This window comes from Nostoc sp. DedQUE09 (genome assembly GCF_034530915.1).
Classification (GTDB): Bacteria; Cyanobacteriota; Cyanobacteriia; order Cyanobacteriales; family Nostocaceae; genus Nostoc.
On record NZ_JAVRCE010000070.1, the window covers coordinates 1 to 40,639 of the forward strand.

Sequence of the window (40,639 nt, forward strand, 5' to 3'; positions counted from 1 at the left end):
TACTTAATTTTGTAACGCTCACAATATCTATTTTGACAACGGCGAATTTTCAACAAATGACTTCTTTCATCTGTCATCGAATTTTAGATTTTGATATTGATTCATAGTTTAGTAGGACGCGATTATAGAAATTAGCCCTATGCACCACCAAGATTTGCGGTGCATTACGAGAACAGCAATAATACACCCTACAAAACTGTTCCTCGTTCCCTTTACCCTAATTACAAATTAGGGTAAATACTCCAGCCATCAAGAAAATTAAAAAGTTGCGTTTTCTAGATACTGTTAGCATAATGTATTGTGAATTTTTTCCGGCTTAATGTTCATTGCAAATGCTCAGGGCTTAATTTCTGCCGGGAGGATGGCATCATATTCTTCAGGAGTAAGTGTTACATCCTTGACATTAATCTTTTTAGTGATGAATTTTTGCTTATAGAACAAGTCAGATATCTCTTGCTGTCCTGCTATAACCTTATCGGTAATCGGTCTAATGCCAAAACGCCGACGCTTGACTATTGTTTCTAAGGTTGGTAAATCAAGCTTGGTATCACGCCCGACAATTTCGGCAACTTCTCGCGTATTTGCTTTAGACCATTTGCCTAATTTGTGGACTTCTTCAAGGAGAATTTTTATTACTTCAGGGTTCTCTTTCACAAAGCTACGTGCAGCTATCCAATAACCTCCTTGGGTTGAAAGTCCTTTAGCATTACGAATAATCCGAACTTTTTCCGTTTTCTGAAATATAGCCAGGTGGGGATCACCTAGCACAGCTGCATCAATGCTTTTACGCGATAATGCTGCACGAGTTTCTGGTGCTATCAGATTGAGATGTTTGACATCTTTTAGCTCTAGTCCTCCTTCTTGTAAAGCTTTAACCACAAAGTATTGACTAGCAGTAGCTCTTTGGAAGGCAATTCCCTTACCTTTTAAATCAGCTATAGTTTTGATGGGGGAGTCTTCCCGTACTACGATCGCCGAACCTTCACCAGTACCCGGTATAGTATTAGCAAGAAGAACAAAAGGAATACCAGTGGCTTGGGCAAATATGGGTGGAGTTTCACCAACAGCACCGACATCCAAACTACCCACATTTATTGCTTCTAAAAGCTGTGGCCCAGCTGTAAATTGCGCCCACTGCACTTGAATACCCAAGGGATTCAAGCGTTTCTCTAAAACTTGTCTACTTTTGGTGATATCCGCAGCAGTAAAATAGCCAATTCTTAACACTTTTGTCTTAATGCCACTAGGAGCTGCAACTGCTGCCTTCTCTCGTGTATCTGGTGCTTTACAACTTACTAAAGTTGTGGAAAGAGTAAATACTCCAGCTACTAATAAAATTAGAAAGTTGCGTTTTCTAGATATTGCTACCATGATGTATTACCAATTTTCTGGGGTTTAAAATACAGGCTTTAATTAAAAAACTGATTTTGGAATGATGTAAAAGTTGAAGACGGGAAATTTTTTATTTTGCGGTTAGACTCTGTTTACTAACTTTCTTATCTAAAAAATCTACTGTAAGTCAGTCTACTTACAGTAGATTACGATTGCACGGACTTTACCACAAGCTAATTTAAAAATCAAGTAGCGAGGATGACGGTACTATTGATGCAAGTGGTAAAAAGAAAGAAACAATAGGTGTGATACTAGCGATCGCAGTTTACACCAGACTAGTTTGGAAGAAGCGATTAGCAGGGCGCGCGAGACCGAGATTTTCACGCAGCGTTGTACCCTCATACTCTTTGCGGAAAATCCCACGACGTTGGAGTTCTGGCACAACCTTGTCAACGAAATCGTTCAATCCTTCAGGAAGAAAAGGGAACATGATGTTGAAGCCATCAGAGCCTTCCTCAAACAGCCATTTTTCCATCTCATCGGCGATGGTTTGGGGTGTGCCCACAAAAGCCAACCCGCCGTAACTGCCAACGCGTTGAGCTAGTTGTCGAATAGTCAAGTTCTCACGTTGCGCTAAAGCTATTACTCTTTCTCGTGAAGAGTGACCAGCGTTAGTCAGTGGGATTTCTGGCAAGGGACCATCGGGATCAAAACCCGAAACATCGTAGCCAAGGGCACTATTGAGGCTAGCGATCCCACTGTCATAATGTACTAGGCTGTCTAAATACACACGCTTGGCCTGTGCCTCAGCGAGGGTTTCCCCCACAACGACTAAAGCACCGGGAAGGATTTTTATGCTGTCTGGGTCACGTCCGATCGACTGCGCCCGTCCTTTGATGTCTGCAAATAAAGCTTTGCCGGCTTCCAAATTACCAGCAGGTGCAAACACAGCCTCGGCGGTTTCGGCAGCTAATTGCCGTCCGGCTTCGGATGCGCCCGCTTGAACGATTACCGGCCAGCCTTGGACAGGTCTGGCGATGTTCAATGGCCCTCGCACCGAGAGATATTTTCCCTGATGATTCAGAACGTGAAGCTTTTCGGGGTCGAAATAAATCCCTGCTTCTACGTCCCGAATAAACGCATCGTCAGCAAAGGAATCCCAAAGACCCGTGACAACATCATAAAATTCTCTAGCCCGCCGATAGCGTTCATCATGCTCTATCTCTTCTTCTAATCCAAAGTTGAGCGCTGCGTCTGGATTGGCTGTGGTGACGATGTTCCAGCCAGCGCGACCGCCACTAATATGGTCGAGAGACGCGAAGCGACGAGCGATGTGGTAAGGCTGGTCATAGGTCGTGGAAGCAGTGGCTACCAGCCCGATGTGTTCGGTGACGCTGGCGAGGGCAGAAAGTAGGGTGAAAGGTTCAAAGGATGTGACAGTATGGCTGCGCTTCAGTGCGTTGATTGGCATATTCAGCACCGCTAAGTGGTCAGCCATGAAGAATGCGTCAAACTTGCCTTGCTCTAGTTTCTGGATGAATTGTTTTAATGCCGGGAAATTGAAATTAGCGTCAGGCAAAGCGCCAGGATAGCGCCAAGCGCCTGTATGTATGCTTACCGGGCGCATGAAAGCACCTAGTTTTAATTGCTTCGATTTGCTCATTAGTCCTCCGTATCAAGTTTAAAATTAACTTGAACCGTATTGAATTAATTGCACCAGATGTTTATTGCTTAATTTTGGATTTTAGATGTCTCTAAAATCCAAAATCTAAAATTATTACAGTTGCCGCACTAATGGCTGACCATCTTTGACTTCACCAATTAAAACTAAATCGACACAGTTAACAAAGATGCCATTTTCCAGAACGCCAGGAATGTTATTCAATGTCTTTTCTAGGCTGACTGGATCTTCAATAGAGTCAAATCTGACATCTAAGACAAAGTTCCCTTGGTCAGTGATTACTGGCCCAGCTTTTTTTACACCCATACGGAGTTCTGGTTTGCCACCGAGTTTTTTGATGGCATTGGTAACAGGAGTAATTGCCATTGGAATCACTTCCACAGGCACAGCGAAACTAGAACCTAAGCGGTCTACTAACTTGCCACTGTCTACTACGACGATGAACTGTTCTGCTAGGTAGTCTACGACTTTTTCGCGGGTATGTGCTGCACCACCGCCTTTAATCAAATTCTTCTGCGGATCGACTTCATCTGCGCCATCAATGGCAATATCAATGTGGTCAATAGCATCTAAGGTGGCGAGAGGGACACCATACTGCTTCGCCAGCACTTCTGACTGAAAGGAGGTAGGTATACCAATGATATCTTTGAGTTCACCAGACTTGAGGCGATCGCCCAAAAACTGAATCGTATATGCTGTAGTTGACCCCGTACCCAACCCGACAATGGAACCCGACTTTACTAGGGCGGCGGCGGCTTTGCCAACTTCTTGCTTCATCAACTTTACGGGATCTGCTGCTGTCATTCCCAAAACTCCTGAAAAACTGACTATAGTCCATAGTAGTGGGCGGATAACGCCAAAACATCAAAGGTAAAAAACAAGTTTTTGCTGATTTCTACTCTCTTGATGATGGAAACCAGCTAACGCACTACGTAGCGGGAGCAACATTGCCTAGCCCAAATCCGTCATTAATTAACTGAGATTAAATTTTGCGTTAACCTCAATAACGTAGTTTTTTTAATTCACGTTAGTAGTTAAAAGTGCTTATCATGATGCGTCAGCTTTCAATTACTCTCTCTTTAATGGCACTCCTGCAAAGCTTGCCAGCAATTGCTCAAATACCAGAATCTACTTCTGAAATACCAGCTGATTCCATTCAACAGGTAACTGCTGTCAAATGGATGACAAACTTTCCTGATGGTAGATTTTATCCAGAAAGGTTACTGAGTCGGGCAGAATTAGCTTCGATTATGGTAAAAGCATTTCGCCTAGATAAAAGAGAAGCTGTTACCAAAGAAAATTTAACTATTCCAGATGTTCCTCGTTCTTATTGGGCATTTAATGATATACAGACAGTTCTAAAAACTGACATCATGAAAGGCTATCGAGGCAATGAATTCTTCCCTAATCAAAAGGTAACAAGGGCAGAAGCGCTGGCTATTTTCGCTCAGGCTTATGGTGTATTTCAATTTCCTGATGCCGCTGTGAATGAGATTCTGGCTTCACATCCAGATGAAAAGTCTATCCCAACTTGGGCTAGAAAAGCGATCGCTACAGTGGCTACTGAGGGATTTCTAAATACAGATCCTCAAGGCAATATTTCTCCATTAAAACCCGTAACCCGTGGGGATATGGCTTATGTATTGAGTAAATATTTGCAACGACAACAGCAACAACCCGAAACACCAGAAGTTCCGATAATTCCAAATAGCCCACAATCACCTTAACTAGACTTTATCCAGCCAACGTACTCAAAATCAGTTTTGGCCAGGATTCCTATACCTGTCTCGAAGTTGACGAAGATATACGGAATTAGACTGTGTTGGTTGCTGCAACACATTATTCCCATAATTAGTTTGTGGTAGTTGGGTCGGTTGCTGCAAGCTATTATTCCCATAATTAGTTTGTGGTAGCTGGGTCGGTTGCTGCAAGCCATAATTCCCATAATTAGTTTGTGGTAGTTGGGTCGGTTGCTGCAAGCCATAATTCCCATAGGTAGTTTGTGGTAATTGGGTCGGTTGCTGCAAGCCATAATTCCCATACCCTACAGGGTTTGTGGGTGTGACAACACTTTGACTTGGACTCTGGCTAGAGTAAGGTACAGTATTACTTGGTGCTGCATTAGGCACTACTTGACCGTTATTTAAATTAGTGTAGGTATTGTAGGGATTTTGCGGTAAGTTCGTACCCGTAGTTAACCCATTATTAGGCACTACTTGACCATTATTTAAATTACTGTAGGGATTTTGTGGTGAGTTCGTACCTGTTGACGTGTTGCCTGTCCCAGCAGTTACTCCAGTGTTTGGTAGAGAATTCTGATTGGTTAAGCTATTGATGGGTGGCATTAAGGTTGTTCCTGGAGTGGAGACTTGCCCTAAAGCATTTGTCTGAGTTGCAGTGTTACTACTGAAGCTAGACAATTTCTGGTTTGTCGATTGATTAAGCGCTGCTTGCAAAGGGTTGATAGAGAGAGAATTTTGATTCTTATTAGTTTGATTAGTGAATCCAACACCCAGACTAGAAGATGTTTGGTCTGCCCCTGTTGGTTCAGACACCGTATTAAAGGTTTTAAGACCTAGAAACGGGTTACTACTATCAACTGTTCCAGTACGCAATAAATTGTCTGCTTGTTGGACAAAGGGATTTTTCGCGGGTGGGGAGGTGTCGCCGTTAACACCTAAGCCAGGATTTAATTTGGTATTATTAGCAGACTTTTGTTTGTTAATTACATCATCTAATGAGCCTTTGGTCTTTTTTGCGTCAGTCTTTTCTTCAGGCGCATTTGCGTTTAATGAGAGAGTTGCTTGCTCAAAGTCATTAAATAAAACTGGTAGGTTATCAATATCTGCTGCAATAGCTTTGTTTTCTTCAGACAGGGAGGAATCAGCAGACTTTTGTAAAACGACTGGTTTTTTTTGCTTATAAACGAAAATATCTGGGTTTGACCAGTATTCCCAGGTTGCTAGCCCAACTACAGATAAAAAAATCGCAGTTCCCCAAAAACCAGGCCGCCCTAGATTCCATAACCTGGCTTTGAGATAGCGTAAGTAGGCGGGAGGATAATGACGATGTGGCATGGGATTTGGTTGGTAAGTGAGATTTACTATAAATTGGTAGAATTTGACAGAAGAGGCATTGCTGTTTGATGCTTTTATTGCCTGGGAAGGAAACGTCTCAACTAAAGTTCGATTGTGATTTCATCGTAACTTCTCAAGAAATTATTAGTCATTAGTAAGTCAAAAATTAACTAATGACTATTTTAAACTAAACGGTTTAGGCTAAAAAGTAATTTATTTTGAGAATTTTAGCTGCGATCGCCCCAGTTTCCATTTTTGTTACCTTGATTTTCTACAGGATTAGCCGACAGATTAGCAGAGGTGCCATCTCTGCGGTGGCTGGTCGAAGCTCCAAGCTTCGTCCGATGCTGTCTTTTTTCCTACACCCTATACCCCACATCCCACACCCAACTTCATGACCGCTAATGACTAAAGCGCTCGCCAAGTCTATTTTTTATACCTGATAAAACTTGATTTATCAGGTATAACTGTACAGACGGGCGATGACGCTCTTTGAACTCCTTCTTTGAATTATGATATACAAACTCCCTCAACAAAGGCTGTTGAGATGGATTGCATTGTTCTTAATTGGAACATTTTTGCAATTTTTGTTTTACATCCCGACACCAGTCTTATCTCAAAATTCCAATAGCTGTAGCAATATTACAACCCCGCTTACATCTGAAGAACAAACTTATGCTCGTGCGTCTTGGCAGTATTTTGTCAAAAATTATCAGCCAGCAACGGGATTTACCAATTCTACTGGGGGTTATCCTTCAGGTACACTCTGGGATATGGGTAACTACCTGATGGCATTGAATGCTGCACGATGGTTGAATCTTACCGATCAAGCAGACTTTGATTCCCGCCTCAATAAGTTTTTGACGACTCTTAGCAGTCTGAAGTTATTTGAAGATGCCTTGCCCAATAAAGTCTATAATGCAGCCACAGGACAGATGGTTGATTATGGCAACAATCCACTAGAGCGAGGTATTGGTTGGTCTGCTTTGGATGTTGGGCGAATACTGGCTGCGTTTGATGTCATCCGTACCTGTCATCCTCAATATAATGACTGGCTCAAAGGAATTGTCGCAAAGTGGCAGGTGGCGCGATCGCTCAAAGATGGACAACTTTTTGGCGCTACTGTTCTTCCTGACAACAAAACCTTACTAGTGCAAGAAGGACGACTCGGCTACGAAGAATACGGCGCTAGGGGTTATCAACTTTGGGGTTTCTCAGCACCCAAAGCTATTGCTTTAGAACCGTTTAAGTTAGTTGAAATTAACGGTGTGCAAATCCCTGTTGATAGCCGTGACTTTCAAAGCACCAATGCTAATAATTACGTTGTGAGTGAGTCTTATATCCTTGATGGGATTGAATTTGGCTTGCAAGGTGAATTAGCTGAATTTGCTGCCAGGGTTTTAGATGTACAAAAACGGCGTTTTGATACCACAGGTCAATTAACTGCGGTAACAGAAGATAATATCGACCAAGCACCCTATTTTCTCTACAACACCGTTTACGCCAACGGTACAAACTGGGCAACTATTACCGATGCCAATCAACCTTATCCACAGTTTCGCAGCCTCAGTACAAAAGCTGCTTTTGGCTGGCGCTATCTGTTTCCAGAGAATGCTTATGCCCAAAAAGTTTTTGATGCAGTCAAGGATCTCCGCAGTCCTGATGATAACGGTTACTATGCTGGGATCTATGAAGAATCAAAACAACCCAACAAAGCTTTGACAGGTAATACTAATGGGTTAATTTTGGAGATTTTATACTACAAAGCTAGGGGAAATCAACCGTTAATTGCTTCCACTTCTGCGAGTGTGTCTACTAACAAGCCTAGTGAAAATGCTTCTTCAACAACACCCTCAAATCAACCTAATACTACAGGCAATCCCAGTGAAAATGCCTCTGGTGCAACACCTGCAAATCAACCGAATTCTACTGTTACGACTCCAACTGCAACCCCTGCGGATACTTCTAAACCTACAGAAGTAGCTGTTGCACCTATTCCACCAGTGGATAGTCCCCAGCCATCATCTAACCTGAAACTAGATCGATCGCTAACGCCTATTGAACGGCGCTATGCAGATGCGGCTTGGCGATACTTTCAAGCAAATTATCACGCCAAGAGTGGGCTAATAGACGATCGCAGTGATTTCAAAGGTGCAACCCTCTGGGGATTGGGAGATTATCTCGCAGCACTCCATGCAGCGCGATCGCTCGATACAATTACTCCCAAAGAATTTGACCAGCGCACCCGCCATCTCTTAGCAGCCTTGACAAAGTTACCGTTATTTGCTGGAGAATTGCCGAGTCGGAGTTATGATAGCAGAACTCTCCAACCAGTCGATTATGGTGGTAATCCAGTTCCCGAAGGCAACGGTTGGTCAGCTTTAGATTTGGGTAGAATGCTGGCAGCGCTTTACAACTTAAAAAGCTGTCATCCAGAATACACGGCTGCTGTAGATAAAATTGTCCTGGATTGGTCATACTTGCGTGTGGTGCGCGAAGGTATTCTTTCTAGTGCCACCGTTACCAAAGAGCAAGATGGGCGATATCTCACCCGCGTTAACCCTGAAACCCGTTTGGGTTATGAAGAATATGCCGCTCGTGCTTTTCAATTATGGGGGTTTAATCTTGATCGTTCTGCTGTTGGGGGTGAATATCAAACTGCCTCAGTGGAGGGATTGAAAGTCCCAATTCAACGCCATCGCACAGATACTAATTCCAAAAACCAATACACAGTTAGCAATCCTTTTGTACTCTATGGATTGGAGTTTGGATTAGATCCAAAAATGCGATCGCTCTTTGAGCCAATTTTCCAAGCACAAGCTGAACGTTACCGTCGCACCGGCACCCTCACAGCCTCAGCCACCACCTTAATCGATCGTAAACCTTACACTGTCCACAGTACAATTACTGGACAAGGGGAGTCTTGGGTAGCTTTAGGAGATGATGGTCAACCAGTACCAAAGGGGCGATTGGTAAGTACAGCAGTAGCTTTTGCCTATAATGCCCTGCTTCCAGACAATAAGTATAGTCAACAGTTACAGGAAGGAACGACTGACTTATATAATCCACTAATTGGATTTTATGAGGGCTTCTATGAAACTACTGGCAAAACAGCAGTTGGTTTCACCACCAGCACCAACAGTATGATTTTGCAATCCTTGCTATACAATGTGACAAATCGACAACCCTTAATTCGTCCGATTACCACTATGAAATCTCTTTGGTGGCAGACAGTTACCAAGGGAAATTCTGGGCGAGGTCTACCAAACAGTGCCACACAACAAACCAAGTTAACTTCTGATAGTTCTGGAAGTTACTGGGTTTCAAGTGGTGAAAATACTCACCTAGTAACTGGCACAAAATAACATAACCGGAACCCTGATTTTCAGATAGGGGCAATTCATAAAATATTGGTGTAAACTTAAGCTCAAACGCTTATCCCACAAGCGTTTTACCCCCCTTATCAAGGCTACGGTGTACACACAAGTCGAATTACCCCCCTCAATCCCCCCGATGTATTGGGGGGAAGCCGGAAATCGAGTTCCCTCCCCAATACATACGGGGAGGGTTAGGGTAGGGTAACGCAGATCGTGATGGGAAGCCAGAGAACTGAATATCACGTTTTGACAAGGGTTTTACGTTAAGTTGACACCAATGTTCATAAAATTGCCCATACAGTAGACCTCTTGCAAAAATATATTTTTGCACTCTTAGGGAAAAGGAAAAAGGTTAAAGGGAAAGGATTTTGAGTTTCTTTACCCTTTTCCCCTGCCCCTTATCCCCTTCAGGGGCCCCACCTTCCCCTTTACCCCGACAAATGCCAAGAAGTCTAGTGTGTAGTTTTGCATAAGTCCTAGTAATACCAAAATCCTTGTAGAGACGTAGCAGTGCTATGTCTCTACATCCAGATTCATAACTCAAATCAGCAACACCAATTTTGGTTTGGTTGAGCAAAGGTTGTTAATCGCAAATTTAACTAGGGAATACTTATTTTGATGAGGATGCAGATACATTAACTATTGGTACAAAGATGACTTCAGTTTCTCTAACAAACTTTCCTGGTAACAGCCGCTCATTACTCAAAAAAAGAACGCTGTTATTTCGTTATTTAGCAGAAATCAATTTAATTTTTGGTATTTGGTATTTGCAATGGCGCATCACCCATTCGATCAATTTTGATGCCCTCTGGATTTCTATTCCTTTGCTGATAGCAGAGATTTACAGCTATTTCGGTGGCGTAATGTTTGTAATTGGGTTATGGCGACCTTTAGTTAGACAAGTTAAATCTCTCGACCAGATGACCCCACCCATACCCAGAGCCGACTGGCCAACAGTGGATGTGTTTATAACCTGCTATAATGAGCCGCCGGAAATTGTCGAAGAAACTGCCAAAGCTGCTCTGGCAATGGATTATCCGCCAATCAAGTTACGCGTTTATGTGCTAGATGATGGGAACTCGGCTGATATGCGAGCGATGACAGAGAGATTGTGTATTGAAGATTTGCAGTCAGCACAATTACAGCTAGAAGCGGAACGGATTGATGCAGAACATTCTGGTTTGTTGGAACGCTTGAAGCAACTGGAAAATCTGACATCTAATACTCAAGCTGCCGAACAATGGCTGCAAACATCAGAATCAGTGGTGAACCAGCCTGCGGCTGGATTTGTACAAAGTTTGCGATCGCTGATTCTTTGGCTACCTCCGACTCATCAAAATATTCGCGATCGCTTAATTACCGAACGGAAAGCCTTAGAAGAAGCGATTCGTAAAAAAGAACTAGAACTAGTTGAACTCGCTCGTTTTCGCTACATTGCTCGTCCCAAAACGCCTGGTGTAGCGCATCATGCGAAAGCCGGCAACATCAATTACGCAATTTTTTCTGGAGAAACGGCAGGAAATTTTATTGTTACTCTAGATGCTGACCACATTCCCAAGCGAAATTTTCTCAAGCGAGTTCTGCCTTATTTCTATACCTATAATCTTTCAACAGGAAAATACGACCAGAATCAAATTGCTTTTGTACAGACCCGCCAGGATTTTTACAATATTCCTCCAGGCGATCCTTTTGGACATCGAGCAAATTTATTTTATGGGCCACTTCAACAAGGTAAAGATGGCATGAACGCTGCGTTCTATACTGGCACAAATGCGATCCTCAGACGTGAAGCATTAGTTAGTGTAGGACTGCAAAATTTTGCTGATGAATTTGCCAAAGATAAAAAACGTTTAGATGAATTTGATTTAGTTGGTGGGGTATCCAGTAATAGCATTACGGAAGATATGAATACAGCCATGCGTCTGCATAGTGCTGGCTGGAAATCTATTTATCACAATGAACTTTTGGCAGAAGGTTTAGCCCCAGACGATCTCAGTTCTACTCTTAAGCAGCGGCTACGCTGGGCACAAGGAACTATTCAAGTGCTAGTGAGGGAAAATCCATTGACAAAATCAGGGCTAACCTTTTGGCAAAGGTTGCAGTATTTTAAGACAATGTATAGTTACTTTTCTGGTTTTGCAACTCTGGTTTTTATTTCTTGTCCAATTATCTATTTTTTTACGGATATTGTTCCAGTTAGAAGCTACGGCCCTGACTTTGCTGTACACTTTTTCCCAGCTTTTATTATTAACCGTCTAACTTTCCTTGCAGCTACCTGGGGCATTCCAGCTAGAGAAGTTTGGCGCTCCGAACAATATGCGATCGCTTTATTTCCTTTATTAATCCAAGCTGTATGGAGTGTGTTCACAGGACAAAAACTCAATTTTCAAGTCACACCTAAACAACGACAATCTGGGATTTATCTCCGGCTTGTTTGGCCACAGTTGCTTGTTTTTATCCTTACCATCTTGGGGATGTTATGGAGCCTTTATCAATTCGCAATTGGTCATTTAAATAATCCTGAAGTTCACCTGCTTAATGGTGCATGGGCTATCTATAATTTATTACTTTTGTGGGCTATTATCGGTGCATCTGTTTGGCAGCCTCCAAAAGAGGTTTAAGAGGTAAATAGGAGGAGTGAGCAGAGGCAACAAGGAGAATAACTACTAACTTATAAATCCAGTCTAGAAAGAAAACAGCTATGAACACTTATTCAGACTCAAAAAACTTTGGTCAGCGAACTGTCTTAACAATTTATGCTCATGCTGATGATGAAGTTCTACCTGCTGCTGGTACTCTCAGTCTGATGTCCAAGGCTGGATGGAATGTTCGTTGCTTAATTTTGACTGATGGTGGTCTTTCGAGTTCGCCTGTTAAGGGTACACGTCATCAAGAAGCAGATGCGGCTGGTAAAATCATCGGTGCAACTTACGAGTTTCATGCTCTTGAGGAGTGTAATTTCTCAACACAAGCAGTGATTAAAGTTACTGAAGAAGCTCTTGGGCGTTGGCAACCGGATCTGATTATTACTCACGCACCACAACCTGAAAAATATGGACATAGAGATCATGAAGTGTGTGCGATCGCAGTTTCTAATGTTGCTACCCGCAAAAATATACCCTTGTGGTATTCAGCACCACCTGTTTTTTTGCGGGGTTTTGAACCCAACTTTTTTGTGGATATTACGTCTGTAATTGAAGAAAAAGTTGCAGCTATAGGTTGTTATGAATCGGAGTTAAATAAAGCATTTATGCAACTTGATGCCATACTTGTTCTGTCTCGCTTTTGGGCACGAGAGTTAGGTCAAAAAGATGGTTATTTTGAAGCTTTTGAAATTTCTCGGCAGTGGGTTGATGCAAGCTTTTTTACGGCGATCGCAAATAATACTAATCAGCAAGTAGTAAAACAAAGCTAATTGCAAACTTTATCTATTGCGGTTTACATTAAGTCAATGCCAAAATATAACCACATAGTTTCCAAGCCAAATAATCGGAAAATAAAACCATGAATTTGAATGTAAAAGTACTAGAATTATCTGGGATTTTAGATGGCATTAGAGGTAATCAACTACGTCGTGAAGTTAGCGATATTCTGGCAGATGGAGCCGATATTTTGTTGCTTGATATGAAAGAAGTAAAGTTTATTGATAGCTCTGGCTTAGGTGCTTTAGTATCAGCAATGCAAATGGCACGAACTTCTAATGCTAAACTGTTTGTTTGTTCTATAAGTGATCAAGTCAGGATGTTATTTGAACTGACTAAAATGGATAGAATTTTTCAAACCTTTGCCGACCAAGATGAATTTAATCGTCAAGTATTGGCAATACAATAAGGAAGGTATTAAACAATCCAAAATTAGAGATGCATATTTGAATATTCTAACCAAAGTTAACTTTGACTAAAGATAAGTCATCATCAAGATTATCTTGAGTATTTAAGGTAAGAATCTTCGCTAATAGTTGATTGAGGTTACAGGTATTCTGATTATATTTGGTTAGTAAGTCAATGAAAGCATCAATCCCCCAAATTTTACCATTTGACTGATTAATTTCATAAGCACCATCACTAAAGATGTATAAAGTGCTGTTTTCTTCGACCTCAAAAACAGCATCCTCAAATTGAACTTCAGGCAAAAAGCCAATTGGTAAATCTAAAGAATTTAGCTGTTTAATTTCGATGCTGTTTATGGAGGTATTAGATAATAGTAAAGCAGGTGGATGTCCCGCGTTGGCATAAATGAGTTGACGTTTAAGGCGGTGATAAACTCCATACCAGATTGTAAAGTATTTATCACCGTGCTTACTCATTTGAAAGGCATGATTGAGTGCTATTAGGACTTCACTTGGTTGACAAAAATTAGTGTTTGGTAGAGATTGCGATCGCAAAACATTTTGTACGGATACCGATAGGAGGGCTGAACCCACCCCATGACCAGATACATCTAACAAATAAATTGCCAAATGATCCTCGTCAATCCAATAATGGTCGAAGCAATCACCCCCTAGCTGCGCTGAGGGAATAAACAGATTTTCTGTAGTTACTGCTCCTACAAGCGGTGAGGGTAAAAGCGATCGCACATAATCAGCGGCCTCAGACAATTCTGCTTCCAAAATTTGCTTTTGAGTTTGCAAATCCTGATTTAGTGCCTCCAAAGCTTGCTTTTGACTTTGTAAATCCTGATTTAGCTGGTGTAACCTTAGTCCTGCTCTTACCCGTGCTTTCAATTCATTCATCTCTATTGGTTTGGAGATAAACTCATCCGCTCCAGCATCAAGTCCCTTAACTCTATCTTCCTCCTCTCCTCGAGCTGCTCCCCTAGCCGTCAATAAAATAAAAAAAGTAGTTGCTAATTCTGGATCTGTTTTAATTCGGCGACACACTTCTAGCCCATCTACCTGGGACATCATCCAGTCACAGATAATCAAAGCCGGATGTAGTAGTTGTGCTTGTCTAATTCCTTCTTCGCCATTGCTCGCTACAGTAGTCTCATAACCCTGCTTTTGGAGTGTACTTTTTAGTACAGCTCGTACTGTTGGGTCATCATCAATAACCAGAATTTTAAACATAAATACAATTTATTAAGTAAAATGTTCGGTAAATAGTTGCTTTAATTTAAGTTATATGCAATTTAGTTTTTAATGTATAGTAAAAATACTCAAATTAAATAAAGTAATTAACGAATATGATGATTTAAAAATATTTTCTTATTTCAAAAGTGAATCATAAAATTTATCTCAAAGTCAATACAGACCTGACAGCTTCATCTCAAGTTTTGTCTTGGTTCGAGCAGATGAATCAACCACCTATTCCCGATCAAGAAATTTGGTGGCAGTGTCAAACACTTTTGATAGAAGGCTTTACTAACATTGTTGAACACGCCCACAAAAATTTGCCTCTTGAAACTCCTATTGAGATAGAAGCTGTGCGGTTAGATGAATACATAGAAATTCGCATCCGGTCTCAAGGACAGCCTTTTGACTTAGAGCATAAATTACGGCAAACATCTGAATTTGAGAATAACGATCGAGAACGCGGCCGAGGTTTAAAAATCATGTCCACCATTGCTGACAAGTTAAGTTATGAGGCGACAGCAGATAATCGTTACTGTTTATTTATGATTAAATATTATTAATTATTTCAATGATAAAAGTGGGAATTAGGAGTTATGAGTTTGCATTAAAAACTCTTGGATGCGTTTAACAAAGTCTTCTAACTCCAAGATTAAGTTACTAGTACCTCGACGCTCTTGGTTGTAAGCTAATTGTTCCAGTTTTTCTGCTACCAGATGCATGGTTGTAATTCCCATATTGGCACTAGAACCTTTAATCTGATGACCTTGGAGTACTATTTGTTCAAAGTCATGATCTGCGATCGCTATTTTAATTAACTCTAGACGAGGTTGAATATCCTCAACAAATATTTGCAGTAGTTCCAATTCAAATTCTGGGTTATTTTCTGAGAGTTGGTGCAAGCGTTCCCAATCAATTGGGAGGTTAACAGAACCTACATCTGTTGTACAAACTGTTTGCTCTGTGGCAGGTGTTTCTTTTGCTTCAAATATCACATTTCCCCAACGCTCTAGCGTCGCCGCCAAATTTTCTTTGATTACTGGCTTGCTCAAATAGTCATCCATTCCGGCATCTAGACACATTTGTTGGTCTTCTCTCATCGCATTAGCTGTCATTGCAATTACCACCGGACGATAACCACTGGCAAAGTAGTTTTCTTGCCAACGATGAATTTCTTTTGTGGTTTCTAAACCATCGAGAACTGGCATTTGGCAATCCATCAGAATTAAATCGTAGGGAATTTTTTCTAATAGCTGCAAAACTTCTTGCCCATTCCCAGCAACATCAGCACTATAACCCAGGCTTTTGAGTTGCTTCAAAGCGACTTTCTGATTCACCAAATTATCTTCGGCTAAGAGAATTCTTAATTTGTGGGAGTTAGGAAGTGGAAGCTGCGAACTAGAATAATAGTTGCGGTTGTTTTCAGAATTTTTCAGTTTTAAATCCTGACTTCTGACTTCTAACTCCTGAATTTTGACTTCAGACTCCTTTTCCATCTGTGTTCCTAAAATAGTCATGATGGTATCGAGGAGCCGCGCTGGCTTAACAGGTTTGACTAAATAAGCTGCAAATCCTATTTTTAGCGATCGCTGGATTTCATCGCGTTGATCGGTAGAGGTAAGCATAATCAAAGGTAGCCCCGTGATCGCTGAATTTGCTTTAATTTGTTCTCCTAAAGTCATGCCATCTACTTCTGGCATGTGCATATCAATTACAGCTATGTCATAGAAATTTTTTTGCTTGGCAGCCTCCTGAATAGCTTTGAGAGCAGTAGTAGCCGAAGCAGCCTGATCCACCAGCATCCCCCAACGGGTAGCTTGATGGTAGATAATTTTGCGATTTGTAGCATTATCATCCACCACTAACAAGCGCCGATTGAGCAAAAGTTCGCGTTCGCCTTCTAAGGAAATAGAGTCAATTTGTTTGGCGAGAGTTACTTCAAACCAAAACTTAGATCCTTTTCCCAACCGACTTTCTACACCCATTTCTCCTCCCATCAAGCTTACCAGTTGCTTGCAGATGGCTAATCCCAAACCTGTCCCCCCATATTTACGGGTGGTGGAAGCATCTACTTGGGTAAATGGCTTAAAGAGTTTGGATTGATCTTCTGGGGTAATGCCAAGACCGGTATCTACGATCGCAAAATAGATGGTGGCTGTAGTCAGAGAAAGCGACCGCAATTCTGCTCGTAATACTACCTCTCCCTTGCTGGTGAACTTGATCGCATTGCTAATCAGGTTCATAAGAATTTGTCGCAGACGGCCAGCATCGCCTTGGAGCTGGGTAGGGACGTTGCTATAGATTAATCCTGCAATTTCTAATCCCTTATGATGAGCTGAGGGAGCCAATAATTCCAACACCTCTTCTACACAGGTAGATAAGTTAAAGTCTAAAGTTTCTAGTGCCATTTCTCCAGCCTCTAGTTTGGACAGATCCAAAATTTCGTTGATCAGGCTTAACAGAGCATCGCCACTAATGCGAATTGTCTCCATAAAATCCCGTTGCTCGGAATTTAGAGGAGTTTCTAACATTAAGCCTGTCATGCCCAATACAGCATTCATTGGAGTCCGAATTTCATGGCTCATGTTGGCCAAAAAGGCACTTTTGGTTTGAGAAGCTAATTCAGCTTGGTGACGAGCAATTTCGAGTTCTCGTCGTTGTTGAGTTTCTGCATCTAACATTTGGGCTTGGGCTAAGGCAATACCTACTTGGTCAGCTATTTGCCGTAAAAGATGAGTTTCAAAGCTAGACCATTGGCGAGAGCCGCCGCACTGATGGACAATCAGTAAACCGCAGAGTTCTTCTTTGACGAGAATGGGTATGACTAAATTACACTGGACTCCAAATTGTTGCAGTAATTCGAGATGGTTTTTTTGGACTTCAGCTATATCCAAGTCTGCAAGCCCCAGATTCGGTTTTTGACGGTACTGTTGTAGATAGTACTGCTGGATATATTCGGCTTGAAAGTAAGCATTGACTAGCTCTTTCTCTTTAATTGCTAGCCAGCCAGAAATTACTGCCTCAACCACGGTAGCTCCAGAGCCATCTGCCTTTGGCTGATAAATCAAAACTCGATCACTATGGAGAATTTTTTGAACCTCGGTGACAGTGATTTGGAGAATTTCTTTGATTTGCAAAGACTGACGAATTTTGAGGGTGATTTCAGTAAATAGTTGCGATCGCAAGTTTTGGCGTTGGAGTTGTTCTTCTGCCTGCTTGCGCTCAATAAACTGCCCTACTTGCTCACCAATTAAATTCATGACTTTTGCCAAATCTGGGTCAGCTTGCTGGATTTCATGGCTAAAGCAGGTAATGACACCGATGATTTTTTTACCACTACAGATCGGAAAACCAAAAGCTCCGTGCAGTTCTGCTTCGGCAGCGATTTGAGAGCGAATGAAACTCTGATCTTTAACGACATCAGCGATCCAAACAGGTTCAAGACTAGCCCAGACACGGCCAGGCAGCCCTATTCCTAGTGCAAATGTGGTCTGCCGACTGAGGATGTCAAATTCTTGCATCTCAAAGGAGATTTTGTACCATGTATTTACCAAGGACAGTAGATTTGCTCGTTGATCTAGCATCCAAAATTCACTAAAATCCCATCCCAAACTTTCGCAGATTCCTTGCAATATTTGGGGCATGGCTTCATTGATTGTGGTTGACTCTGCCAAGACACGGGTGGTAACATACTCTGCTTTTAGATGCTGTTCAGTTCGTTGGCGTAAGCGAAGTTCTTGGTAGACATCGCTGATGTCAATACCTGTGGCAACAATGTATTCAACGTTGCCCTCATAGTCTTGCAAGGTAGTGTTAGTCCAGGCAATCAGTCGTCGGCTGCCATCCTTAGTTACCCAATAGTTTTCGTATTCTTTGGGCGCTTCACCAGATCGCAACTGCTCAAAAACTGCTTTAACTGGCTCGATTTCTTCAGGAAGTAGAAACAGATTCCAGAAATGCCTTCCTTTCACCTCATCAAATGAATAACCAGTAATTTGTTCACAAGCTTGATTGAAGCGAACAATTTGCCCTTTATGGTCAAGAACTATTACCAAAGCGCTGGTTGTATCAAGGACTGCTGAGATAAAGTTGCGTTCTTGATTCAGTGTTTCCTCTGTTAATTTACGTTCCTTTCCCTCACGATAAATAAAGTAGTAGACCATAGCCAGAATCAGAAAACTTAGACAAATAGCGATCGCAATTGTCAAAATCGCGTTTTTAGCACTGGTTTTTGCAGCTTGTGACTGCTGTTGAAGCAACCTTTTATCCTCATTCTTTATCTCATTGATGATCTTGCGGATATCATCCATGAGATGTTTTCCTTGATTTGTCTGGATTACCTGCAACGCCGCCTCGAATCCCTGGTTTTGACGCAGGTATATAGTCTGCTTAAGTATGGCAAGTTTTGCAGCTATCAGCGGTTCAAGGGTTGCGAGCTGCTTTTGTTGATTAGGTTGATCTGCGATTAAATTCTTCAGTTTTATAATTTTTTGATCGATGTTTTCAACTACTGCTTGATAAGGTTCTAGATAACTTTCTTGTCCAGTGAGGATGTAACCGCGTTGTCCAGTCTCAGCATCTTTCATCTTGGATAGTAATTCTTCTAGTTGATTGATTTTCTCTTGGGTTCTTTGTACCTGATTATTCGTATCAATCAATATGCGTGTATTTTGATAAGAAATAACGCCAATCAAAACTAAAATTGCCGATGCTAACCCAAACCCTCCGGCTATTCTTTGAAAAAATTGTTTGCGCGTTTTCTGTACCTGTTTACGTGTATCATTTGCCAATACCAAACTTGCCAAACTGCGCCGCATTTCTAGTTGCTTGATTACGTGGCGACCGAGAATCCGTAATGCTTCAACTTGTTCTGGAGAGAGGTTTCTTGGTACACGGTCAATTACACAAAGTGTTCCTAGTGCATATCCTTCAGGGTTAGTCAGCGGTACACCAGCATAAAACCGAATATTCGGATCTGAAGTAACTAACGGGTTTGTCGCAAACCTTTCGTCAACTGTTGCATTAGGTACAACAAAAACTTCAGGTTGCAGAATAGCATGGGCGCAGAATGCCAAATCGCGGGGTGTTTGTAGGGCATCCAAACCAACTTTTGACTTGAACCACTGACGATTTGTATCAATTAAGCTGATTAAGGCAATGGGAGTTCCACAAATATATGAGGCTAAACGGGTAAGATCGTCAAATGCTGCTTCCGGACGAGTATCAAGTATTTTATACTCCAAAAGAGATTCGATTCGCTGTGTTTCGTTATTAGGTAATGGTGCTTTCATTCTTCAGGCTTATACTATTTTGGATTTAAAAAAAGAATTTAAAATTCAGAATTCAGGAGCCAGAATTAAGAAGACAATTGATACAGCGGTTCTCAGTTGAATGAGGTACAAGAACCCCACCCCCAACCCCCTCCCCGCAAGCGAGGAGGGGAATATGATGTATCTCATGTGATTAATAAACGCTATAGTCAAAGTTTATAATTTGAAGAAAATAAAAAAATCAAAAATATATAGCAGGCTTGATTGTAAATTCATTTTGAATTCTGCATCCTGCCCCCTGCCTCCTAAAATTTGACCCGCAACTGTCCTGTGAAGGAATTACCACCGTAGGCGCTTCCCCCGGTTTCTTGATTGCGGACATTACTAAAGCTATAGCCCAAGTCTGCTTCTATACTGGGCGAGAGTTTTACAGTACAGCGCGTTTGATAGGTATTGGCGTTGTCAAATTCTCCTTTAAGCCGCTGCCGGCCTAAATTGGCAGCGAGGCGACAGCGTAAGAAATTAGCAATATTTCCCTCCCAAGCTACCTCACCGTTATAAACTAGAAAATCTGGTGGAGAAAAATAGCCGCTTGTGCGTTCTAAATCGCGATCGTAACTCCAAGTGAATAAGTTAGCTGCCAAAGAAAATTGTCCGAACTTGCGCTCTAACCTACTAAAAGACTGCACCTCGGAATTACCATCGTTGTAACTACCCAAACGCAATGATGAAAATAAGCTGGTGTCACGATCAATCTGCCAGTATAAATCAGGCCCAAATCGCCAAGCAGTAATTTGATTGTCTAAAGTTCGAGCATTGGATTTATAAGGCCCTTGTTCTAAATTACCTGATATTATTACTGCCGATAGCAATCGACCTGATGACGAAACTCGTGGCGGCGAAATGGGAGCATCCACCTTAACATTGAGATTGATAGCTGTGGGTAGACGATTGAACACATCGACTCCGGCTGCTGTTTGTAGAGTCACTTGTCCAATTTTTCCTTGCCATCCAACTTGCAAGGGAAAATTAGTAATTGATTCAACACCGCGTTGCTCAAAGAAGTTAAAACCTGTCTTGAAAAATATTTTATTGCCATTTCTCAATCGAAACTGAACTGTTGGCTCAAGGAAAAAATTAGTTTGACCAAAGTTGTCTGTGTCATAGCGATAGTCCGTATGAATACTTTCCAGAACTGCATCCGGCGTTTTTGCTTCGGTGGGTGTTTTTGGTGGGTTAGAATTCTGCTGCGGTGGTTCGGGTAGCGATGGTGGGTTAGAATTCTGCTGCGGTGGTTCGGGTAGCGATGGTGGGCTAGAATTCTGCTGTGGTGGTTTGGGTAGCGATGGTGGTAATCGCAAATCAGGATTGAAGTTTTCGGGCGCCGCCAGCAAAATAGGTGTTGGCTTTAATCGATAGGGGATTGGTTTTGAGTATTGTGCTGACTCAGGATTTACTTTGGTAACTTGCTCAGTCAATCCTAAAGGTGATTTCCAGGTCTGATGTGCTTGGGCTGCTTGTAATTTAGCTTCTGATAATATCCAAATACCTACGCTACAGATTACTCCCAATTGAATCTGTAGGCATCCCAAAAAAAATACAGCGTACAAACTATATTGAGAAACAAAGAAATAAGGTCTAAAACTATTTGCCATCGGTCGATACTACATTTATAAATGAAAAACTTGCTGCCAAATAGTTCTCTGGCTGCTAGCTGATGTATTCGAACTGGGATTATGATGCCCATAATCGATGCTTGTTAAGACATAGGAAAGGCAAAAGGCGTAAAGACGTTAATTTGGCGGGATATAGAAGTTCCCAGGTGCATAAAGTACATATCAAAACCTCACCCCCAACCCTTCCTTGGTGAAAATAGGGGTTGGAGGTGAGGTTAAGCTGTAGCTGATTCTGATTAGGGAACGCTAGACATCTTGCAAAATTTACTTTTGCAAGATATTGGGGAAAGGTTAAAGGTAAAGGGAAAATTCCATCCTTTTCCCTTTACCCCTTCCCCTTTACCCCACTTCTGCAAGAAGTCTGCTATATTCGAGTGGATATTTACTGTGATTTTGACAAACTACCAACAGTCATTGTTGAGTCTGCTGTTCCCATCTCAGAGTTTTCAGTATTGTCAACCTCAAGAGTTCGGAGCAATTCTCGAATTACATCTGTTGCTGGTCTTCCTGTGAGAGTACAGTATTGCTCAAGTTTCTTCATTTCCTCAGTTGTGAGATTTACTGTAAGTCGTTTAACAGCCCATTTTTTCTTCATAATCCTCTTTTATCTTGAATATGTTGCTTTTCTCGAAATCACCAAGTCATTACGATTACTCCCGTAGTGCATAGCCTACACCACAGGCTGTATGAATCAAACGTTTTTCATTATTTTCTTCTAACTTAAGCCGCAAACAACGAATATATACTTCAATAATATTAGAATCACCCATGAAGTCGTAACTCCAAACTTTCTCTAAAATTTGATCTCTAGTAAATACTTGACGGGGATGTGAAAGGAGATATTCTAATAAGTCAAATTATTTTGCTGTTAACTGAATGCTTCGTTTTTCCCGAAATACTTCACGAGTGTGCCTATTTAAGCTTAAATCTTCAAATTGCAACAAATCCTCGTCTGTTTCTTGCGTGCGCCGGAGATAAGCGCGAATTCTAGCTAATAGTTCCTCAATACTGAAGAGCTTAACTACATAATCATCAGCTTTGCATCTAATCCGGCGACGCGATCGCAAGTTGAAAATAAGCAGACGAAATCGACACTATTAATTAACCACAAACAGCGAAGGGGACTAATGCTAACTTCAACCTATTGGTTGATAGCCTCTAGATATGGCCGCGGTTGGTGAAAACCCTGAAGTGAAGCATCGACGATCAGGCAAACTTCGATCTGCATACCATCAGGATCGGAAAATGACAAGTTAAGTACTGGTCCTAGATCGGCGATCGCGCCATCAGTCACGCCCCGATCTATGAGTTTGCGGCGGATAATCTGGAATGCTGATTCTGTTGGGGCATTCAAAGCTAGGTGGTCGATGTGTCCTCGTCCAAACATATCCGGCAATCCAGAACTATGAATATTATTAGATATCTCTGCTGCGTGAAGCACACTCTGCGATCCAGCTAGCAGAAGTGCGTGACGAAAGGCTGGGGTCGTTTCTTGGAAGATTACTGGCATCTCGAATACATCAGTATAGAAGTCGATAAAGCGGTCGATGTCTGCTGTCACCACTGCAACATGGTGGATACCTGATACAAGGCTCATGGTGTTACTCCAGTTAGATTGTGCAATTTCCTTTCTATGAATAGGGGGCGATAACTTCTCTACGAGACGCCTTAGTGAAGCGTTCGCGATCGTGCGGTTGGTCAAAATCAACGATCGGCCCCTTCGGCACAATTCGATTTGGATTAATATCAGTCATGCTCATGTAATAGCCGCGCTTGGTATAGTCTAAATTGCAAGTCGCTTTGAACTCAGGACGCTGATATAGGTCTAGTAGATAATTCCAGAGATTTGGATAGTCGATAATTCGCCGCAAGTTACACTTAAAGTGACCGTAATACACCGAGTCGAACCGATACAGAGTAACAAACATACAAATATCGGCTTCGGTGAGTTGATTGCCACATAAATATCGTTGCTGGCTCAGAATGGCTTCCCATCGATCTAAACTCTCGAAGAGTTCAGTTACCGCATCTTCGTAGGCTGCTTGTGAAGTCGCAAAACCAGCGCGATATACACCAGCATTGATTGGCAGATAAACTGCATCAATCGTTTCATCAATCTGATGCTGTAAGTCGCGTGGGTATAAGTCTATTTTTTGTGTTGCCAATTCCCCAAACTCTACGTCAAACATCCGCATGATTTCGCGAGATTCGTTATTGATGATTGTTTGAGTTTGCTTATCCCACAACACCGGAACGGTAACTCGTCCTGTGTATTTGGGATCGGCCTTCAGATAAATCTCTTGCAAATATTGAGTGTGATTCACCCAGTCAGGAATAGCTCCCGGTGCTTCAGAAAACATCCATCCCTTGTCGCTCATAATCGGATCGACGATAGAGACTGAGATGGCATCATTCAAACCTTTGATTTCTCGCATAATTAAAGTGCGATGCGCCCAGGGACACGCCAAGGAAACGTAGAGGTGATAGCGTCCTGCTTCTGCCTTAAACCCACTAGAACCATCAGCGGTGACGCGATCGCGAAACGTTGTCGGCGTTTCCTTGAACTTACCGCTAGGATCTGATTTATTCCCATCGGTTGTCCATTTGCCTTCGATCATCATTCCTGACGGCATAACTTCCTCCTAACACTAAAGCGTGTCTATAAACTTTTGAGGATTACTTCAGCATTACGTCTTTCCTTTTCTGAAGGATTTTAATTTCTTAAAAATTCTTGACAAAATCGACTTTGTAGATAGATCACGGTTTCCCGTATCAACTCGCTGTCGCCAACCAAGCACGCAAAACCTCTGCCACTGTCCAAGCTTGGGCAATGCATCCCCGTGGAGTCATCGGGGCATCACCATCAAAAATTTCGCTGAGATTACCAACACCATGCGCGTTAAGATGATTAGCCATTGGTTCCAAAAATTGACGAGCCTGTTCGGGATTTTTGTAGACGCGCAGGTGTGCTAAGACGAACGGCCCCAATAACCAACCCCAAACGGTTCCCTGGTGGTAAGCTCCATCACGTTGATACTGATTGCCGCCGTATTTACCCTGAAATTGAGGATGATCGGGGGCAAGCGATCGCAACCCATAAGAAGTCAGCAGCGATCGCCCGCAAGCTTCCACCACACCCCTTTGCTGGGTAGGTGTGAGCGGACTTTCTGGTAATGACACAGCAAATATTTGATTAGGACGCAACGCTGAATCATCACCATCAGGACTGTCTAGAACGTCATAGCAATAACCTGTCTCATCATTCCAAAAGCGAGAAAATCTATACTTTGCCCGGTCTGCCATTGCCTCATATTCTTGGTGTGGTTTACCAAGCTGACGGGCAAACTTTGCCATTGTCCGTAAAGCATTGTACCAGAGGGCATTAACTTCGATTGGTTTGCCAATTCGGGGCGTAACTACCCAATCGTCAACTTTGGCATCCATCCAGGTCAGTTGTACGCCTGCAACGCCTGCATAAAGTAAGCCATCGGCGGCATCGAGATGAATATTGTAGCGTGTACCGCGACAGTGCCAATCAATGATGTCTGCAAGTATGGGAAAAAGTTCACCAAGCAAAGTATCATCGTCCGTGGCGCTGTAGTAGGCGCGGACTGCTTCAAAGTACCAAAGTGTGGCATCGACTGTATTATATTCTGGTTGCTCACCCGCATCAGGAAAGCGATTAGGCAGCATTCCCTGGTCTACGTATCTGGCAAAGGTGCGAAGAATTGAGCGTGCTACCTCTGGGCGACCAGTGGAAATTGTCAAACCAGGTAGACTAATCATCGTGTCGCGTCCCCAGTCGCTAAACCAGTGATAACCAGCGATGATGGTTTTGCCGTAGGGGTCTTCTGGCAATGAGCGATCGACAATAAATTGGTCAGCAGCTAATACTAGCTGGTCGATCCAGTCAGGTGATTCCTTAGTTTTGAAAGGTCGATTAGTTTTCCAAAATTCTGTTAACTTCTGTTCTTGAGCGCGACGTAACTTGAGTGCCGCTTCACCATTGAGATTTGGTTGTTTTTCTGTGCTGGCTACAAATGCCATCGCTTCCCCAGGATTCAGTGTAACTTCAAAAGTGGCGGCGTGGAGGTGGTCTTCTCGATCTCTCAATCCCCGATAGCGTTCAACTGCCAAGTCAAAGCCATGATACCAATTATGAACAACAGATGTACTAACGCGTGAAATGCTGCGTAGCTTGCCGCCGTAGGCATCGCCTTTAGGTGAATCACTCAGTAAATATAGTGGTACAGCACCCGGATAAGCAGTTACACAAATCCCCTGTTCCACCTCCTCAACAGACATCTGCCAACCATTGCTTTGAGTGTCGCTGTGATAATCGCGGTAGTTGACTATTGCTTTGAGCGTCAACTTTAGCGGTTGGGTGGCACGACGCAAAGTATACTGGACATAAGTTGTGTTCGCGCCTTGTTGCATCCACACGCGTTTTTCTAATAAGGCATCGGCAACAGCAAAACACCATACAGGAATTGTACCTTCCAGAGAAAAACGTTCAATATGCTGATAACCGTGGGGACTGACAATACCATCTGTCCAACGATTGGTGTCTAGAGAATAAGAGCGATCGCCATACAATACAGTTTCATCTAGTTTTGCCAGCATTAAGGTACGACCCAAAGGTGGTTTCAATGCTGCTACTAATAGTCCGTGATAGCGGCGAGTCAATAAACCAGCCACAGTCCCAGAGGCGTAACCACCAATACCGTTAGTAACTAACCACTCCCGCGATTCTGCAATGTCAAGATTGCCGCAGATTTCTCGCCCAAATTCTATACACATAAGTCACGCCACTTTGCTTTAAATTCAAAATTAACGATCGCCATCATGCTTTTCTCTCTGCGTTCTCTGTGCCCCTACGGTTTAAAAGTAATTTCTTAAACTACAGAGGCGCAGAGAACACGGAGAAAGAGGAATTATTGTCCAAAAATTTTACCCAAATTGAAAGGGCTACTCCTAACTTTTATTAGATTGGGGATTGATCCTCAGTTATTTGAGATTCATTTACTAGAGGGTTGAGGACAACTTCATTAGCAACACTATCAGCTTTCCGGGCACGAATTGCTGGACGCGATCGCTTATAACCTGCTCTTTCAGCTTTTTGGTGTTCATAATCAATCAATCTGCCATAATATTCATGCTTGCTTAAATTCATCGACAAGAAAATATGCTGGCGAGTATTACCAAAACCTTTGCGATTAAAAAACTTTAATGCTGAAGTATTGGTGGGGTCAGTGTCTACCAACATAAACCGCGCCCCATCTTCAATCATCCGGGCGACGACTTTATCAACCAACTTGTCTGCAACTCCCCGACGCTGATATTTTGGACTAACTCCTAGCCATAAAATATATCCATAAGTCCAAGATGCTTTGGTGATGATTGTTCCCAAAATAAATCCTGCTAACTCTCCATCTGTTTCAGCCACAAGACAGTATTCTGGATCGGTGTTGTAAAGTCCAATCACTTCCCATTCGTCCCAGGTGCGATATAAATAAGGATATAAATCGCTGGTAAATAAGCCTTCTCCCAAGTGGTAAACGGCAGCAATGTCGTCAATTCCTAATTCGCGTACATAAATTTCTTCAGTTTCGTCAAAGCTTGACATAAATTTACATAAATTTAAAAGTTATAGCTTCTTTATACCCCGATTGGATTTTACAAACATCCTCTAAGAGACTTGCAAAAAATAAATTATCCCAAATTATTTATAGATTTGTAGGGGCACAAGACCTTGCGCCCCTACGACGGGATATTCTTTTAACTGGAAGTCTCTAATGTATGGGGTTGAGTGAGACTTCTTGAATACTGTCAAAATTTGGCAACGAGTCTTTCACTGTTTCTTCAATTGCTTGTGTGCGATCGCAACGTTTGGCAAACTGACAATAATCACAGTTTTTACTACCTTCCCCAACTTGCGGAAACTGCTGGTTATTTTGGTAATTTTCCAGCCATTTAGTTAACTGGCTTAACAGTTGATTAAGTTTCTTTGCTGTTTGTGTGTGTTGAACAGTACTGTAATTAAATTTAATATTTTGCGGTTTACCCTCAGATTGGACAAACCAGTAAGTCATGGAAATATTTTCTGGCAAATAGTCACTAGTTTCTGCTAATACATATAGATAAAGCCGTGTTTGCCAGTTGGATTCTAACTTGCGTTTGTTGGGTGGTTTAGGATAAGTTTTCCAGTCGAGAATTTGCGCTTGTTGGTTATCTGCAATCAATAAATCATAGATAACTGTGAGCAAATAATCCTGAACTTGCAGAGTCCGGTAGTGTTCGCTTTCACGGAAAGTTTGATTATCAGATGCAGCCGTTAAAATTTCTGGCGCTGCATCAGCAAAACCTAGCATCCAGCTTTGCAGTTGCGCATCTGCTTCCAAGAAACTATCAATTGGCAAACCCATTTCTCGCTGTTGCATTAGCAAGTGAAAGCGACTACCCAAAGTTAGCCGTTCTTCTTGTTCTGGATTTGCGGGGGAATTGAGTTTTTCTAAATAGGTATGTTGAAATTTACGCGGACAAGCTTCTAGTAAGTTAAGTTGTCCTTGAGACAGTCGCAGTAGTTGAGTGGGAGTTGACAGCATTCTTCTATTTTAGAAGTAAATTATAATCTGCAACTCACCAAAATAGTGCTGAGTGCTGAGTAACGAGTGCTGAGTAAAAAAAGAATCAGGTAATGCATATTTAATTTTCACCAGATGTTTAGTACTCAGCACTCTTGAAAGATAGTTCTCACGTCTGCTATTTCAACTCGTCTTTATCTACCTCATCCTGGCGATCGGAATGTTTACTTTTTCCTTGGGACTTGATTGAGCCAAAGCTATAGGCTATAGCTATTTTAACGATGTCAAAATATGCCGGGTGATTAGCTTTATTAACGATCGCCAAAGAAATTGACCCTGCCACTAAGATTACTAAAAGTGGCGAAAATGTTTCTACCCCAGAGCCGTTGTTGTTAGACATGATACGATCTCCAAGTGAAAAGTTACGAAGCCTTTGGCTGACCTTCACTCAGCTAAAGGCTATTTATGGTCAGTATGAGTCTTAACCCCAAGACTCGAACATCATGGCGATCGCAAATAGACAGACTAGGAAAATCGCTATCCTCCCAACCCATGACCGTAGACTTGCGGATAAAAGCATCCCAACTATCGCATTTACCCCAAAAGTGTGAGACACAACAAAGGCTATTCCCAGCCCCAGCAGCCCCAGCAGAAAATATTTGAGTCCTATACAAAACCACTTGAACAACAGATTATCGTTATCTTTGAGACTGGGTTTCATAGTTTTTTCCTGTTTTGATTGAATCTAGGTAGCAGTTTGCGCTCCCCCGACCACACTAAGGAAACAGCGAATCTCCACAGTTTTGCTCCCACCAAGTCAAGGTTGACAAAAGTCCTACTCCTGAATGGAGTGGGAATATCAACAAAAGTGGTTTTGATATTTGCGGCTCATGAAAAATTAAGCTCTTTGATGAATTACCAGGGCAATCTGGATATCAAAAATTAGGCGTTCAATGCGCGTAACATCACAGAACGCGCACTACGCGCATTGAACCCTCGAAATTCCTACAGGCAATTTGTATACTTGCCTTTTTCAGAATTTGCAGTTCCAGTCTTTGCCTTTATGTCTTACTCACTAAGTTTCTTTAATTCACCCGTAACCTTACTAAGTCACCGTGGTTTCTACTGTTAAACTCACTATAAAGTAACTTAGTTACTTAGGTCAAGGTAAACTATAAAGAAAATTATCTAAATAACATAAGATACGATAAAAATCCCTGAAATATCTAGCTAAAGAGGGAAAAGGAAATCAGAAAAACTGTCCCCTATTCCCTGTCCTTTGTCCCCTTCGTCAATGAATGCTCACTTTTTGCAGGAATCTTGACTCACATAGTGAGATAACATTGGTGTGTAGTCTGTCTTTGTGTGAGTATGAGTGTCATTCCCGAAAAGGTTCTTTTGGCTTTAGCCGAAAAACGGTGCTTGTCTAACAGCGAGATCGAGGTGTTTTTACACGCTGTTCATGGACAATCGCCAAATGCGATCGCGAAAAAATTGGCAATCAGTGCCGAAGCAGTACGCAAAAGATTGAGCGAAGTTTACAAAAAATTTCGTGTTACTGGTAGCGGCCCAGGTAAGCTCACTAAGTTACAGCAAGTTATAGAATCTGAGTATCAAGCATCTTCACAGACTGAGAAATCCATTATCCAAAACCGTCAAGATTGGGGTGAAGCGCCTGGTGTCTGCTTTTTTCAGGGAAGGATAGCAGAATTGTCTCAGCTAACGCAGTGGCTCATTAAGGATAACTGCCAACTAGTGGCAATATTAGGAATGGGTGGAATCGGCAAAACTGCTTTATCTGTGAAACTGGCGAAGGAAGTTCAGGATAATTTTGAGTACTTGATTTGGCGGAGTCTCCGCAATGCGCCACCTGTTGCAGAGATGTTAACGAGCCTAATCGGGTTTTTATCTGATGAGAGAGAAACAAATTTGCCAGAAAGCGTAGATGGTAAAGTAACGCTGCTGATTCATTATTTACGAAAGCATCGTTGTCTTGTGGTATTTGATAACACAGAGACAATTTTACAAGAAGGCGATCGCGCCGGACAATATAAACAAGAATACGAAGATTATGGTCAACTACTTAGTCGAGTAGGGGAAGAACCACATCAAAGCTGTTTAGTGCTGACATCTCGTGAAAAACCAAAAGAATTTGCTTCTTTAGAAGGAGAAGCATCACCAGTCAGAACATTATCGTTAATTGGCTTAGGAGAAACAGAAGGGCAAGAAATTCTCCAAGATAAAGGATTATTTGGCTCACAACAAGAATGGGCCAAGCTAGTTGAAAAATATTCAGGTAATCCTTTAGCGTTAAAACTAGTTTCTGAGCCAATTCGGGAGTTATTTGGTGGTGATATCGCTGCTTTTCTAGCTGAAGGAGAGATAATTTTTGGCGACACCCGAAATTTACTAGACCAGCAATTTGAGCGCTTGTCAGAGATCGAAAAAGAAATAATTTATTGGCTAGCAATCAAGCGCGAGTTAGTTTCTCTAGACGAATTGCTCAATGATATTGTGCGTCCTTTGACCAAAAGGGAAGTGATGGAAGCGCTAGAATCTCTACGGAGGCGATCGCTAATTGAACAAAGAACAGCACTTTTTACCCTCCAGTCTGTGGTAATGGAATACATAACCGACCAACTTATTGAACAAGTTTGTTATGAAATTACCACTAATAATATTATACTATTTATGAGCCATGCTTTAATGGCAGCTACGGCTAAAGATTATATTAGAAACACTCAGATTACCCTGATTATTAAACCAATAATAGATAGATTATTAACTATTTTTAGATATGCTAAAAATATTGAACATCATCTATATCAAATTTTATTGTCCCTGCGACAAGCTCCCCAAACAGCAGGATATGCAGGTGGAAATCTATTAAATATTCTTTGTCAACTACAAATTGATTTTAGCGGCTATGATTTTTCTAATCTGACCATTTGGCAAGCATATTTACAAAGTGTGAATTTGCATCGGGTGAATTTTGCCAATGCTGATTTAGCTAAATGCGTTTTTGCCGAAACATTAGTTAGTATTTCGTCAGTCGCATTTAGCCCGAATGGAAAACTTTTGGCTACGGGTGATGCTGATGGCAAGACTTACTTGTGGCAAGTTGATGATGGAAAGCTACTTTTTACCTGTATTGGACATAGCAGTTGGGTAAAATCAGTTGCCTTCAGTCCCGATGGTCAAACTTTAGCTAGTGGCAGTGATGACCAAACCGTGAAATTATGGGATATTCATGATGGTAAATGCCTGAAAACCTTGCACGGACATAGCAATTGGGTTAGGTCAGTTGCCTTTAGTCCCGATGGTCAAACTTTAGCTAGTGGCAGTGAAGACCAAACAGTGAAGTTATGGAATGTCCACATCGGCAAATGTCTGATAACTTTGCAGGAGAACACCAATCGAATTATGTCAGTTGCCTTCAGTCTTGATGGTCAAACTTTAGCTAGTTGCAGTGAAAAGCAAACAGTAAAGTTATGGGATGTTGGTGATGGTAAATGCCTGAAAATTTTGCAAGGACATAGCAGTTGGGTAAGGTCAGTTGCTTTTAGTCCTGATGGTGAAATTTTAGCTACTGGCAGTGACGACCAAACGGTGAAATTATGGGATGTTCGTGATGGTAAATGCGTGAAAACCTTGCAGGGACATACCAATCGCGTCTGGTCGGTTGCCTTTAGTCCCGATGGTCAAACTTTAGCTAGCGGTGGTGACGACCAAACGGTGAAATTATGGGATATCCGTAATGGTAAATGCCTGAAAACCTTCCAAGGGCATACCAATCGGGTAAGGTCAGTTGCTTTCAGTCCCGATGGTCAAACTTTAGCTAGTGGTAGTGAAAACCAAACAGTGAAGTTATGGAATGTCCAGGATGGTAAGTCCTTGACAACCTTGCAGGGGCATAGCAATCGCGTAAGATCAGTTGCCTTTAGTCCCGATGGTCAAATTTTAGCTAGCGGTAGTGAAAAGCAAACAGTGAAATTATGGGATGTCCGTAACGATAAATTCCTCAAAATTTTGGAAGGGCATAACAGTTGGGTACGTTCGATTGCCTTCAGTCCTGATGGTCAAATTTTAGCTAGTGGCAGTGAAAAGCAAACAATTAAATTATGGGATGTTCACACAGGGAAATGCCTCAAAAAATTGCAGGAACATACCAATCGAATTAGATCGGTTGCTTTTAGTCCTAATGGTCAAATTTTAGCTAGCGGCAGTGACGACCAAACGGTGAAATTATGGGATGTTCACACCGGAAAATGTCTCCAAACCTTGAAAGGGCATACCAGTTGGGTAAGATCGGTTGCCTTTAGTCCCGATGGTCAAACTTTAGCTAGTGGCAGTGAAAACCAAAGAGTCAGGTTATGGGATATTTATACAGGAGAATGTCTCCATATTTTGGAGGGACATAGCAATCGGATCAGGTCAGTTACTTTCAGCCCAGATGGTCAAACTTTAGCTAGTGGCAGTGATGACCAAACAGTGAAATTATGGGATGTTTTCATGGGCAAGTGTTTCACAACCTTGCAAGAACATACTAATCGAATTTGGTCAGTTGCCTTTAGTCCCGATGGTCAGACTTTAGCTAGTGCTAGTGAAGACCAAACGATAAAATTATGGGATGTCTATAATGGCAAGTGCCTTAAAACTTTGCAGGGGGCTAATTGGGTAAAGTCAGTTGCCTTTAGTCCCGATGGTCAAACTCTGATTTGTGGTAGCCAAGATGAGACAATCAAGCTTTGGGATGTATCGACGGGTGATTGCCTAAGAATACTGCGATCGCCACGACCCTACGAAAAAATGAATATCACTGGGGTTACAGGGTTAACCGCAGCGCAGTTAGTGACGCTCAAAGCTTTAGGGGCAGTGGAAGATGCAGAGCAAAAATAAAAGGTAAAAGAATGAATTTTGCCTTTTCCTTCATCCCTTTACCTTTTTTATGTACCTGATGCTTATTTCATGTTAGCCCTTGCATCCTTAACTGCGGCAAAGAAAAATAATCCTGTAAGTGGAATGCTTAATACCAGGATAATTGCCGTGGCTGTGAAACCAAAATCTGGTTGTCCGTAACCGAGTTCAAAAATCGAACCGACGGCTGCGATCGCACTTACACAAGAACCGCCCAGAAATAAACTGCTTTTTGGAGTTAAATACACTACTGCCCCCCTATGCTATTGGTTTCACCGCTTGATACGAGAAGCCATTCTTAGATAGCTCCTGGGCTAAAGTCAAGGAGTTTTCTACACGGTCTACAAATACCACGCCGTTAAGGTGATCCATCTCGTGCTGAATGCAGCGTCCCAGAAGGTCATTAGCCTTCAATGTCCGGGGACGACCGTACTCGTCTTTATAGGCAATTTCTACGACTTCGGGGCGCTTTACGTCTAAATATACGTTGGGAATACTCAAGCATCCTTCTTGGGCAACAGAGAGGTCGCGGCTGACTTGTTTAATGGTGGGGTTAATCAACACCAAGGGCTGATTAGCTGCGTTCTCTGGTTCCAGGTCGATGACAACTAGTTGTTTGTGAATTCCCACTTGGGGTGCAGCCAAACCAATGCCATCTTTGCTGTACATAGTTTGCAGCATTTCGCGCACTATTTGGCGAAGTTCGTCATCAACTTTAGAAATCCGCTTTGCAGCTTGACGCAGCACGCGATCGCCTAAATAATGAAGTTCCAAAGGTGGATTTTTTAACTTTTTTTTCTCGACAGCAATTTCAGAGGGCATGAGTCTTGATGGCTAGATGGTGAAAATTCCTACTATTTTCATTCTATCAATCTCAGTTAGAGGATGTTTAAAAAGTCCTGGAGTATACCAAAAACCCATTTGCCATTTCTCTTTTTGCTTGCCTAACGGCAGGCTGATGCCAAGAGTGAGAGGCTGGGAAACCCTTATTTTATCGTCAGGAAGCTTTGCTAGGGAGTTACGTCTCCGAGGTTGTATTGTTAGTAATAATACTTTTTAAACATCATCTTAGACGTAGTACCAATCTCCAAAATCATTCTTGTGAAGTCACGTTGTACCAGACTTGGAGTGATAATTTTATCGAGGCTGACCTCATTCAACAGTACTTTTAAAGCTTCTGAGCCTCGCCGAATGTGAAATCGATTGTCAGTCGTTCACCAGCTTATGTCTGATTCTTATCTGATTGCAACTAGGATTCCTATACAATTTTTTGTTAGTAAAAAGATTTATCCAATCAATTTGTTATTGATGGAAACCTATATTTAGCAATATTTTCTAGCATCTTCACCACATTCATTGACTAAATATAATAAACACTTAAAACGAAGAGTAACTATCTGTTCGTAAAGAGGGTTCAATTTACATAAAGGTGGAATCTGAAACAGAGTCCGACCGAAAACTTTAACAGTTCTTGCAAAAGGGCAATTGGAAGGAATTATTTTGCACAATAGTCTGGCTAGATTAGAATTATGTATTTCTACGGACTCAAGCTGATAGCGGATCTGGTTTAAGAAGCTATTGTTCAAATTGGCTTTATTTAAGAAGTTCATGGTTCAACTTTCCTTTCATCAATCTGTTTCTCCCTATCAAATTACTACGATATCCAGAGAAAAACATAGTATAAATACCAAACTATTTTTCTACTTTTTTGAGGTCAGTTTAAAGAACCGTAGAATTGCTGATAAACCAGAAGAGCTAGCCAATTATTATCAATAACTGTTAGAGGCAATAGTGAGTATATCTGTGGCAAATGGCAAAAGAGCGAGTAAATGGTCAAGGCAGCAAGAGGACAGAAGAAGGAAGTAGCAATAGATAAAAGCTGATATATTGGCAAACTTTGCACCATTGACTATAAATAGTGGTGTTATTGACGTAAAAACGCAAAAGCTGAACTTAGTGCTTTGGCGTTAAGTTCAAATTTTGAGGTGATGTGTGTTTAAATCTTTCACGAAACTTGACTATCTGCTGAAAGAAACTTTCCTCGGTTTATTGCGGGGAGGTTGGATGAATTGGGCCGCTGTCAGTACTGTGACGGTGTTACTGTTTTTATTCGGTTTGAGTTTGCAAACCTCTTGGCAAGTCGAAAAACTTCTCTATCAGTTTGGTAGCCAGTTAGAAGTGTCAGTTTATCTCGAACCAGATACACAAATCGAAAGTATTGAGCCACTCATCGCCAAAATGCCAGAAGTGGCGGCAATAAAAACCATTACTAAAGAACAAGCTTGGACTAAGTTAGTTAAGGAAATGAGAATTTCTGATATTGAGGGTGCTACCCAGCAACTAGGTGAGAATCCTCTGGTTGATGAGATGAAGGTGAAAGCACGTAATTCTCAAGTTGTACCAACCTTAGCAACACAGTTGGCTAAATTACGAGGAGTTGAGACGGTGCAGTATGTTGATGAAGCAGTTAAACGCATTGCCCAGTTGCACCGAGGACTGAACTGGATTACTTTAACAATTACGATTATTCTGACTTTAACAGCGATCGCAGTGACCACCACCACAATTAGGCTGATTGTCATGGCGCGTCGCCAGGAAATTGAAATTATGCAGCTAGTGGGAGCGACTTCTGTTTGGATTTACCTCCCGTTTATTTTACAAGGAATTGCCTTTGGTTTGGTTGGTGGTGCGATCGCTTGGAGTTTTATTTCTGTGATTCAACAGTTCCTCGGTAAGTTGCTAGTCAATCAACCTGAGTTTATCCAAGTCATCACCAACAGAGTGCAACTCACTCCAGCAGAAATTTTATTATTGCCCCTGATTCTTTTAGGTTTCGGTGCAGCTGTAGGATTAATGGGGAGCTTATTTGCTGTCCGACGTTTTGCTAAAGGATAGTCATTGACAAATGACAAATGACAAATGACAAAATCACAATGGGAATGTTTTTTGCAGAATCTCGGTGTTTGGGAAGGTTCATTTACGAATTTTTCTCCCCAAGGAACATTTTTGAATGATACTCCTAGTTGTCTTTCCCTAGAACATTTGAACAATAGCCAGAAAGTGCGCCTAACTCTGAGCCGTTCGGGACAAGATATAATCAGAGACTTTAATACCGTGGGAGGGGGCCTGCTGTTTTTTGAAAATGGTTCATTTTCTGAAGGTTTAATCCAGCTAGGGCCATTTTCCGAATTTGGTGGAGAACTCGCTTTTGTTCATGAAAATCGCCGCTTACGTTTGGTACAACTGTTTGATACTACCGGTCAGTTAAAGGAATTAATTTTAATTCGAGAACATCTCGCTGGAACCCCAGCAACAGAACGTCCAACTTTGCAGATAAATGATTTGTTGGGAGAATGGCAAGGTCAAGCAGTAACCATATATCCAGATTGGCGATCGCCTGATACTTACTCTACAACCTTGAAATTACAACTTGATGATGCTGGGCGATTAATTCAAAGTAGCTCTTTTGCAGATCGCACAATTACCTCAACTGCTTCCATCAAAGGCCCGATTGTTCTCTTTGACCAAAACCCAGAAAAGCAGGTGCAAGTATTATTTTTACCAGATGGCGCTTCTGCTACATCACCTGTAAAAGTGCAGTTACGCCAACCATTTTTTATGGAAGCAGGTTGGTTAATCCAGCCAAACCTACGCCAAAGGATGATTCGCAGCTACAACGAGAAAGGTGAATGGGTTAGTTTGACTTTAGTTACTGAAAAAAAGCTTTGATCTAGCGGCTTGCCATCAGAAATCGCTCTATTCTAACTAAATTTTGCGATATAAAGTTGTACTCAATTAACATTAGCCTCAGAAATAACAGTCACACAGGCATTCACTAAGGGTAACAACGGCCCTAGTTGCTCTTGTCCATTCACTGCTAAATCGCTGTGACACAAATAAACTCTCTCAGATACACGAGAGAGCAAATCTGTCAAAATTCTTTGCAATCGTTGTTCTTCTGCCAATTTTTCATCTTCTGCTGTCCAAGGTTCGCCTAATCTATCTCGGAGAAAAAACGGCGCACCAAACAAAGTCGCTGCACCACCTTTCGCCCATAGAGGTGAACCAGCATCCAGCCAAAAATGCCACTGGTGCGATCGCCTACTAGATCGATATTGAAATATAGTTGCTAAGGTAACAGCCTTTCTCGCTCCACCAATGGGGCGCACTGGGTAAGGGTTGGCGGTAATCGTACCCCGTCGCAGTAATTGAATGAATTCGATAATAGTTGTATGAGGCGTTGTTTCAACTGGGGCAATTTGTCGCAACCTGGTGTCAATTTCCCAATAATGTTGGGCGGTTTCTAATAATTCCCGTAATGCTGCTAGTTGTTCGTAGGGGAGATTACTACCATTCCACAAAAAGCGCTGAATTGCTCTGTCTAAAAGAGAAATGGGACTGGGAATTAACCGCAGTTCTTGCTGCGATCGCTGCTGTTCTAACCACTCTAATATTTCACTATAGGCTGTAGTCGCTGCATAGCCGATTCGATCCCAGCGCTCGAAGGCTGACACTGGTAGCAAATTGGGGCGATCGGGATGGGGTACAAAGCAGTAATCTGCAATCAAACCAGCACGTACCGGGTCAATATCAGTGCTGAGTTGGGAGTGCTGAGTGTTGTTAGCGGTAGCGGGGCGTTCAGCCCGTGAGGAGTTAGGAGTTAGGAGTGAGGGGTTTTCTGGTAGTTGTTGTTTTCTACTCAATACAACCAGCATTTCTGCGACGGCATCCCGATCTACGAGGCGACCTAAGCCGGGATAAACTAGTGCCAGCATGGTGAGTAAGGCGCGAATCACGGGCGAACTAATTAGGGGACGTTGGTCATTGAGCGATTCTACCTGGATATTTTGCTTGACGAGGATTTCTACTAGAGTATAACGAGCGATCGCATCTAAACCTGGTGCAATAATCGCCACTTCTTCTGGTTGCACTTGCTGTGATTGGATGGCATTAGCAATTACCTCTGCTGTTTGTCGCAATAATTGGGCGCGGGAGGTGGTTTGAATTGAATGCACTGTTTTTGGTAAACTCAACATTACCATCGGTTCTGTGACCAATTCCACCATCTGTTTAGTCAGTTGCTCGCTCAGAGACTCTGGAGGCGGCCCATTCAAAATTTCTACCCGACAACGTTCTGCTAACCCTTCTAGGTAGTTAGGATCTGCTCCCAATCCCAATCGCACCGCACCGTCAGGATTGTAACTAAATGCGCCAACTGCACCTCGATCTAATAGCAATTCAAACAAAAGACGCGCTACGCTGGGATATTCATCAACATCATCCGCTAATACTGCCTGATAGCGTTTAGTTAGGTGCTGCTGATAATTGCGATCGCTTAATAAGTGCTGACTATAAAGTTCGGTAATAATCCCATAAGTAAGTAACCCCCTCTCTAAACACCAATTACGCCAATCTAGCAGCAAAGATGCCAAAAATTCCGGCTCTAAAGTTGTAGTATTTTCCCCCAAACCTTTGGCCAAAATCTGGGCAATATCTTCGCAAGGTATACCACTGTAAGCTGCTAATTGTAATAAGTCTAAGATGCGACGCACCAAGCGAGATTCATTCACTCCCGCAAGACGTAAAATTTCTTCGTCTAATTGCGGACGCCAAAGTTTGGTTGCTAACTCTTGCTCAGTTTCTGGTCGCAATCTTACCGGAAACTGTGCTTTCAGCTTCAACGAGTTAATCAGCAACGGCCAAAATAAAATGACTTCATCCTGAAAAAAACCTAGTGGCGTCTTGGCACGAACCGGATATTTACCCAAAGTGGAGGTAACAATTATATCTCCTAACTCTCGGCGATTATCATCATTGGCCGCTAAAACTAAAACTCCCGGCTCTGTTTGTTTAAGATATAAAAATTCGGGTACATGACCAGTTTTTTTACGTCCTGTTTTTTTCGTATAAAATGATTCAGTATATTGTTTTTCTGATGTTACCCAATTACAAAATTGCTCTACTAAGCGAGCTGTCTTACCACTGCGGCTAGTGCCAACAATCCAAACCGAATGAGAAACCACAAACTTTCTCCTTGTAGATTTGTTAGTATACCTCGTGCGTTAACTTAAGGTTAATAGTCACCAAATAATGCTGAATGATTATCTGCAATGAAAAACTCTGTTTTTAGTCAAAAAATTTATTCTTTCTTACTTGCTGCATATCGATGGTACTTACAGACTCCTGAACGTTCTTTAGATGAAGCTTACGATGCAGCATTAAAGATTCAGGAAATAGAAGATAAGCATTTCAATGGTAATAAAATAGACATTGACTCAGCCATGTACAGTAACAGCGTGATGGATTATTTTGAGTCAGACCTCAACAAGCTATTAAAAATTGCCAGGATGCGGCTGACGGAGTTTAGAGGAAGCCGCTGGTTTTTAAATGAAGAGAATCAAAAAGCTGCCCAAAAAGCAGGTATAGAGTATCTAAATCCTTCTTTAGTTTTAGAAAAGCTAAACTTTATCGATCAAGTTATATCTAAATACACAACCAGCTCCGATAAAACACCTTCCAAAGCTTTAGTAGTACAACCTCCAAATTTACCAGTTAACTCTGTCACATCTGATGAAAAATCTTTGCTTGTCAATACTCCACCATTACCACCAAAAATACCAAATCAAGACTTAAAAAATAAACCCAAAGTCAAGAGTAAAACCGATACAATGGGTGTTTTACCTCGCTCTATTTTAAGTACTATCAGTCGTCTGCAAGTTGAATTAGACCCCAATTCGGAAGAAGAAGTAATTCAGAGCTTTCGTCAAACTCAGAAAAGAACAATAATATCTATCAGGTTTATTTTACTATTAATTATCATACCACTTTTAACGCATCAAATAGCAAAAGCTTTTGTAGTCGGCCCAATTGTTGACAGATTCAGAAGCACTCAGGAAATGCAGATATTTATCAATTCCGAAATGGAAGAGGAAGCCCTTGTAGAATTACAAAGATTTGAAGAAAAACTCAAGTTTGAAAATCTCATTATCAAAGCCCCTCCACTCTTACCTGAGCAGATAGAGACTGAAATGAAAAATAAGGCAAAAGAGATTGCTGAAGAATTTCGTCACGAAAGCTCTGGTGCTATCAAAAATGTTTTTGCAGATATGTTCTCGGTGGTTGCTTTTATCTGGCTTTTGTTAGTCAGTAAGCCTTCTATTGCTGTAGTTAAAGTTTTCTTTGATAATATTGTCTATGGACTTAGTGATAGTGCAAAGGCATTTATCATTATTTTGTTTACTGATATCTTTGTAGGATTCCACTCTCCTCATGGCTGGGAAGTACTACTAGAAGGAGTATCACGCCATTGGGGATTACCCGCGAATAGAGATTTTATCTTCTTATTTATTGCCACATTTCCAGTAATTTTAGATACTATATTTAAGTATTGGATCTTCCGCTATTTGAACCGGATATCGCCTTCTGCTGTTGCCACTTACCGTAATATGAATGAATAGGGAATAGGGCATTGGGCATCCCTTCTCTGCGAGACGCTACGCGAACGGCTTCTCCTAAAGGAGACGCTGCGCGAAGGCTCAGGGCAAGTGGGCATTGGGTAAAATTTTTGGTGTTTGATTTTAGAATTTGAGCGAGGTGGAATCATCTTATATCAATTTACATTGAAGTTGCATATAATAGAGCGTCGAGTGTGAGTGAG

The 40,639-nt window shown here is 41.8% G+C and carries 28 protein-coding genes and 2 pseudogenes; 10 read left to right on the forward strand and 20 right to left on the reverse strand.

Translation table 11 applies throughout. From position 1 onward, the window contains the following. Positions 1 to 336: 336 nt before the first annotated feature. From RMY27_RS29715 to rpiA, 3 genes are all read right to left on the reverse strand, one after another. Positions 337 to 1,371, reverse strand: a complete 1,035-nt coding sequence (locus tag RMY27_RS29715; protein WP_322668429.1) for an aliphatic sulfonate ABC transporter substrate-binding protein — start codon at positions 1,369 to 1,371, stop codon at positions 337 to 339. Between the two features lie 286 nt (positions 1,372 to 1,657). Continuing rightward, entirely contained in the window at positions 1,658 to 2,995 is a 1,338-nt protein-coding gene (locus RMY27_RS29720) for an LLM class flavin-dependent oxidoreductase (RefSeq protein ID WP_322668430.1), read from the reverse strand. Positions 2,996 to 3,109: 114 nt separating this feature from the next. Continuing rightward, a complete protein-coding gene (rpiA, locus tag RMY27_RS29725) occupies positions 3,110 to 3,817 on the reverse strand; it encodes a ribose-5-phosphate isomerase RpiA (protein WP_322668431.1) in 708 nt (235 codons plus the stop codon). A gap of 248 nt (positions 3,818 to 4,065) precedes the next feature. Between rpiA and RMY27_RS29730 the strand changes: the two genes are divergently transcribed. Then, a complete protein-coding gene (locus RMY27_RS29730) occupies positions 4,066 to 4,740 on the forward strand; it encodes an S-layer homology domain-containing protein (protein WP_322668456.1) in 675 nt (224 codons plus the stop codon). A gap of 30 nt (positions 4,741 to 4,770) precedes the next feature. Here the strand turns inward: RMY27_RS29730 and RMY27_RS29735 are convergent, their stop codons facing one another. After that, positions 4,771 to 6,090 carry a hypothetical protein gene (locus RMY27_RS29735; protein ID WP_322668432.1) on the reverse strand — a complete coding sequence of 440 codons (1,320 nt, stop codon included), beginning with the start codon at positions 6,088 to 6,090 and terminating at the stop codon, positions 4,771 to 4,773. Between the two features lie 512 nt (positions 6,091 to 6,602). Here RMY27_RS29735 and RMY27_RS29740 point away from each other — a divergent pair. The 4 genes from RMY27_RS29740 to RMY27_RS29755 all read left to right on the forward strand — a co-directional run bounded on the left by RMY27_RS29740 (position 6,603) and on the right by RMY27_RS29755 (position 13,298). Then, a complete protein-coding gene (locus RMY27_RS29740) occupies positions 6,603 to 9,455 on the forward strand; it encodes a DUF3131 domain-containing protein (RefSeq protein ID WP_322668433.1) in 2,853 nt (950 codons plus the stop codon). A 665-nt stretch (positions 9,456 to 10,120) separates the two neighbouring features. Then, the gene (locus RMY27_RS29745) at positions 10,121 to 12,088 is read left to right on the forward strand and encodes a glycosyltransferase (protein ID WP_322668434.1); all 1,968 of its coding nucleotides are present in this window, start codon (positions 10,121 to 10,123) and stop codon (positions 12,086 to 12,088) included. Between the two features lie 80 nt (positions 12,089 to 12,168). Further along, the gene (locus tag RMY27_RS29750) at positions 12,169 to 12,882 is read left to right on the forward strand and encodes a PIG-L deacetylase family protein (RefSeq protein WP_322668435.1); all 714 of its coding nucleotides are present in this window, start codon (positions 12,169 to 12,171) and stop codon (positions 12,880 to 12,882) included. 89 nt (positions 12,883 to 12,971) lie between these two features. Next, the gene (locus tag RMY27_RS29755) at positions 12,972 to 13,298 is read left to right on the forward strand and encodes an STAS domain-containing protein (protein WP_322668436.1); all 327 of its coding nucleotides are present in this window, start codon (positions 12,972 to 12,974) and stop codon (positions 13,296 to 13,298) included. 46 nt (positions 13,299 to 13,344) lie between these two features. Here the strand turns inward: RMY27_RS29755 and RMY27_RS29760 are convergent, their stop codons facing one another. Further along, the gene (locus RMY27_RS29760) at positions 13,345 to 14,532 is read right to left on the reverse strand and encodes a PP2C family protein-serine/threonine phosphatase (protein WP_322668437.1); all 1,188 of its coding nucleotides are present in this window, start codon (positions 14,530 to 14,532) and stop codon (positions 13,345 to 13,347) included. A 149-nt stretch (positions 14,533 to 14,681) separates the two neighbouring features. Here RMY27_RS29760 and RMY27_RS29765 point away from each other — a divergent pair, with 149 nt between their 5' ends. Then, positions 14,682 to 15,098 (forward strand): anti-sigma regulatory factor, encoded by a 417-nt coding sequence (locus tag RMY27_RS29765; protein WP_322668438.1) that lies wholly within the window; start codon positions 14,682 to 14,684, stop codon positions 15,096 to 15,098. 24 nt (positions 15,099 to 15,122) lie between these two features. Here RMY27_RS29765 and RMY27_RS29770 read toward each other — a convergent pair whose 3' ends face one another. The 11 genes and pseudogenes from RMY27_RS29770 to RMY27_RS29820 form a co-directional block, all read right to left on the reverse strand. Next, entirely contained in the window at positions 15,123 to 19,826 is a 4,704-nt protein-coding gene (locus RMY27_RS29770; protein ID WP_322668439.1) for a response regulator, read from the reverse strand. 284 nt (positions 19,827 to 20,110) lie between these two features. Next, positions 20,111 to 21,460 carry a hypothetical protein gene (locus tag RMY27_RS29775; RefSeq protein WP_322668440.1) on the reverse strand — a complete coding sequence of 450 codons (1,350 nt, stop codon included), beginning with the start codon at positions 21,458 to 21,460 and terminating at the stop codon, positions 20,111 to 20,113. Between the two features lie 463 nt (positions 21,461 to 21,923). Beyond that, a pseudogene (locus tag RMY27_RS29780) lies at positions 21,924 to 22,076 on the reverse strand (CopG family transcriptional regulator); the annotation flags it as partial. Between the two features lie 55 nt (positions 22,077 to 22,131). After that, positions 22,132 to 22,544: pseudogene (locus RMY27_RS29785) on the reverse strand (response regulator transcription factor); the annotation flags it as partial. Positions 22,545 to 22,622: 78 nt separating this feature from the next. Continuing rightward, positions 22,623 to 23,078: a VOC family protein gene (locus RMY27_RS29790; protein ID WP_322668442.1), complete on the reverse strand. Its 456-nt coding sequence runs from the start codon at positions 23,076 to 23,078 to the stop codon at positions 22,623 to 22,625. A gap of 34 nt (positions 23,079 to 23,112) precedes the next feature. After that, positions 23,113 to 24,114, reverse strand: coding sequence for a glutathione S-transferase family protein (locus RMY27_RS29795; protein WP_322668443.1), 1,002 nt, complete (start codon positions 24,112 to 24,114; stop codon positions 23,113 to 23,115). A 139-nt stretch (positions 24,115 to 24,253) separates the two neighbouring features. Then, positions 24,254 to 26,281 carry an amylo-alpha-1,6-glucosidase gene (locus RMY27_RS29800; RefSeq protein WP_322668444.1) on the reverse strand — a complete coding sequence of 676 codons (2,028 nt, stop codon included), beginning with the start codon at positions 26,279 to 26,281 and terminating at the stop codon, positions 24,254 to 24,256. A 184-nt stretch (positions 26,282 to 26,465) separates the two neighbouring features. Further along, positions 26,466 to 27,107 (reverse strand): GNAT family N-acetyltransferase, encoded by a 642-nt coding sequence (locus RMY27_RS29805; protein WP_322668445.1) that lies wholly within the window; start codon positions 27,105 to 27,107, stop codon positions 26,466 to 26,468. 166 nt (positions 27,108 to 27,273) lie between these two features. Next, positions 27,274 to 28,086 (reverse strand): PD-(D/E)XK nuclease family protein, encoded by an 813-nt coding sequence (locus RMY27_RS29810; RefSeq protein WP_322668446.1) that lies wholly within the window; start codon positions 28,084 to 28,086, stop codon positions 27,274 to 27,276. 157 nt (positions 28,087 to 28,243) lie between these two features. Then, positions 28,244 to 28,465: a hypothetical protein gene (locus RMY27_RS29815; protein WP_322668447.1), complete on the reverse strand. Its 222-nt coding sequence runs from the start codon at positions 28,463 to 28,465 to the stop codon at positions 28,244 to 28,246. A gap of 81 nt (positions 28,466 to 28,546) precedes the next feature. Beyond that, the gene (locus tag RMY27_RS29820) at positions 28,547 to 28,786 is read right to left on the reverse strand and encodes a hypothetical protein (protein WP_322668448.1); all 240 of its coding nucleotides are present in this window, start codon (positions 28,784 to 28,786) and stop codon (positions 28,547 to 28,549) included. A gap of 650 nt (positions 28,787 to 29,436) precedes the next feature. Here RMY27_RS29820 and RMY27_RS29825 point away from each other — a divergent pair. Continuing rightward, positions 29,437 to 32,964: an NB-ARC domain-containing protein gene (locus RMY27_RS29825; RefSeq protein ID WP_322668449.1), complete on the forward strand. Its 3,528-nt coding sequence runs from the start codon at positions 29,437 to 29,439 to the stop codon at positions 32,962 to 32,964. Positions 32,965 to 33,026: 62 nt separating this feature from the next. On the opposite strand, the gene RMY27_RS29830 is transcribed toward RMY27_RS29825, so the two are convergent. From RMY27_RS29830 to RMY27_RS29840, 3 genes are all read right to left on the reverse strand, one after another. Continuing rightward, positions 33,027 to 33,230, reverse strand: coding sequence for a hypothetical protein (locus RMY27_RS29830; protein ID WP_094351396.1), 204 nt, complete (start codon positions 33,228 to 33,230; stop codon positions 33,027 to 33,029). A 10-nt stretch (positions 33,231 to 33,240) separates the two neighbouring features. Further along, positions 33,241 to 33,804, reverse strand: coding sequence for a peptide deformylase (gene def / locus RMY27_RS29835; RefSeq protein WP_322668450.1), 564 nt, complete (start codon positions 33,802 to 33,804; stop codon positions 33,241 to 33,243). Between the two features lie 500 nt (positions 33,805 to 34,304). Next, entirely contained in the window at positions 34,305 to 34,592 is a 288-nt protein-coding gene (locus RMY27_RS29840) for a Mo-dependent nitrogenase C-terminal domain-containing protein (protein WP_322668451.1), read from the reverse strand. A gap of 382 nt (positions 34,593 to 34,974) precedes the next feature. Here RMY27_RS29840 and RMY27_RS29845 point away from each other — a divergent pair, with 382 nt between their 5' ends. Both RMY27_RS29845 and RMY27_RS29850 read left to right on the forward strand, forming a co-directional pair. Beyond that, complete coding sequence (locus RMY27_RS29845) at positions 34,975 to 35,877, forward strand: ABC transporter permease (protein ID WP_322668452.1); 903 nt, start codon at positions 34,975 to 34,977, stop codon at positions 35,875 to 35,877. A 24-nt stretch (positions 35,878 to 35,901) separates the two neighbouring features. After that, a complete protein-coding gene (locus RMY27_RS29850; RefSeq protein ID WP_322668453.1) occupies positions 35,902 to 36,711 on the forward strand; it encodes a DUF3598 family protein in 810 nt (269 codons plus the stop codon). A gap of 62 nt (positions 36,712 to 36,773) precedes the next feature. Here the strand turns inward: RMY27_RS29850 and RMY27_RS29855 are convergent, their stop codons facing one another. Beyond that, on the reverse strand, positions 36,774 to 39,005 hold the full coding sequence (locus RMY27_RS29855; protein WP_322668454.1) for a recombinase family protein: 2,232 nt from the start codon (positions 39,003 to 39,005) through the stop codon (positions 36,774 to 36,776). 87 nt (positions 39,006 to 39,092) lie between these two features. On the opposite strand from RMY27_RS29855, the gene RMY27_RS29860 reads away from it, so the two are divergent. After that, the gene (locus RMY27_RS29860; RefSeq protein WP_322668455.1) at positions 39,093 to 40,439 is read left to right on the forward strand and encodes a proton extrusion protein PcxA; all 1,347 of its coding nucleotides are present in this window, start codon (positions 39,093 to 39,095) and stop codon (positions 40,437 to 40,439) included. The last annotated feature ends 200 nt before the right edge of the window (positions 40,440 to 40,639 follow it).

Coding starts and splice junctions, on each gene's coding strand:
- RMY27_RS29750 (WP_322668435.1), top strand. CDS start 12,169: ATGAACACTTATTCAGACTCAAAAAACTTTGGTCAGCGAACTGTCTTA.
- RMY27_RS29805 (WP_322668445.1), bottom strand. CDS start 27,107: ATGTCAAGCTTTGACGAAACTGAAGAAATTTATGTACGCGAATTAGGA.
- RMY27_RS29770 (WP_322668439.1), bottom strand. CDS start 19,826: ATGAAAGCACCATTACCTAATAACGAAACACAGCGAATCGAATCTCTT.
- RMY27_RS29825 (WP_322668449.1), top strand. CDS start 29,437: ATGAGTGTCATTCCCGAAAAGGTTCTTTTGGCTTTAGCCGAAAAACGG.
- RMY27_RS29800 (WP_322668444.1), bottom strand. CDS start 26,281: ATGTGTATAGAATTTGGGCGAGAAATCTGCGGCAATCTTGACATTGCA.
- rpiA (WP_322668431.1), bottom strand. CDS start 3,817: ATGACAGCAGCAGATCCCGTAAAGTTGATGAAGCAAGAAGTTGGCAAA.
- RMY27_RS29720 (WP_322668430.1), bottom strand. CDS start 2,995: ATGAGCAAATCGAAGCAATTAAAACTAGGTGCTTTCATGCGCCCGGTA.
- RMY27_RS29815 (WP_322668447.1), bottom strand. CDS start 28,465: ATGTCTAACAACAACGGCTCTGGGGTAGAAACATTTTCGCCACTTTTA.
- RMY27_RS29820 (WP_322668448.1), bottom strand. CDS start 28,786: ATGAAACCCAGTCTCAAAGATAACGATAATCTGTTGTTCAAGTGGTTT.
- RMY27_RS29775 (WP_322668440.1), bottom strand. CDS start 21,460: ATGGCAAATAGTTTTAGACCTTATTTCTTTGTTTCTCAATATAGTTTG.
- RMY27_RS29810 (WP_322668446.1), bottom strand. CDS start 28,086: ATGCTGTCAACTCCCACTCAACTACTGCGACTGTCTCAAGGACAACTT.
- RMY27_RS29755 (WP_322668436.1), top strand. CDS start 12,972: ATGAATTTGAATGTAAAAGTACTAGAATTATCTGGGATTTTAGATGGC.
- RMY27_RS29730 (WP_322668456.1), top strand. CDS start 4,066: ATGCGTCAGCTTTCAATTACTCTCTCTTTAATGGCACTCCTGCAAAGC.
- RMY27_RS29760 (WP_322668437.1), bottom strand. CDS start 14,532: ATGTTTAAAATTCTGGTTATTGATGATGACCCAACAGTACGAGCTGTA.
- RMY27_RS29795 (WP_322668443.1), bottom strand. CDS start 24,114: ATGCCGTCAGGAATGATGATCGAAGGCAAATGGACAACCGATGGGAAT.
- RMY27_RS29860 (WP_322668455.1), top strand. CDS start 39,093: ATGAAAAACTCTGTTTTTAGTCAAAAAATTTATTCTTTCTTACTTGCT.
- RMY27_RS29745 (WP_322668434.1), top strand. CDS start 10,121: ATGACTTCAGTTTCTCTAACAAACTTTCCTGGTAACAGCCGCTCATTA.
- RMY27_RS29715 (WP_322668429.1), bottom strand. CDS start 1,371: ATGGTAGCAATATCTAGAAAACGCAACTTTCTAATTTTATTAGTAGCT.
- RMY27_RS29840 (WP_322668451.1), bottom strand. CDS start 34,592: ATGAACTTCTTAAATAAAGCCAATTTGAACAATAGCTTCTTAAACCAG.
- def (WP_322668450.1), bottom strand. CDS start 33,804: ATGCCCTCTGAAATTGCTGTCGAGAAAAAAAAGTTAAAAAATCCACCT.
- RMY27_RS29740 (WP_322668433.1), top strand. CDS start 6,603: ATGATATACAAACTCCCTCAACAAAGGCTGTTGAGATGGATTGCATTG.
- RMY27_RS29850 (WP_322668453.1), top strand. CDS start 35,902: ATGACAAAATCACAATGGGAATGTTTTTTGCAGAATCTCGGTGTTTGG.
- RMY27_RS29735 (WP_322668432.1), bottom strand. CDS start 6,090: ATGCCACATCGTCATTATCCTCCCGCCTACTTACGCTATCTCAAAGCC.
- RMY27_RS29790 (WP_322668442.1), bottom strand. CDS start 23,078: ATGAGCCTTGTATCAGGTATCCACCATGTTGCAGTGGTGACAGCAGAC.